Here is a 49,102-nt window from a genome sequence, read left to right as displayed (position 1 = left end):
CGACCAACAGCGGCTGGGCTATGGCGCCGCGGCCCAGCAGCAGCGCCGGCGACCCCGACGGCGTCGCGGGCTTCCGCACACCGTTTCCAGCCGCGGCGTCGGCGGTGGCCTCGGCAACGGCGGCGTCGACGGTGGCCTGGTCGGCGATCACCCGGATCACCACGTTGGACTTGGGTTTTTGGCCCGCGGCCGGGCAGTGCGCTGATCCGCATCGACACGCCAAGGTGTCGTTTCCGTTGGCAATCGCGCCGACCGTATCGGAGCGGCGTTCACCGGCGGTGCGCGGATCGTCGGGGCACAGCGCGCTGACCATGGCGGTGACCCGTTGGGTGAGCACCGCGCCATCGGGGGCCAGCAGCCGTCCCCATACCGCGACGGTCTCGGCGTCGTCATCGCTGGCGCCGATGGTGAAATCGCGGCTGCGGGTCGCAGTTGTGCTGCGCCGCAGCGCGTCAGGGTCATACCGGATGACCTGTGCGTCGACGGTCTCGCGCAGTTTGTCCTCCGACAACCGCTCCCAGTGGGTGGCCCGTTCGGCGAGGGCGGCGTCGACCATCGCGATCGCGTCGGGGTCTTCGACCAGTCGGGTTCCCCAAGTGATCGCGGCCGCGAGTCGGGTGCTCAGTAAACCTTTGCCGACCAGCGCCGCCACGGCGGGGAACCGGTCGCGCAGCGCTTCGGCGATCCGCATCTCCTTGGACGCGCGGCGCGGCCCCACGCTCATCGCGGCGGCCACTTCGGCAGCCGCGGAGTCCCATCCGTCGAACGCCCACATCGCGCGCTCATCGTCGTGATCGACGCGGCGGTGGGTCAGCTCAGCGATTGCGGCCAATCGGCGCGCGCCGGCGATCGCTTCCTGGCGCACACCGTCCTCGATCGCCGCGACAAGCTCAACGTCGCTGGCGGCCGAAAACTCCGAATCGAACATGCTTTCGATTTTACTGAGACTACCGACTGAAAGTCCCAGCTCAAGGACCACCTGTGGATGAAGTAGCAACTGTGGATAACTCGATACCAAACAGCCGCCACGCCCTCGTGGCGGTCAACAGAAACGGCTAAAACAACACGCGCACGATCGTCTCGGCGATTGCCGCAGGCTTTGTGGAGCCGTCGAGTTCGATCGTGTTCTTCACCGTCAAGTTGACGGTGTTGTCGTCAACCTTGGCCGCATCGATGAGTTCGGACCGCGCGCGGATTCGACCGCCCGACGGCACGGCAGCGATGAACCGCACCTTGTTCGACCCGTAGTTGATCGCCATCTTCGCGTTCTCGACGCGGTAATTCTCCTTGGTGAGCGCCGGGATCATCGAGAGCGTCAGAAATCCGTGCGCGATGGTTGTGCCGTAAGGACTTTCGTTCTTGGCGCGGTCGGCGTCGATGTGGATCCACTGGTGATCCCCGGTCGCATCGGCGAAGGCGTTGATGCGTTCTTGGTCGATCTCCTGCCACTCGCTGACCCCCAGTTCCTGCCCCACAGCAGCGACGGCATCGTCGATCGACGTGATCACCTTCATCAGAATGCTTCCTCTCGTATGTCCATGACCGTCAGGTCCATGTCTTCGACGATCTTGCGGTCGGCAGCCAGGCGCGGCAACACATTCTTCGCGAAAAAGTTTGCGGCGGCTACCTTTCCGGCATAGAACTCGCGGTCGCCGTCGGACGGGTTGGCGTCGAGTGCGTTGAGCGCCACCTGGGCGTGCTCGAGCAGCAGCCATCCGATGAACAGATCCCCGATCGCCAGGAGGTACATCACCGACCCAAGTCCGAGTCGATACAGCTCGCGGGCGTTCTCCTGCGCGCTCAACAGGTATCCGGTCAGGGTCGCCGTCATCGCCTGCGCGTCTGCGAGCGCCGTGGCGAGCAGCGCGCGACCGTCGGCCAGTTCTGGCCTCGCGGTGTCGCTGTCGATGAGCTTCTGGATCCGGGTGACTAGGTGCTGCAGCGCAACGCCTTGATCGCGCGCGATCTTGCGGAAGAAGAAATCCTGGGCCTGAATCGCGGTCGTGCCCTCGTAGAGACTGTCGATCTTGGCGTCGCGGATGTACTGCTCGATCGGATAGTCCTGCAGGAACCCCGATCCGCCGAACGTCTGCAACGACTCCGTCAGGCACTGGTAGGCACGCTCGGAGCCAACACCCTTGACGATCGGCAGCAGCAGATCGTTGACCCGTTCGGCAAGCCCGGCGTCGGCCCCCGACACGATCTCGGCCGCCGATGGATCCTGATGCGCGGCGGTGAACAGGTACAGCGCCCGCAGGCCCTCGGCGTAGGCCTTCTGTGTCATCAGCGCGCGGCGCACATCCGGATGATGCAGGATCGTCACCCGCGGTGCGGTCTTGTCGGTCATCTGCGTCATGTCGGCGCCCTGCACCCGAGTCTTCGCGTAATCCAAGGCGTTCAGATAGCCGGTCGACAGAGTCGCAATCGCCTTGGTGCCGACCATCATTCGGGCGTACTCGATGATCTTGAACATCTGCGCGATGCCGTTGTGCGAGTCCCCGACCAGCCACCCGACGGCGGGCACCCCGTGCTGGCCGAAGGTCAGCTCGCACGTCGCGGACACCTTCAAGCCCATCTTGTGCTCGAGCCCGGTGACGTAGACGCCGTTGCGCTCGCCCGGTTCGCCAGTCTCGAGATCGGGCAGGAACTTCGGCACCACGAACAGGCTCAGGCCCTTGGTGCCGGGGCCTGCGCCCTCGGGCCTGGCGAGCACCAGGTGCAGGATGTTCTCGAATACGTCGTCGGTGTCGCCGTTGGTGATGAACCGCTTGACGCCGTCGATATGCCAGGTGCCATCGGCCTCCTGGACCGCCTTTGTGCGGCCCGCACCCACATCCGATCCTGCGTCCGGCTCGGTCAGCACCATCGTCGCGGCCCAATTGCGTTCCATCGCAAGCGATGCCAGCCGCCGCTGATCCTCATTCCCGATTTGGTACAGGATGTCCGCCATGATCGGTCCGGCCAGATAGATGAACGCAGCCGGCTGAGCGCCGAGCGCGAACTCGTTGATCGACCACGCGACCATCGCGGGTGCGGCCACCCCGCCGATGTCTTCGGCCAGGCCCACCCGGAACCACTCGCCCTGCTGCCAGGCCCGCAGTGACTTCTTGAACGACTCGGGGATCGTCACCGCGTGCGTCGCGGGATTGAAAGTGGGCGGGTTCCGGTCGGCGTCGGCAAAGGCCTCGGCCAAGGGTCCCTCGGCGAGCTTGGACGCCTCGGCGAGCATCTGCCGAACGGACTCGCCGTCGAGGTCGCCGAAGTCACCGGTGGCCAACGCCTTCTCGAGCTCGAGCACCTCAAAAAGGTTGAATTCGAGATCCCGGACATTGCTCTTGTAATGGCCCATGGCTAGCCCTTCTGCAGCGACTGCGCCGAGCGTAACCCGATCTAGGAGCCGCTGAACCGGGCTTCGCGCCGCTCGACGAACGACTGCACACCTTCGGCGGCGTCGGCTGTGCCGAACAACCTCGTCATCTCCGGTCGCAACCGGTCAATCGCGGCGCCGTCGCCCTCCATGCGGGCCGTGTGTGCTGACGCCAACACCGCACTGACCCCGAGCGGAGCGGCACGATCAGCGATGGTGTGCGCGATGGCGCGTGCGGTGGCCTGCGCCTCGGCGGCATCGGCGGCGACCTCTTGCACCAGCCCGATGCGCAGCGCCTCGGCGGCGTCGAACTCATCGCCGGTGAGCAGCCACCGCATCGCGTTGCCCCACCCGGTCTGCTGCGGCAGCCGGATGGTGGCGCCGCCGAACGGGTAGATTCCGCGACGCACCTCCATCTGGCAGAAGCGGGTATCGGCGGAGGCCACTCGAATGTCGGCGGCCAGCAGCAATTCGATGCCCAGCGTCATGCACCAGCCGTGCGCGGCGGCGACGATCGGTTTTGTCCAAGTGCCGTCCAGACGCCACGGATCGCGACCCTCGTCGGGGAACGGCAATTCTCCGCTGATGATGTTGGGTCCGACGTCCACCAGGTCGAGGCCTGCCGTGAAGTGGTCGCCGTGTGCGAAAAGGACACCCGCACGTAGGGAGTCGTCGGACTCCAGCAGCGCGTACGCGCGGGACAAATCCGCGAGTATCGCCAGGTTGAACGCGTTGCGCTTGTCGGGCCGGTTGAGTCCGATGGCAAGCACGTGGCCATCGCGTTCCAGTGTGACGGTGGCCAGGGTCAGATCCGGTGCTGTCATCAGCCGAGTGAAGCGCGTCGCAGCCGATTATGCAATATCCCATAGTTTCGCTCTAGCCGCGCCGAACTCCTGACCAGCAACTTGACACCTGTTTACCCGATGTTTACCTGCGGAAACGGGTCGAATTGCCGGACCAGGGAATTGCACCATCGTCTGATCAGTTCTATGATGAGAACCATAATCCGCGGGCCGGCAACGGCGCCGGCTCTTTTGTAGGAGGCACCCGATGTGGGTTATCGAGCTCAACTTCGCCGGCAGGCAGTTCACCCACCGCGTGCCTGATCGTCGTCAGCGGCTGTACCAGTTCGCCACCCGAACCGTGGGTTGGCGTCCGGCGCAGTTGCGCAACCAGCAGGCTGCGTGAAAACGCTCCAGACCGTGCCGTCAACCAAGACGCGCACCAAGCGTGGGTCCACGCGGCGCAACATGCTGATCAGCGCCGCCGAGGTGATGCGTGAGCGCGGCGCCGCAGGCGTGACGATCGACGAGGTGCTGGCCCGCAGCGGCGCGCCACGGGGGTCGGTCTACTACCACTTCCCAGAAGGCAGAAATCAGATCCTGGCCGAGGCGCTGCGCTGGGCCGGGGACACCATCGCCGAAAGCATCGACGCCGCCGCCGAGCGAGGTGCGCTGCCGCTCGTCCGCGGTTTCATCCAGTTCTGGGAGCGGACCCTGCAGGAGAGCGACTTCGGAGCAGGCTGCCCCGTCGTCGCCGCCGCGATCGGTTGCGCAAGCGACGACGCCGAGTTGGCCTCCATCGCGAGCGACATCTTCGGACGCTGGCGCGATGCGTTGACGCGCGCGTTCGTCGCCGACGATTTCGACGCCGCGGATGCCGAGTCACTTGCCGTCACGTGCATCGCATCATTGGAGGGCGCCGTCGTGCTGTGCCGTTCTATCCGCAATGCCGAGCCACTGCGTCAAGTCGCGTCGCAGATGGAATTCCTCATCAAGTCACGCGAATTCGTTCGCCGTAACGGCGTGCCGACCGGCGACCGCTAAGCCTTCCCCCACCTCGCGCAGACGAAGTCGCCGTTGACGGCCGACTCGGTCAGCGTCCACTCCGTATGCGACGGCATGAGCCGCCCACCGGTGCCGAGCGTGCACGGGGCGTAGCTGACGATCATCTCGTCGATCAGACCGGCTTGGGCGAACTGTGCGGCCACATCGCCACCGCCGACGACCCAGACGTCCTGATAACCCGCCGCCTGCACCAGCATTGGGTGCAGCTCGGTCACAGAACCGTCGAAGGCCCGCACACCGCCGCCTGCCCGGACGATATCCGGTCGGTGGGTCAGCACCCAGGTGGGCTGCTTGTACTGCCACTCGTCGGGGTCGTTGGCCAGGATCCACTCGTACGTCGTCGCCCCCATCACCAGCGCCCCGACCGAATTGCTGAAGGCGCGATAGCCGAAGGCGCCGTCGGCGTCGATGTTGCGGGTTATCAACCAGTCCAGGCTTTCCCGGTCGTCGACGATATACCCGTCGATGCTGGACGCCGTGTAATAGATCGTCGCCATGTCAGTTGCCTCTCATCCAGTCGAGTGGGTCACCCGTGCGGGTGTCGACCCCGTGACGTGCCAACATCGTGCGGGCCAGCTGCCTACGGTGTGCGGAATAGGTCAGTACGTGCGCGATGATGCCGTAGAGCTGAAACGACTCCGGCGGATCGCACAGCGCGTCGATGATCGTGTCGCCGAGGCGCCCTTGCGCGGCATAATCGGATACCATTGCGCTCCACCGGTTCCCGAGTTCTTCGTGGTGTGCGGCCAGCCGCGCGGGCGTGGTCGACTCCGGTCGGGTGGACTCGCGGCCCGGAAAGTCGTGTCCCCTGATCGTCGCCATCCAGACCTCCTTCGTCCAGACGACCGCGCCGAGCACCGCGCCCACACTCGGTTCGGCGCCGTCCCAGTCGAGGACTACCTGCCCGGGCGAAATCTCCTCCAGCCATTGCTGTTTCGAGAGCTTGGTCGCCTCGCTGATCAGGTAGGCGGTGTCGGCGATGTCGTGCGCAACCATGAGCTGTGAAACGTCGGGCTCCTTCGTGTCGCCGGCGCTGTCCAGCCACAGGGACTGCGGCGGATGAAAATGCAGACCGTTGGGTGCGGGCAGCCGGAACGAGATGTCGGTTGCCTTCGACGGCGGCACGCCGAATGTCCGGCGGAACGCCCGCGAGAACACCTCGGCCGACGACCAGCCCTCATCGGCGGCGACCGCCGACACCGGTTCGCCGCCGCGCAATCGCCACGCCGCGCGTTCGAGCATGATCCGGCGGCGCAGTGCCGCCGGCGGCTCCCCGGTCAGCCTGCGCACCTCGCGGGTGAAGTGGAACTCCGACGCAAAACTGCTCCGCGCCATGTCGCCAACGCCCGCGTTGTCGGCGTCCACGACGGCGTCGAGCAGTTCGCGCAGGCGGTCGCGGCGGGCGGGATCGGTCACGTTCACCGAGTATGGTCGCCGGCCGCCGGGATGGACATGACAATTCCTGCTGCGACCGCCCTCACTAGACTCCGGTGCTCAGTGAGCGAATTCGAAGCCTTGTGCGCCAACGACGGCGAATTGGGCGAGCTGCGTGTATCGATCCGGGACTTCGTGACCGCGGATCGCGCGGCGTACGGCTGGGAACCCGCGGTCGATTCGTGGCTCGCGAAATGGGACCCAGCCTTCTCCGCGCGGTTGGCCGAAGCCGGGTTCGTCGGCCTCACCATCCCTAGCGAGTACGGCGGGCACGGACTGGGGCACGTCCATCGCTATGTGGTGACGGAGGAGCTACTGGCCCAGGGTGCACCGGTAGCCGCGCACTGGATCGCCGACCGTCAGGTGGCACCAGGTCTTCTCGCCTACGGAAGCGAGGAGCAGCGGCGTCGACTCCTCCCCCGTATCGCCGCGGGCACGTTGTACTCGGCGATCGGCATGAGTGAGCACGGCGCGGGCAGCGACCTCGCGGCGGTGACCGCCCGCGCGGTCGCGACCGAAGGCGGCTGGCTGCTCAACGGCACCAAGGTGTGGACCAGCGGCGCGCATGTCGCGCACCAGATCGTGGTGTTGGCGCGGACGAGCCCACTCGACCCGCAGCACCGCCACGCCGGCTTCAGTCAGTTCATCGTGCCGACCGATTCCGTGGGGATCACGATCAGCCCCATCGCGCTGATGAACGGCGAACACCACTTCAACGAGGTGACGTTCGCCGACACCTTCGTCGCCGACGGCGACCTGCTCGGCGAGGTGGGTGACGGCTGGCACCAGGTCACCGCCGAGCTGGGCTTCGAACGCAGCGGCCCGGAACGCATTCTGTCGACGGCGACGCTGGTGTTCGCCGCCGTCCGCGCGCTCGCCGAGCAGGATGTCGACGAGCGGACGGCCGTCGAGGTGGGCGATCTGATGGCCCGCATGATCTCGCTGCGTCAGCTGTCGATTTCGGTGGCGCGCGACCTGGCCCACGGCAAGGACGCCGCCAACCGGGCCGCTTTGGTCAAGGACCTCGGCACCCGCTTCGAGCAGGAGTCGGTGGAACTGGTGGCCGATCTGGTCGACGGCCTCGACCCTGCATCGCCGCACACCCGCCGGTTGCGCGATCTGCTGGCCATCGCCCGGCTTCACTCACCGCTGTTCACGCTGCGCGGCGGGACGAACGAGGTGCTGCGCGGAGTGGTCGCCAAGGGCATGGGGGCGCGGTGAACGAACTGACGCAGCTCGTCGAGGACATCGGCCGCCGATCGTTCGACGCACGCCTGGGTCATCGCGGCGTGCCCGACGAGTTCGACGCCGCGCTGTGGAGCCATCTCGAGGAGACCGGCCTGGCCAGGTTGACCAGCAGTCAGGCGGCCGGTCCCGCCGAGGCGGCGATCGTGCTGTCCGGCCTGGCCCGGCACGCGGGTGCGGTTCCGATCGCCGAGACGGATCTGCTCGCGGCCTGGCTGGCGGGCGAGGCCGCTGTCGATGTTCCCGACAGCGGGCCGCTGACCGTCGCGGTGGGCGACGCGCAGACCGTCGACGGCCGGATCATCGGCGTCGCGACCGACGTGGCATGGCCGCATTCGGCCTCGGTTCTCCTTGCCGCGCGCACCGCCGACGGGCTTCATGTCACGGTCGTCGACGACCTACGGGTGGTCGACGGGCACAACCTCGCCGGTGAACCTCGCGGCTCGTTCCCGTTCGATTTGCCGGTTGATCGGTTCGCCTCGGTGCGCCTTTCCGCCGCAGACGAACTTGCCCGCCGCGGCGCGTGGGCCCGCTGCGTGCAAACCGTCGGTGCGCTGGATGCCGCCGCGGAGCTCACCGTCGCCCATACCCGCGAGCGCAGGCAGTTCGGCAGGCCGCTGTCGGTATTCCAGGCCGTGCAGCATTCGTTGGCGGCCATGGCGGGGGAGATCGAACGGGCCCGTGCCGCAACGGCATTGGCGATAGCCGCGGCGACCGACTACGGATTCGACACCGTCCAGACCGACTATGCGGTGTCCGTTGCCAAGGTGGCTGTCGGCCGGGCCGTCGAGCCGGTGACCACCATCGCGCACCAACTGCACGGTGCAATCGGCGTCACGCGCGAGCACCGGCTGTGGCTGGCCACCATGAGGGCGCGAAGCTGGGTGGACGACTTCGGCAGCACCTCGCACTGGGCGCGGCGGCTCGGGCGCATGGCGCTGACGACCGACGAACCGTGGGAGTTCGTCGTCAGCTGTCCAGCACCTCGTTGACACGCGCCTCGACGTCGCCGAGGCCGGTGAGATCGATACCGAACCGTTCGGTCAGCGCGTTGACGACGTCGGATGCGGCCTCGAAGCGGATCCGCTCGCTACCGCCCTTGCCGTGGATCGCGAGATGTCGTCCGCGCAGGTTCCAGCGCGCGTCGTCGGTGATGAGCGCCACGGAGAGCCCCGTGACGAAGCCCGACTTCGGATATGTTGACACGTACCAACTTCCGACCTGGCGGTCGATCACTGGAAACGGCCTCGTGCTGAACAGATAGAGCGGCTCCCACTTGCCACGTATCTCGCTCTCCAGCAAGAGCCCGTCGTTATGCTCGCGGATCCGGTACGGCTCGTGGCGGGTCTGCTGCACGGCGTCGAGCTCGAGGCGGATCGGGGAGGTCAGGGTCTGACCGCCGAAGCCGACGTCGACGAGATAGCGACCGTCTTCTCCGGGCACCGAAACCGCGAGCGCCTGGTGCGTCTGCGCGGGGAGATCGTCGCCGTCGCTCATCCAGACCACCCGCCCGCCGAGCACGTCGACTCCGAACCCCAACTGCGACAGAACATGTGCCATCACGCCGTTCTGCTCGAAGCAATAACCGCCCCGTTGGCGTCGCACCAGCTTGTCGACGAGTGCCTCCGGGCTCAGGTCGATCACCGGTGTCCCCATCAGCGGGTCGAGGTTCTCGAACGGAATCGAGCGGTTGTGGGCGGCAACCAACGCGGCGAGGACGTCCAACGTCGGCTCGGTGGAGCCGTCGTAGGAGACGCGACGGAAGTACTCGGCGGTCATGCCTAAGGTTTACCGCGAGAGGGCGTCTGATAAGCCACCCCGTGCCGAAGCGGGGTGTTGGCCTGGGCCGCCGTCGACTCCTGCACCGGTGAACCGGCAGGCGTCTGCGCCGCCCCTGGAGCGTTGGACTGGTCGCCGCCTGACGGCTCTGCGCCGTCGTGCAGTTCCTTCAGCCGCGCGTGCAGGATCTCCAGCACCGGTATCCGGTTGCCGTGCTCGGTCTCGTGGTCGAACAGCTGCCGCAACGGGCCCTCCTCGAGGGAGCGGACCCGGTGGCGCAGTTCCGTCAGCGGCAGTTGGTCGTAGTCAGCTAGCGGCAGCTCGTCGTTGTGGGCCATCCCTATCGGTTGCCCACGGCCGCCGTTCCGAAACGATCAGCTGCCGGTCCACTTCGGCTGGCGCTTCTCCGCGAACGCCACCGCGCCCTCCCTTGCGTCGTTGGACATGAACACCGGCGCCAGGATCTTGTTCTGCTTGGTCCACATCTCCTCGGGGCTCCAACCGCGCGACTCGACGATGATCCGCTTGGTTGCCGCAACAGCCAGCGGGCCGTTACCGCTGATGCGTTCGGCCAGCCCGATCGCGGCGTCCAGCGCCGATCCGGGTTCAGCCAGCAGGTTCACCAGCCCGAGCTCGTGTGCCCGCTGGGCCGAGAGGTTCTCACCGGTGAGGGCGAGTTCCATGGCGACCGCGGACGGGATGCGCTGCGGCAGCCGTAGCAGGCCTCCGCCGCCCGCGACCAGGCCGCGCTTGACCTCAGGTATGCCGAACGCCGACTCCTTCGACGCCACGATCAGATCGGTGGCAAGGGCCAGCTCGCAACCTCCCGCCAGGCAGTACCCCTCGACGGCCGCGATGAGCGGCTTGCTGGGCGGGCGCTCGGTGAACCCCATCCCGCGACCCTCCACGACGACGTTCTCGCCACGGGCGAACGCCTTGAGGTCCATGCCGGCGCTGAACGAGCCGCCCGCGCCGGTCAGAATGCCGACCGACAGGCCGTCCTCGGCATCCAACCGGTCCATGGCGTCGGCCAACCCCCGGCTGACCGCGGCGTTCACCGCGTTGCGGGCCTTGGGCCGGTTGATGGTGATGATCAGGACGCGGTCGCGCTGTTCGACCAGGATGACTTCTTCGCTGTTGGCTTCTTCGCTCACGCGGGTGATGCTAGCCACCATGGTTTCGCACGCTACAGAGACTGGGTAGTATCCAAAACTAGAACACGTTCTAATTCGACGAGGGGGCCCAATGGCCACGACCGATATCGAACCGTCGGAACTCACCAAGTGGGATCCGGGCCTGACCGAGCGCGTGATGGGCATCATGCGGCCCTTCCTCAAGCGCTACTTCCGCTCGGAGGTGCGCGGGCTGGAGAACCTGCCACCCGGCGGGGCCCTGCTGGTGTCCAATCACTCCGGCGGCATGTTGCCGATGGACGTGCCGATCCTGTCGGCGGACTTCTACGAGAAGCACGGCTATGACCGGCCGCTGTACACGCTGAGCCACGACATGCTCTCGGTGGGTCCCACCGGCGACTTCTTCAAGAAGATCGGCTACATCAGCGCCAACCATGAGAACGCCGACGAGGCGCTGCGATCCGGCGGCCTGGTCGTGGTGTTCCCCGGCGGCGACTACGACGTCTACCGCCCGACGCTGTCGGAGAACAAGATCGATTTCGGCGGCCGCACCGGCTACGTGAAGGCCGCGTTGAACGCCGGCGTGCCTATCGTGCCCACGGTCGGTATCGGCGGTCAGGAGACACAGATCTTCCTGACCCGCGGTACCTGGCTGGCCAAGCGACTCGGGCCGATCGCGCGTTTGGCCCGCGCCAAGATCGTGCCGATCTCGTTCGGCTTCCCGTTCGGCCTGAGCCTGGTGGTCCCGCCGAACATTCCGCTGCCCGCCAAGATCACCATGGCCGTGTTGCCGCCGATCGACATCGTCGCCGAGTTCGGCGAGAACCCGGACATCGATGAGGTGGACGCGCATGTCCGGCACGTCATGCAGCGGGCGCTCGACGAACTAGCGGCCGAACGCCGGCTACCCATTCTCGGCTGATGGCGCTACTGGATCGACTCAACGACACCGTCGGCATGGTCGCCACCATGCGGCGGGCCGGCATCATCGCACCGCTCCGGCCCGACAAGTACCTGCGGATCGCCGCGGCGATGAGTCGCGAAAACGTTTCAGCCGTCTCGGGTTTCGCGTCCGCCGCACAGCGATGCCCGGACCGGCCCGGCCTCGTCGACGAGATCGGCACGCTGACCTGGCGTGAGATCGACCAACGCTGCGACGCGTTCGGCGCGGCCCTGCAGGCGCTGTCCGGTGGTGCGCCAAGGGTGATCGGCGTCATGTGCCGCAACCACAGGGGCTTCATCGAGGCCGTCGTCGCGGCCAACCGCATCGGTTCCGATCTCCTGCTGCTGAACACGTCGTTCGCCGGTCCCGCCCTGGCCGAGGTGGTCGAAAGGGAGGGCGCGGATGCCGTCGTCTACGACGAGGAGTTCACCGAGATCGTCGACCGCGCGCTGGCCGACCTGCCCGACGTCACCCGCATCGTCGGTTGGACCGAAGACCCAGCCGCCCTCGGTGACTCCCCGACCGTCGAGAACATGATCACCGCGCATGCGGGTCAGACGCCGCAGCGGGCCAAGCAGAAGCCCCGAACGATTCTGCTGACGTCGGGCACCACCGGTACCCCCAAGGGCGCCACGATGACGGGCGGTGACCCCAGCGCGCTGAAGGCGATCCTGGACCGCACCCCGTGGCACACCGAGGAGGCCGTCGTCGTCGCCGCGCCGATGTTCCACGCGTGGGGCTTCTCGCAGATGATCTTCGCCGCCACCATGGCATGCACGATCGTCACCCGGCGCAAATTCGACCCCGAGGCGACGCTCGAACTGATCGACCGCCACCGCGCGACCGGGCTCGCCGTCGTACCCGTCATGTTCGACCGGATTATGGAGCTGCCCGACGGGGTACGAAACCGCTACAGCGGACGGACCCTGCGGTTCGCCGCCGCGTCGGGGTCGCGGATGCGGCCGGATGTGGTGACGGCCTTCATGGACCAGTTCGGTGACGTCATCTACAACAACTACAACGCCACGGAGGCCGGTTTGATCGCGTCGGCCACGCCAGAAGACCTGCGGGCGGCGCCCGATACGGCGGGCAAGCCTGCCCCGGGCACCGAGATCCGCGTGCTCGACAAGGACTTTCGCGAGGTTCCCACCCGCGAGGTCGGCCAGATCTTCTGCCGCAGCGGGACATTGTTCGGCGGTTACACCTCCGGCAAGACCAAGGACTTCCACGAAGGCTTCATGGCGTCCGGAGACATGGGCTACGTCGACGAGAACGGCAGGCTGTTCGTCGTGGGCCGCGACGACGAGATGATCGTCTCCGGCGGCGAGAACGTCTACCCGATCGAGGTCGAGAAAATGCTGGCGTCACACGCCGATGTCGCAGAGGCGGCGGTCATCGGCGTCGACGACGAGCAGTACGGTCAGCGGCTTGCGGCGTTCGTCGTGCTGAACGACGGCGCGAGCGCCACGCCGGAGACGCTCAAACAGCACGTTCGCGAGAGCCTGGCGAACTACAAGGTTCCCCGGCAGATCACGGTGCTCGACGAACTTCCGCGCAGCATCACCGGCAAGATAGACCGCAAGGAACTCAACGGTTTGGTGGACAATGGGTAAACGCAGGCCGCTGCTGCGCGCAAGCATCGAACTCGCCAACGCGGCGAACGGCGTACGCCCCTTCGGCCGCGACGGCTACCCCACCGTCCCCGCGTTCTTCGCAGGCTGGCCGACCTCCGAGATGGCGCCGCTGTACCTCGCCGGCTCGGTGCTCGGAACGGGGTTGCGCTGGCTGCGCGGCGACTACGCGACCAGGGGCGGTCGAATCTCGCTGCTGCTCAAGGCGATCACGTGGGCTCTGTTGTACCTGATCCATCGCCGCAACGTGGCGTCGGAGCCGTATTTCGAAACACCGTTGCGGGACACTCTCGGCGACGACTACGAGGCCGTCGCCGCGGAGTCACAGCCGACCGGGCGCCGACGCCTCAGCCATGTGCTGCCGAATGAATTCCTTCGTCGCCGGTATGTGGAGAAGACCGACATCGTCCGGTACGGGCCGCACGGCGGCGCCAACCTCGCCGACATCTGGCGGAGACGCGACCTGCCGCGCGACGGCAAGGCGCCGGTGCTGCTGCAGGTGCCCGGCGGCGGCTGGTCGATCGGCATGCGCCGTCCGCAGGGCTATCCGCTGATGAGCCGGATGGCCGAACGCGGCTGGATCTGCGTGTCGATCGACTACCGGGTGAGTCCCCGCAACACGTGGCCGGACCACATCGTCGACGTCAAACGCGCGCTGGCATGGATCAAGGAGCACATTGCCGAGTACGGCGGCGACCCCGACTTCGTCGCGATCACCGGCGGTTCGGCGGGCGGGCATCTGTGCGCGCTGGCTGCCCTGACACCCGACGACCCGCAATACCAGCCGGGTTTCGAGGACGCCGACACGACGGTCGCCGCGGCCGTGCCGATCTACGGGCGGTACGACTGGTTCACCACCAAGGGGCCCGGCCGCTGGGAGTTCGTCCTGATACTGCTGCAGAGGCTGGTCGTGAAGAAACGGCTGACGAAGCACCTGCAGGTCTACCGCGACGCGTCGCCGATCACCCGGGTGCGGCCCGACGCGCCGCCGTTCTTCATCCTGCACGGAACCGACGACTCGCTGATCCCGGTGCCTGAGGCGCGTGAGTTCGTGGCAGCGATGCAGGACGTCTCGAAGGACACCGTCGTCTACTCCGAGATCCCGCACGCCCAGCACGCTTTCGACTTCTTCGGATCGCCACGCGGTTACTACACGGCGCAATCCGTTGAGAAGTTTCTGTCGTGGGTGCACGCCACCCGAAACGAGAAGTAGTTACTGCGCCATCGCCTTATCGATGACCGTCAGCTCCTCGGAAAGCCCGGCGGCGCGGCGGATTTCGACGAATGCCTCGACCATCGCGTCGGTCAACTCGTGCGGGTCCGACAGAGTGGCGCCATCGGAGAGCACCGAGATGTTCAGCTGGTCGACGTAGCTCCACACGGTGATGTTCAGGCCGCTGCCGGTCGTCAGCGGACCAACCGAGTAGATCTCGGTAACAAGTGCGCCGCCGACCCTGCCGTACTCACGCGGGCCTGGCACGTTGGAGATCGGGATGTTGAGCACCTTGTTCTGGCCGTCCTTGTCGGCGAGCCAGTGAAAGAGCTTTTCCGCGGGCGCAGGCGGAAAGTAGGCCGACCACCGGCTGACCAGTTCGGGTCCCATCAGGTGATGGGTCTCCTTGGCGTCGACGGCGGCGTCGTGCACTGCCTTCACCCGCTCCAACGGATCCTCGAGCTCGATCGGCACCACCATCATCACGCCGGTGAAGTAGTTCCCCGAGATTCGTTCCCGGGAGAAGTCGAAACTCACCGGGACGGAGGCCAACAACGGATGGTCGGCTTGCCCGTCGTACTTCAGTGACAGCTTGCGCAGCGCGCCCGCCGAGATCGCCAGCACCATATCGTTGATCGTGACGCCGAGGTGTTTGGCCGTCTCCTTGACGTCGGCGATAGCCAGTGTCGCGGTGGCGAACCTGCGTTGCGCGTCCACCCGGTGGTTCATGAACGACGGTGGCGGGGTGAACGGCCGGGTCAGTTCGGACGACAGCTTCTTGTTGCTCTTGCGCACCCTGCCGATGCCCTGCGCGGTGTAGCGCATCACACCGGGCAGCCTGCCGATATGGCGCATGTGATCGGCGAAAGCCGAGCGGACGAGCTCACCCGTGCTCGGAGCGGGGTCCGTCGCGTAGGAGGAGTCATCGGACTGCGGCCCGTCCAGTAGATCCATGCCCCGCGCCAGCAGGTTGGCTGACGCGACGCCGTCTGCGAGCGCATGGTGGATCTTGCCGAGCACCGCGATCCGCCCGTTGGCCAGACCCTCGATGAAATACATCTCCCACAGCGGCCTGCTCCTGTCGAGCGGCGTGCTGGCGATCCTGCCGATCGCCTCATCGAGTTGGCGGCGGCCACCCGGACTGTCGACCCGAAAGGGGCGAACGTGGTAGTCGAGGTCGACCTCGCAGTTCTCCCGCCACATCGGATGGTGCATCTTCAGCGGAATCTCGACGAGTTGATACCGGAACGGGTCGAGCTTGTGCAGCCGCGCGCGAATAACTTCGCGGAACTCGTCGATACCGAACGTGCGGCCCTTGAGATCGCCGATCTCGATGACGGCCAACTTCAAGGTGTGCATGTGCACGGTTGGCGTCTCGGAATACAGCAGTACCGCGTCCCAGCCGCTGAGCCTCTTCACCCCTGTACCTCCTACCGGAGGCGTCTATATAACCTCTTTGGCCTTCAACAGTGACCGGTTTCGGTGAATATGGTTGAGGAACAAGCCGATTGCGGTCGCCACCGAACCCGTGCGGGCGCCGTCGGTCATGTCGAAACCGTGACCCGCACCCGGCAATTCGATGTAGCTGACCACCGAACGGGACACCGCGCGCAACCGCTCGACGAAACCGCGCGCCTGTGCGACCGGAATGACGGAGTCGCCGGAACCATGGATGACCAGGAACGGCGGAGCGTCGGGATGGACCTGCGCGATCGGCGAGGCCTTGCGGAAGACCTCGGGGTGGCGGTCCATCTTGCGCTTGACCACCACGCGCTCGAGGAAGTCGACGAACCGGTCGCGCTCGGGGGTGGAGCGGTCCTCCCAGTCGTAGCGGCCGTAGATGCCGACGACGGCGTCCACCGAGGTATCGGAGCCCTCGGGCAGATCGGTCTGCATCTCGGGGTCGTTGGCCGTCAGACCCGCCAGCGCCGAAAGGTGGCCGCCCGCCGAACACCCTGCGATCGCGACGAAATCGCGGTCACCGCCGAACCGGTCCACGTTGGCGCGCGCCCACGCGATGGCCGTCTTCACATCGGTGATGTGCTGTGGCCAGCGGTTGTGCGGCGACACCCGGTAGTTCACCGACAGACACACCCAGCCCTGCTGAGCCAGATGCGACATCAGGGCGTACCCCTGCAGTTGCCTGCCGCCGTGGATCCACGCGCCGCCGGGAACGAAGATCATCACCGGCGCCGGTTCGACCGGCAGTTCCTTCGGCCGCCACACATCCAGCAGTTGCGACGGGTGGTCGCCGTAGCGAACCGACGAGCGGTGCAGGCTTCGGCGGTGCTGCCGCATCTTCAACACGGGCGCGTACCGCTCCGGCGCAGGCCAGTCGATGGCGAGGTCGGCGGCGGACACGGTGCCGCGCAGCGCGGCATCGATCACCGCGTTGGTGGAGTCGCGGTCCTGCCTGCGAATTGCGGCTTGCTCGGCGGTGTCCTGCGGGGGTGCGCTATGTGAGAAGAAGTCCGGCACATGCTTGTATCCCCAGATGCCCATCGCGGTCGCAGCACCAAGTGGCTCAAGGTGTTTCCCGATGATGGGAAGCGACGCCGACGCGACGCTCATCGCCAGGAGGTAGTCGGTCGGGCCTGCGCGCAGAAACCAACGGGCGCGTTTACCGAAAGTGGACGCGGGGTGCCGGACATCCGGCCTAACCGTCATTGGCCGAATGTACCCCGGTATCCGCGCGCCAAACGGCAACATCCAGAGGTTGTCTACATATCGCACGTCGGTGATTCTAATGTGATCTGAATCACAGCGCCTCTCCTGCAAGAATGCCCTGATGAGCAAGTCAGCGCTGGCGATCACCGACGAACACCAGGACCTCGCGGATGCGGCGATCGGCCAGTTGACGCGTTTGTCGACCAGGGCGGGCGCCCGCGCCACTCTCGAAGGCGGTCCGTCGAATCCCGAAAGCGTGTGGAAGGCGGCGGCAGAGCTGGGCTGGCTGGGGCTCGCCATCGCCGAGGAGCACGGCGGTTCAGGCTACGGGCTCGCCGAGTTGGCGATCGTCCAGGAGGCCCACGGCCGTGAGTTGACCCCCGGACCGTTTCTGCCGACCGTGGCGGCCTCGCTGGTGATCGACCGGTGTGCGTCCGATCCCCTTCGCGCCGAACTGCTTCCGGGACTGGCGGATGGCACGACGGTCGGAGCGCTCGGATTGGCCGGAAGCGTGGTCGTCGGCTCGGATCTCGACGTCACCGGCGAAGTCCCCGCGGTTCTCGGCGCACCCGATGCCGATGTGCTGGTTCTCGTGGCCGGTGACGACGTGGTGGTCGTCGACTCCGCAACCGACGGCGTCACGGTGACGGCGCTGGAATCTCTCGACACCTCGCGAAGTGTCGGATCGGTGGCGTTGCGCGGGGTGACGGTGAGCGAGAACCGGGTGCTGCGCGGCGCGGCGCGGCGGGCCCGCACGGTGTTTCGCATCCTGGCGTCCGCCGAAGCGGCAGGCGTGGCCTGGGCCACCCTGGAGATGGCGGTGGAGTACGCCAAGGTCCGCGAGCAGTTCGGCAGGACGATCGGCACCTTCCAGGCGGTGAAGCATCACGCCGCCGACATGCTCGTCGACGCCGAGCAGACAACGGCCGCCGTCTGGGATGCCGCCCGCGCAGACGATCTGGACAGCGCATGGTTCCCCGCTGCGGTCGCCGCGTCACACGCCGTCCGATCGCAGGTTCTCAACGCACAGAACAATATTCAGCTGCACGGCGGGATCGGATTCACCTGGGAGCACGACGCACACCTCTACCTCCGCCGGGCCCGCACGCTGGCGGCGTTGATCGGCGACGGCCCGGACCCACTGCTGGACGTCGTCGAGGGCGTCAGGACCGGTCAGGCGCACGGCGCATCGTTCACGCTGCCGGCCGAGGCCGACGAGCACCGGCGTCAGGCGGCACAAGCCGTCGAGCAGGTCAGGGCGCTACCAACCGACAAGCAGCGCGACTTCCTCGTCGACTCCGGCTACCTTGTGCCGCACTGGCCGAAGCCATGGGGCCGCGCGGCGGACGTGCTCGAGCAGTTGGTCATCGAGGAGGAGTTCGCCGACGTCGAGCGCGCGGACATGGGCATCACCGGATGGGTGGCGCTGACCATCGCGCAGGCAGGCACCGACGATCAGCGTGAGCGCTGGGTCGAACCCGTGCTGCGCGGCCAGGTGATGTGGTGTCAGCTGTTCTCAGAACCCGGCGCGGGGTCCGACGCGGCCGCGGTGCGCACGGCGGCCAAGAAGGTCGAAGGCGGTTGGCGGATCACCGGACAGAAGGTTTGGACCAGCCTCGCCCAGTACTGCCAGTGGGGACTGGCCACGGTCCGCACCGACCCGGACGCCCCCAAACACGCCGGGGTGTCCATGATGGCGATCGACATGAAAGCCGAAGGCGTGACGGTCAATCCGCTGCGCGGCATCACCGGTGACGCCCACTTCAACGAGGTCTTCTTCGACGACGTGTTCGTCCCCGACGAAGACGTGGTCGGCGACGTCAACAAGGGCTGGCTGGTGGCACGGGCCACGCTGGGCAACGAGCGCATCTCGATCGGCGGCGGCTCCGGCGGCCAGACCGGCTTCGACGCAGACGATCTCGTCAAGCTCCTCGACAACGTTCCCGCAGACGTGGCGGCCCAGCATGTGCGGAGGGCGGGCGAGGTGATCGCCGAGTTGCACACCCTGCGGCTGCTGAATCTGCGCAGGGCCAGCCGCGCCATCGCCGGTGCAGAACCAGGTCCCGAGGGCAACGTCACCAAGCTGCTGGTGGCCGAATCCGGCCAGCACCTGACCGAACTGGGTATCGCGCTTGCGGGCACGGCGGCCGTCGTCGGCGGCAACCAGAAGTTGATTCGCAGCTACCTGGGCGCCAGGGCGATGACGATCGCCGGCGGCACGTCGGAGATCACCCGCAACACGATCGCCGAGCGCATCCTGGGCCTCCCCCGAGACCCGCTGTTGAAGTAGCGCTCAGCATAGGGCGGACATGTGTAGAGGGGCTAGAACTGCAGGGCGGTGAAACGCCAGTCGAGTACCTCGCGGTCCTCCGCGTCGGCGCCGACGGCGTAGACGAGCGACCTCAGTTTCAGCACACCGCCGCGGTGGTCGGGCAGCGGCACGGCGCCGTCGACGTGCAGCTCGCTGTAGAGCGTGTCGCCCTCGTGCACCGGCCCGGTGTGGTCGCACGACTCCCAGCCCAACACCGTCGCGATGTTGGGCAGCAGTCGCGTGGCCTGCGCGAGCGCCAGCCCGATGGTGTGGCCGCCATAGACCAGGCGACGGCCGCCCGCGCGTGAATCATGGTGCGTTGCCGCAATATTCAACGTCAGCCGGGCCAGTTCCGGCGCGCTGCTCACGACGTCGGCCGTGCTGTGCAGCACCGCGCCCGCGATGCCGGAGTCGAAATGTGTGCCCGGAACCCTGGTCCGGAAGGCATCGGCATCCCAGTCCGCGGTCGGGTCGGGCGCAGCCGCGGAATCCGCCCCGATCGCCGACATGTCGTCGGCATGGCCGGTGTCGGCGGTCGGATCGCGGAGCGGCAGCATCGCGCAGCGGTGGAAGTCCAGGACCAGGCGGCCGACCTGGTCGATGGTGGTCATCCGCAGTGCCGCGAGGCCGGTGGGGGGCCGCCCCGGCTTTGCCGAGTTCTGCTTGAGGGCGACAACCTCGGTACGGGTGAAGAGGCTGTCCCCGATGACGGGGAACCGGTGAAAGGACAGCCCGCGGTAGAACAGGTTGGCCTTCACCCGCTGGGTGACCACCGTGGTCTGCCCGATGGCGACGTCGCAGACGAGCGCCGGATGCGCGAGCGCGGTCGTCGACCCCGTCACCGCCATCGCCAGATCTGCGTCGAGCGAAAGGCGCAGTCGGTCACCGATGATCGACTGATGCACCCCAGCGACGCCGGCGGTCAGCGTCATCGACGGCGCCCAGTCGAAGACCTGGCCGATCACCAGGTCGTCGAAGTACGGGCCGCCGGGCTCGTGACCGTGCATAGTCACAGCTTGCCCTACGAGTACCTGGCGATCAGCTCCTGCTTGTACAGCTTGCCGGTGTCGGTGCGCGGCAGCTGTGCCTCGAACGAGAGCGAGCGCGGACACTTGTAGTGCGCCAAGCGATCCCGTAGCCAGTGCAGCAGTTCGTCGGCGAACTCGTCGGTGGCGTCGGCGGGATCGACCGTCTGCACCACGCCCTTGACGCTCTGGCCCATGTCGTCGTCGGGGATGCCGAAGACCGCCGCGTCCATCACTTTGGGATGGCTGACCAACATGTTCTCCGCTTCCTGCGGGTAGATGTTCACCCCGCCCGAGATGATCATGTGGTGTCGCCGGTCGGTCAGGTAAAGGTAGCCGTCCTCGTCGAGATACCCGATGTCGCCGACGGTCTTCCAGCCGTGCTCATCGCGTGACTTCGCCGTCTTCTCGGGGTCGTTGAGGTACTCGAAGTCGAAGCCGCCCTCGAAGTAGATCTCGCCCGCCTGGCCAGGAGGCAGCTCGTTGCCGTCCTCGTCGAGGATGTGCAGCGGGGACATCATCGATCGGCCCACCGATCCCGGGTGAGCCAGCCATTCGTCGGCGGTGATCAGGGTCGAGCCGATCGCCTCGGACGACGCGTAGTACTCGTCGACGATCGGCCCCCACCAGTCGATCAACTGCTTTTTGATCTCGACCGGACATGGCGCCGCGGCATGCATGACCCGCTTGAGGCTGGACAGATCATACGAATCCCGCACGGACGCGGGCAGTTTCAGCATGCGGGCGAACATCACCGGGACGAACTGGCCGTGCGTGACGCGGTGGCGCTGGATCGCGTCCAGGCACCCTTCGGCGTCGAACTTCTCCATCACCACCGTCGTGATGCCCGCACCCTGGATCGTCATCGACCACACCGAGGGCGCGGTGTGGTAGAGCGGCGCGGGGCTGAGGTAGATCGCGTCGGGGTCGAGCCAGAATCCGACCAGGCCACTCATCATGCCCGGCACCTCAGCGGGCGGCAGATGGGTGAGTTCGCGCTTGATACCTTTCGGTCGGCCCGTGGTACCCGACGAGTACTGGAGCAGGTCGCCTTCGATCTCGTCGTCGATCGGCGTATCAGGTTGGCCTGCAACGCATTGCGGGTAGCGGTGCCAACCGTCGAGATCATCGCCCGCGATGACCAACAGCTGCGGCAGCCCACCCGGCAGCTCGGCATCCAGACCCTCGAGGGTCTTGCGAAGTGCCGCCGATCCGACGATGGCCTTCGCGCTGCTGTTGTCGATGATGTAGGCCGCCTCGGCAGCGGTCAGATGCGTGTTGATCGGGACGTAGTAGAGGCCGCTGCGCCGCGCCGCCCACATCACCGCGTGGTAGTGCTCGTTGTTATCCATCAGGATTGCGACCGCGTCGCCCTCGCGCAGGCCGTGTTCACGGAAGAAGTGCGCGAGCCGGTTGGCGCGGGTCTCCAACTCGCCGAAAGTCACCGTCATACCCGAGGGGTGCATGACGACGGCCGGCTTGAGAGGGTGCGCTTGCGCATGCTCGCGAATCTGCATGCTGAGACTTTACGATGCCAGAACTTGACATGTGTCAACTACCCCGGCGTTAGGCTGTGCCGATGTTCGGCGGGGTGTTCTGCATCGGCTTCGGGCTCGCGATGGTCGCGCTGGTGATCTTCGGCGACCGCAGCGTCAAAAACGCCAAACACAACGGCGTCAGGGTCTCCGCGCAGGTGATCGGCCAGGAGGTTGAGGTCGGCGCGAAGGGCTCACGCTTCTACCACACCAAGGTGCGCTTCCCCGGCCCCAATGGTCAATGGCATGAGCACGTTTCGATCCAAGGCCACTCCAAGCCGATGCAGAGAGAACTCGTCGACGTCTGGTATGACCCCGCCGACCCGACACAGGTGACCGTCGATGAACCGGGCGGGCGCAGTCGACTGGTCGTCGGCGTCGGCATCGGAGCGCTTGTCGTAGCGCTCGGTATCTACTTCATCGTGACGGGCTGAGCGCCCGCCGAGCTAGTCGGCTTCGGCGAGCCGGTGCTTGAGGGCGTCGAACTCGTCCTTGATGCCGGTCGGCAGCTTCTCGCCGACGAACTCGAACCACTCTTCGATCAACGGGATTTCCTCGCGCCACTCGGCCGGGTTGACCGCCAGCGCCTCGTTGACGTCGGCCGCGTCGACATCCAGCCCCGACAGGTCCAGGTCGTCGGCGGTGGGCACAATGCCGATCGGTGTCGTTTTGCCGCCGGCCTTCTGCTCGATGCGGTCGACGATCCACTTCATCACGCGGCTGTTCTCGCCGAAGCCCGGCCACAGGAAGCGGCCGTCGCCGCCGCGCCGGAACCAGTTGACGAAGAAGATCTTCGGCATCTTGGACTCATCGGAGTTCTTGCCGACGTCGATCCAGTGCCCCAGGTAGTCGCCGACGTTGTAACCCAGGAACGGCAGCATCGCCATCGGGTCGCGCCGAACCGTGCCGACCTTGCCTTCGGCGGCAGCGGTCTGCTCGGATCCCAGCGTGGCGCCGATGAACACGCCGTGCTGCCAGTCGCGGGCCTGCGTCACGAGCGGCACCGTGGTCTTGCGGCGGCCACCGAACAGGATCGCCGAGATCGGCACGCCCTGCGGGTCGTCCCACTCGGGGGCCAGCGTGGGGCACTGCGACATCGGTGTGCAGTAGCGCGAATTCGGATGCGCGGCTTTGCTTTCCGTCTCGCGCAGGATCCAGTCGTTGCCCTTCCAGTCGATCAAGTGGTCGGGTTCGCCTTCCAGACCCTCCCACCAGACGTCGTTGTCATCGGTAAGCGCGACATTGGTGAAGACCGTGTTGCCTGCCGCAATGGTCTTCATCGCGTTCGGGTTGGACTTCCAGTTGGTGCCCGGCGCGACGCCGAAGAAGCCGAACTCCGGGTTGACCGCGTAGAGCCGGCCGTCCTTGCCGAACCGCATCCAGGCGATGTCGTCGCCGATGGTCTCAGCGCGCCAACCCGGGATGGTCGGCTGCAACATCGCGAGGTTGGTCTTGCCGCACGCCGAGGGGAACGCGGCGACGACGAAGTACGCCTTGTCCTCCGGCGAGATCAGCTTGAGGATCAGCATGTGCTCGGCGAGCCAGCCCTCGTCGTGCGCCATTGCCGAGGCGATGCGCAGTGAGTAGCACTTCTTGCCGAGGAGCGCGTTGCCGCCGTAGCCCGAGCCGAAGCTCCAGATCTCACGCGTCTCGGGGAAGTGGCTGATGTACTTGGTGTCGTTGCAGGGCCAGGGCACGTCCTTCTGGCCCGGCTCAAGCGGAGCGCCGATGGAATGCAGCGCCTTCACGAAGAAGCCGTCGTCGCCCAACTTGTCCAGTGCCGCCTTGCCCATCCGGGTCATGGTGCGCATCGACACGACGACGTATTCGGAGTCGGTGATCTCGACGCCGAGCTTCGGGTCCTCGGCGCCGAGCGGCCCCATGCAGAACGGCACCACGTACATGGTGCGACCGCGCATACAGCCGCGGTACAGGTCGGTCATGATGCCGCGCATCTCGGCGGGGTCCATCCAGTTGTTGGTGGGGCCGGCGTCGATTTCACGCTCCGAACAGATGAAGGTGCGCGACTCCACGCGCGCCACGTCGGACGGGTCCGACAGCGCCAGGTACGAGTTCGGCTTCTTCTTCTCGTCGAGCTTCTTGAAGGTGCCTGCCGCCTCCAGCTGATCGCAGAGGCGGGCGCTCTCTTCGTCGGAGCCGTCGGCGAACACCACCCGATCGGGCTGAGTGAGCTCCGCGACCTCCTGAACCCAGGCAAGAAGTCCTGCGTGCTTCGTCGGTGCGGTGTCCAGACCGGGAATGGTCGCTGACGTCATCAAAATCTCCTGCGTAGGTTTTCCGCCAGGACAACGCCGAAACGCGTCACTGGTGCTTAGCGCCCTCTTAACCAGGTTAACGCGGGTGACATACCCGTGGAAATTCGGATCAATGTCCGATCACTCACAGGAACGATTCAGAAAGCCCTGATTAGCGCGGTTGTCCACCCGCCAGCTCCGCGCGCACCGTGGCGAGCGCCTTTTGCAGTGGAGGCAGCCGGCGGTCCCGCAGAGCCGCGGCCCTCGCCGTCGCGACGGCATGCTCACGCAATTCCGCGTCGATTTGCGCGACCTGACCGGAGACGATCTCGGCGTCGGCCTCGTCAAGGCGGGCAACCTCGGCGGTCAGCGCGGCTTCTACGGCGAGCACCCGGGTGGCGACCCGCTCCTCGAGCGTCGACTGCAGCGCGGAGGTGACCTCGTTGATCCACCGGTCCAGCACCGCCCGGTCGCTGAGCACGCCGCGCATGCCGACCACCCACACGGTCAGCAGCAGGCCGATGACGCCGCCCGCGACCAGCCCCACGATCGTCAGGCCGGGCGCCAGGCCGGCGAACAACCGGCTGACACCGAGCGCGACGCCGAGGCCGAAACCCGCACCGAGCACCATCATCAGCCGGGTCTCCAGCCGGCGGGACTTCAGAGGCGGCGAGGACACCGTCGGGGGAGAAACCGGCGGCGGCGGCTCCGGTGCGGTCATCTCGAGTTCGGTAGCGACGTCGCAGAGATGCGCGGTGATACCCGCTTCCACCTCGCCGACGACTTCGCCGATCCTGGTGCCGACGTAGGTTTCGAACTCCGGCAGCCGACGTCGCGACATGGCGGACGCATCCTCCCCCAGCTCCGACCGCACGGAGGTGCAGCGGTTGCGGGCGAAGTACGCCAACTGCACTCGGGCCTGCTGGATCTGGCTGCGCAGTGCGATGGTGCGCTCGGACTTGGCCACCCTGCGATCGCGCTGGACCGCATCGCGCCGTTCCCGCAAGGCGGTCACCCGTGCGTGCCGGTCGGCGCCCGCGCCGTCTTTGTCATGTCGCGATATCGCGTTGCACAATCGAGACTCCCACGCGCGCAGCCGGTTTCGACGCTTCACGTCGGCGTCGGCGAGGCGTGAGGCCAGCAGCTCGACGAGCTCGTCGAGTTTCGGTTCGCCCATGTCCGGCGTCGCCGCGACGCCCACCCACGGCACATTTCGGTAGCGCTCGGCGTGGGCGCCGAGGCGGGAACGGTTCTCGGTGAGCACGTCGCGCCAATTGCGGTGAACGTCGATCTTTGACACCGCCCCTATCACCATGTCGGTGTGTTGAGCGGCGAGATCGATTAGAGCGCAATCAGATTCGGCGATCGGGGCGACGGCGGAGACCACGAAAACGACCGCCGAGGGAGCCTCAGCCGGCTTGATGTCGTCGGCCTCGACGAACTCGTGGTCGGGCAGTCGGTCCCGCAACGCGGCGATCACGCCGGTCGCGCCCGCCAGCCACGGCCCTGTGACGAGCACGACGTCGCGGCTCTCCACGCCCGGTGAGCTCAGCCCCGGATCGACACCGGCCACCAGTGCGTCCACCGCACCAATCGGGTCACCCACCCGGTCGACGTCGGTCACCTGGCCTCCACGCGCCGCAGCAGCCTCAGCGAGCCGCGGCAGATGTCGGCACCGCAGTGCCGGTGCAGGCTGTTGACGGGTCCGCGGCTGTAGCGATGCCAGTGCAGCGCGCGGTGCAGATGTGCCTGCGGTTTGTCGTCGGGTTCGACCGGCATACCGGCGGCCTCGACCACGTCGACGGCGGCGGCCATCACGGCGATGACGGTGTCGTCGCAGGCCAGAAACTCGGCCAGGCCGGGCGTGCCGGTCGCCGCCATCGCGTGCAGCCGGGCCAGTGCCGCGCGCAGTCGCTCATACCGCGCCGCCGCGCCCACCGCAGCCAGCCGTGCCAGCACGCGGTCGAGCCTGCTGAGCCTGCGCATCACGGCAGGCAGCGCGGCGGCCTCGGCGCCCTGCTGCAGCGCGAGGACGCCGTGGGCGATGCCGAACAGGTCGAGGGTCTCCAGAAGCCGTGTGCGGACGCTCTGCGGCAGGCTGTGGCCGGCATCGGCGAATCCGTCGGTGGACGTCAGGTCGGCGGGCTCGGCGGTCAGTGTGCGCAGCGCGGCGATGAGGTCGTCGTCGAGCACCGCGACGGCCAGCAGGCCCACCATCGCCACGGTCGGGACCCCGGTCAGCGCCTGAATCACGGCGGCCCTGCGGTCGGCGACGGCAATCGGGCCGCCCGCCCCGAAACCGGCCAGGTCCGCCTTGGTCAGCACCAGTAGCGACGAATCTGAGCCCAGCATCGCGCGGTCCTCGGGTTTGAGTGCCTCGGCGACGACCACGACGTCCACATCGGCCGCCATGCCCTCGTCGACGATCGCCAGCCCGGCGGCGGCCAGCGCCGCCGCCACCGTCGCGCGGCCCACGCCGTCACGCCCACGAACCGCAACCTCGAGAGGTCGGCCGAGCTCGTCGCCGATCGCGGATATCCGCGAATCACCTGCTCGCCGCGCGAACCGGGTCAGCTCGTTGGTGAAAATCTGATGGCCTTCCCTGGTCCCTGTCTCGCTCACGCGCATACCCTCGTCGTCCCCATGCCGGTTTCCGGCCCCCGGCCCCCATCGCAAATGGTGGCATCTCCGCGACCCCCGTGCGAGCGCTTGTTTTCACCGACACCCGTGCGCGACCCTAGGCAACTGTTGGGTATCAATCTGCAACACGATGCGGGTTCGATGGTGATGATGCGGGACCATGGACGGATGCATGCGCAGCGCTGGGATACCAGCACGCCATCGTCTGTGAGTCGGCGATGACTCAACCTGCTTCGCATCTACATCCCCGGGTCACCGCCTACCGGTCCCGGCGTTCCTCGGTTTCCACCGGCCAACAGCAGACATGGGACCGGCTATGGCCCGAGATCGGCGCGCACGCCCGCTCGCAGCAGGGTCCTGCAGAGCTGCTCGACACCCGGGCATGGTTCGGCCGATCGGCACCTGTGGTGCTCGAGATCGGCAGTGGAACCGGAACCTCGACGCTGGCGATGGCCAAGGCCGAGCCGGACATCGATGTGGTCGCCGTCGAGGTGTACCGGCGCGGGCTGGCCCAGCTGCTCAGCGCGGTCGACCGGGAACAGGTCAGCAACATCCGCCTCGTCCGTGGCGACGGAGTCGACGTACTCGAGCACATGTTCGGGCCCGAATCGCTGACCGGCGTGCGGGTGTTCTTCCCCGACCCCTGGCCCAAGGCACGCCACCACAAGCGCAGGCTGCTGCAAGCCGACACGGTAGCCCTGATCGCCGACCGGCTGCGGCCCGGCGGCATCCTGCACGCCGCCACGGACCACGCCGGGTACGCCGAGCAGATCGCCGACGTCGGCGACGCCGAACCCCGGTTGAAGCGCGTCACCGCCGCAGAGGGCCTTCCCGTTTCGGTTGCGCGCCCGGTCACCAAGTACGAGGGAAAGGCGCGCGACGCCGGCAGCCCCGTGGCCGAGCTGGTCTGGGAGAAGCTGCCTTCATGAGCATCACCGAAGAGATCGTCGAGGCACCTGCTCTGGCGCCCGGCACCACACGCGTGCTGCTGGTCTGGGACGCCCCCAATCTCGACATGGGCCTTGGCTCCATCCTCGGGGGCCGTCCGACGGCCGCACACCGGCCCCGATTCGACGCGCTGGGGCGTTGGCTGCTCAACCGCACCGCCGAGTTGTCCGCCGGCCACGAGGGCGTCTCCGTCGAGCCGGAGGCGACCGTATTCACCAATATCGCCCCCGGCAGTGCCGACGTCGTCAGGCCGTGGGTCGAGGCCTTACGTAACGTGGGTTTCGCGGTGTTCGCCAAACCCAAGGTCGACGACGACAGTGACGTCGATGTCGATATGCTCAACCACATCGCCCTTCGCCGCGACGAAGGGCTGGCCGGGCTGCTGGTGGCCTCGGCTGACGGGCAGGCGTTCCGTCTGCCGCTCGAGGACATCGCCCGTGCGGGTACCCCTGTTCAGGTGCTTGGATTTCGCGAACATGCGAGCTGGGCGCTAGCCTCGGATACTTTGGAGTTCGTCGACCTCGAGGACATCGACGGTGTCTTCCGGGAGCCGCTACCGCGAATCGGCCTCGATTCGCTCCCCGAACAGGGAGCTTGGCTGCAGCCGTTCCGGCCGCTGTCCTCGCTGCTGACGTCTCGTGTGTGAACAATTGAAGTGCGCGAGGCGCGACAAGACTTGTGAAGTGATAGGAGCTTAGGTGTTCGCCTGGTGGGGCCGAACGGTCTACCGCTACCGATACATCGTTATCGGTGTGATGGTCGCGCTGTGCCTTGGTGGCGGCGTCTACGGCATCAGCCTGGGCCAGCACGTCACGCAGAGCGGGTTCTACGACGAGGGCAGCCAGTCCGTGCACGCCTCCGTCGTCTCCGACAAGGCATACGGTCGCGACACCTCCGGCCACATCATCGGGATCTACACCGCCCCCGAGGGCAAGACCGTCGACGACCCGGCGTTCCAGAAGAAGATCCTGGACAACCTGGCCCAGGTCGAGAAGGACCACCCCGATCAGATCCTGCGTTCGATCGGCTACTTCAAGAGCCCTGAAGTGCTCAAGAACATGGCCGACGCCGACAAACAGCACGCGTTCATGTCGATCCAGCTCAAGGGCGACAACGACGACACGATCCTGACCAACTACAACAAGAACCTCGGCGAGGACGGCAAGACCGTCAAGGAAGCACTCAACATTCCCGGCGTGGAGGTCCAACAGGCAGGCCTGCAGCCGCTGGCCGGCGAGTTGACCGGAACCATCGGTGAAGATCAGCAACGCGGCGAACTGCTCGGAGTGCCGTTGGTCATGGTCGTGCTGTTCTTCGTGTTCGGCGGCGTGATCGCGGCCAGCCTTCCGATGATCGTCGGCGGCCTGACCATCGCCGGGTCGCTTGGCATCATTCGTCTGCTGGCCGAATTCATCCCCGTGCACTTCTTCGCACAACCGGTGGTGACGCTGGTCGGACTCGGCATCGCGATCGACTTCGGCCTCTACATCGTGAGCCGGTTCCGCGAGGAGATCGCCGAGGGCTACGACACCGAGGCCGCCCTGCGCCGGACGATGATGACCTCGGGCCGCACGGTGACGTTCTCCGCCGTGATCATCGTCGCGTCGGCGGTCCCGCTTCTGCTGTTCCCGCAGACCTTCCTGAAGTCCATCACGTACGCGATCATCGCCACCGTCGTGTTGTCCGCACTCTTGTCGGTCACCGTGCTGGCGGGGGCGTTGGCCATCGTCGGACCCAACATCGACGCGCTCGGTGTGCGGACGCTGCTTCGGATACCGTTCCTGCGCAACTGGACGTTCTCACGTCGGATCATCGACTGGTTCGCCGAGAAGACCCAGAAGACCAAGACCCGCGAAGAGGTCGAGAAGGGTTTCTGGGGCAAGCTGGTCAACCGGGTGATGAAGCGGCCCATCGCATTCGCCGCGCCGATCATCATCGTGATGATCCTGCTGATCATCCCGCTTGGCCAACTGGCCCTGGGCGGCATCAGCGAAAAGTATTTGCCGCCGGACAACGGCGTTCGCCAGGCGCAGGAAGAGTTCGACAAGACCTTCCCCGGTTTCCGCACCGAGCCGCTGACTCTGGTGATGGAGAACGACAACGGTCAACCCGTCACCGACGCGCAGATCGCCGAGGTGCGCAACAAGGCGATGCAGATCCCTGGCTTCATCGACGCCAACAACGACCCGTCGAAGATGTGGCAGGAGCGCTCCTACCTCGACGGAGCGTCCAAAGACCCGTCGGTGCGGGTGATCCAGAACGGCCTGGAGAACCGCAACGACGCCGCGAAGAAGATCGAAGAACTGCGCGCCATACCGGCGCCCCACGACATCAACCTGTCCGTCGGCGGAACGCCCGCACTGGAGCAGGACAGTATTCACAGCCTGTTCGCCAAGCTGCCGCTGATGGTGACGCTGCTCATCGTCACCACCACGATCCTGATGTTCCTGGCCTTCGGTTCGGTGGTGCTGCCGATCAAGGCGGCGGTCATGAGCGCCCTCACGCTCGGGTCCACGATGGGCGTGCTGACGTGGATGTTCGTCGACGGGCACGGCGCCGGGCTGATGAACTACACGCCGCAGCCGCTGATGGCGCCGATGATCGGCATGATCATCGCGATCATCTGGGGTCTGTCGACCGACTACGAGGTCTTCGTGGTATCGCGCATGGTCGAGGCCCGTGAACGCGGCCTGTCCACCGCCGAGGCCATCCGTGTCGGCACCGCCACCACCGGCCGGCTGATCACCGGTGCCGCGCTGATCCTGGCCGTCGTCGCGGGCGCCTTCGCGTTCTCCGACCTGGTCATGATGAAGTACCTCGCGTTCGGCCTTTTGATCGCTTTGTTGTTGGACGCCACCGTGATTCGCATGTTCCTGGTGCCCGCAATCATGAAGCTGCTCGGCGACGACTGCTGGTGGGCGCCCAAGTGGATGAAACGCCTTCAGGAGCGCCTCGGCCTCGGCGAGACCGAGCTGCCCGACGAGCGCAAGCGGCCCGCCGTCCGCGATCAGGAGGACGCACTGGTGGCCGCGGGAGCACCGCTGCCGCCACGGCCACAACCGCCGCACGACCCGTCCCATCCAGCCGTCGAGGGCTCGTCACGGCCCGGCGCCGCGACGACGCGGATCCAGACCGCGCCTGCCCGTACCGCGGGGCCGTCCGTCGCGGGCACCACCCGCATGCGCACACAGCGTCCGACCCCGGCAGGCGAGCCGCAGACCACCCGGATGCCGACCGCCAACCGCAAGCCCCGAAACGCCGCCAACAACGCGAACGCGGCGCCGCAGCGCACCAAGCGCGCAGCACCGCCGCCGCCGGTGCGCGAGGACCGCGAGATCGAGTCCTGGCTGGGCGAGCTGCGCGGCAACGGTCCCGCCGCGACGCCACCGCCCGCGCCGAGGCACCGACCGCAGAAGGACGCAGACCCGACCACCGCGATCCCGGTGCCGAATCCGCGCGCCGGCGGACCGGCCCACCAGGCCGCCGAGCCGACGACCGCGATCCCCGCGCAGCGGGAGCCGGACCCGGAAGCGACCGAGAAGCTGACCGCACAGCAGGCCGAAGAAGAGGGCAGGCGTCGCGGAGGCGTCGGCGGCGTCAGCGCCGCTGACCTGTTGCGAAGGGAAGGTCGCGGGCGCTAGTCGCTCTGTGACGCCGTTCCGATGGTGTCGGCGTCGGCCTCGATGACCTTGCCGCCCTCGGCTTCCTGAGCCTGGATTTCGGCTTCGGGTTCCCTGGCGGCCAGCACCCGGATGGCGCTGTTCAAGAACGCCACCGTCGGCACGGCGAGCAGCGCGCCCACGATGCCCGCCAGCACCGCGCCCGCGGCGATGGCCAGCACAACGGCCAGCGGGTGGATGGACACCGCGCGGCCCATCACCAGCGGCTGCAGCACGTGGCCCTCCAGCTGCTGGATAGCGATGATGAGGCCGAGGGTGATCAGCGCGTAAACAAAGCCCTTGGCGAGCAGTGCGACGACGACGGCGAGGAATCCGGCGACGACCGCACCGACCAGCGGGATGAACGCGCCGAGGAAGACCAGCGACGCCAGCGGCAGCGCCAGCGGCACACCCATGATCGCCAGGCCGGTGCCGATGCCGACGGCATCGACCAGTGCGACCAGGAACGTCGCCCGCACATAGCCGATGAGTGAATGGAACCCGGCCCGGCCCGCATCGCGCACCCGCTCCTGGACATTCTCCGGGAAGATTCTCGTGACGAACTGCCAGATGTTGCGCCCGCCGTGCAGGAAGAAGATCAGGGTGAACAGCACAAGCAGTGCGCCCGTGATGATTTCGGTCACGGTGGCCGCCGTCGACAGCGCGCCACTGGTCAGCTTGGCCTGGTTGTTGCGCAGCGCTTCGATGGCCGAGTTGCCCGCATTCGTGATCTGATCCTTGCTCAAATGCGCGGGTCCCTCGATCAGCCACGCGCGGGTGCTATCGATGGACTTGGTGACCTGGTCGACCAGCCCGGGCAGCCCCGTGACGAACTGGCTGACGACGAACGACAACAGGCCGCCGACAATCGCGATTCCGCTGAGCAGGACCAGCGCCACCGCACCACCTCGGGGTGCGCCTCGGCGATCCAGGAAGTCGACCGCCGGGATCATCAGCGCGGTCACCATCAGCGCCAGTGCGACCGGCACCACGATGACCTGGAGCCGCGCTATCACCCAGATCACCGCGACGCCAAACCCGAGTATCACCAGCAGGCGCCACGACCAGGCCGCACCCTTGTGGATCAGAGGCGGGACCGCGTCGTCGTACCCAGATCCATCAGAGGCCATGCCGGTAGCGTAACGGCCGGTTAGAGGCCGCCACCGCTACCCTTTATGCGTGTCCCACGACGCGGCGGCAAACGGCGCCCGCAGCCAGGACGGAACCAGCCGCGGCAAATACTGGTGGTTGCGCTGGGTGATCATCGGCGTCGCCGTGGTGGTGCTGACGGTCGAGGTCACCTTGGTATGGGACCAGCTGGCGAAGGCCTTTCACAGCCTCTATGCGGCCAAGTGGCTGTGGGTGCTGGCCGCGGTCGCCGCGGCGATGGCATCGATGCACAGCTTCGCTCAGATCCAGCGCACGCTGTTGAAGTCGGCGGGCGTCGAGGTGCACCAGTGGCGGTCGGAGGCCGCCTTCTATGCGGGCAACGCGCTGTCCACCACCATGCCCGGCGGCCCGGTGCTTTCGGCCACCTTCATGTACCGCCAGCAGCGGATGTGGGGCGCCTCGCCGGTGGTGGCGTCCTGGCAGTTGGTGATGTCGGGTGTGCTGCAGGTGGTCGGTCTCGCCCTGCTCGGTCTGGGTGGCGCGTTCCTGCTCGGCGCGTCCAAAAGCCCGTTCTCCCTTATCTTTACGCTCGGCGGATTTTTCGCCCTGCTGTTGCTCGCGCAGGCGGTCGCATCGCGGGCCGATCTGATCGACGGCATCGGGGTGAGGGTGCTCTCGTGGTTCAACTCGCTACGCGGCAAACCGTCCGAAACCGGGGTGGAGACGTGGCGGGAACACCTTGCGCAACTGGAGTCGGTCAGCCTGAGCCGCCGCGACCTGACGATCGCGTTCAGCTGGTCGCTGTTCAACTGGATCGCCGACGTCGCGTGTCTGGCCTTCGCCGCCTACGCCGCGGGCGGTAAGCCGTCGCTGGCGGGTTTGACCGTGGCCTACGCAGCGGCACGCGCGGTGGGGTCGATTCCGCTGATGCCAGGCGGGCTGCTTGTCGTCGAGGCGATACTCGTGCCCGGCCTGGTTTCGAGCGGCATGACACTGGCGGCCGCGATCTCTGCGATGCTCATCTACCGGCTGGTGAGTTGGATATTCATCGCCGTCATCGGCTGGGTGGTGTTCTTCTTTATGTTCCGCACTGAAAAGGACGTCGATCCCGACGCGGCGATCGACCGAGCGGAGCCCTCCGAATCCGCGTCCGAATCCGAGCCGGGGCGCCAATCCGATCCATAGGAGACTTGTGACACGCCGAACTGTTCCTCTCTGCGCGGCGTTCGCCGTTCTAGCAGTGGTCGCACCGGCCTGCTCGACGTCGGAGGCGCCGCCTTCGGGAAGCACCGCGTCGTCCGAGGCGGCGACCACGTCCACCGCGGCACCGGCACCGACCCCGTCGACCGGCCCGGCGGTGGCCACCCCGGTCATTGCCGACGTCGTCGCGGCCCCCGTCCCGGTGCCCGGCACCGACGGGAAGGTCCACCTGGCCTACGAGCTGAAGCTCACCAACGTGCTCGACCAGGAGGTAACGGTGACATCCGTCGGCGTCCGCGAGGGCGACCGGACGTATCTGGACCTGTCCGGTGACGGGCTTTCCCACTGGATGCGGATCATCGGAAACCCCTCTCCCGCAACGAAGGTGGGCCCTGCGCAAACCGCGATCGTGTGGCTCGACGTCGCACTGGACAAGGGCGTGCCCGTTCCGGCCACATTGGTGCACACGGTCGGCATCTCGGTGCCGAAGCCGATGCCGCCGCTGTTTCCCGCCACCATGACCGAAGTCGTCGCGCCGGTCACCGTGCAGACGCGCAAGCCGGTGGTGATCTCGCCACCGCTGTCCGGGCCGGGGTGGCTGGACGGCAACGGTTGCTGCGACATGGGAGCGCACCGCATGGCGCTCAACCCGATCGACGGCGGGCTGTGGGCCGCCGAGCGATTCGCGATCGACTACGTGCAGCTGGGTGCCGACGGCAAGTTGTTCGCCGGCGACCAGACCAAGGTGGCGAGCTATCCGTACTTCGGCGCCGATATCCATGCGGTGGCCGACGGTCCGGTGGTGGCAGCCGTCGACGGGATGCCCGAGCAGGTGCCCGGTAAGTCCCCGACCGGCCTTGCGCTCAACGAATACGCGGGAAACCACATCGTGCAGGACCTCGGTGACGGCAACTACGCGCTGTACGCCCACATCAAGACCGGCGCGGTGAAGGTGAAGCCGGGCGACCAACTGAAGGCCGGACAGGTGATCGGCTCAGTGGGCAACACCGGCAACTCCGATGCGCCGCACCTGCACTTCCATGTGATGAGCACGCCGGACCCCCTGCGTTCCGACGGTCTGCCCTTTGTCTTGCGCTCGTTTGCGCTCGACTCTCGGCTCACCAATGCCGACGCACTCGGCCCGCTGTTGGACGGAGCACCCGCACCGTTGCAGCCCGGCGTCGCCAAGCGAGACGAAAACGACGTCATCCCCATGGATCTCGACGTCATGACCTATGAAACGAAGTAGCTCGCTCGCGGCGCTGGCCGACGTTGTCGGCGTGCTGGTGTTCGCCGCGATCGGACGCCGCAGCCACGCAGAGGGACTGACCGTCGCGGGTGTGGCGGAGACCGCGTGGCCGTTCCTGGTTGGCGCCGCGGTCGGCTGGCTGCTGGTCCGCGGCTGGCGCCGTCCTGCCGCGATCGTACCGACCGGCCTGGTGGTGTGGGTGAGCACGGTGGTGATCGGAATGCTTGCGCGCAGAGCCACTTCCGCGGGCGTCGCGGTCAGCTTCGTCGTGGTGGCATTCGCCGCGACCGCCGTGGTGCTGCTCGGTTGGCGGGCGGCCGTTGCGGCTTTCGCGCGCCGACCCGGTCAGCCCTGATCGTCACCGTTTGACGGCGGCTCGTCGGACGCCGACACCGTCAAGGTGGCACGCAGCCCGCCGAGTGGGCTGTCGGACAGCACGATGGTGCCGCCGTGCAGTGCGGCCTGCTGGGCGACCAGCGCCAGCCCCAACCCCGAACCCCCCTGCGCGGCAGTGCTTCCGCGCGCGAAGCGACCGAGCACGTTGTTGTGCTCGTCGGCGGGCAGCCCGCGTCCGTTGTCGTCGACGGTGATCGTTATCGAATGGTCAATGCGGCGACCCGACAGCATGATCCTGGTCGCGGGTCCGTGCGCGACGGCGTTGCGCACCATGTTGTCGACGGCCAGCCGGAGGCCACCCGGCCAGCCCCAGATGGTGCCGAGGTTGTCGTCGGCCGCCACGACGACCTCTACCGACCCGCCGGGCCGCATGTTCTCCCTGGCCACCCGGTCCAGCAGGTCGGTCACGTCGATGACTTCGCGGTCCTCGACCTGCGCGAGTTCCCCTGAGGCGAGTTGACCCAGCGCGGTGATGATCGCCTCGACGCGTCGCTGGGCGCGGGACAGGTCGTTGACCACCTCGGCCCGCTCCTCGGCGGGCAGGTCGTGGATGCGTAACGTGTCCAGGTCGGCCCGCATCGCGGTCAGCGGGGTGCGCAACTCGTGTGCGGCGTTCGCCGCGAAATCCTGCGCGGCCTGCAGCGAGTTCTGGGTAGCCTGCTGTGCGGCGGTGATCCGGCTGAGCATGCCCGTCATCGCCTCGGACAATTCCTCGGCCTCTCGGACGCCGCGGACTTCGGGCATCTCCTCGGTCCCTTTGCCAAGACGCCTGGTGTGTTCGGTGAGCCTGCGCAGCGGTCGGATCGCGGGCCCGGACAGCAGCCAGCCCACGCCTGCGGCGATCAACACCGTGACCAGACCGACCGCCACGTAGAACGGGATCCGCGCCCTGCTCAACAGGATGCTGTCGGCGCGAATGCCGATCGATATCAGCACGCCGCCCTGCTGCTCCACCGGAATGGTGCGGACCCGGTAATCGACGCCGTTCACCACGACGTCCGAGGTGCCCGGCTGCAGCGGAGGCAGCTGCAGACCGCGCTGGAACACCACCTGACCGGTCGATTCCATCCGGCCGGTCGTCAGCACGCCCTGCCGCGGGTCCGACAGCTGGTCGGGATACATGCTGGCCTCGACGATAGAATCCAATCGCCGATCCAGTTGTGCGGCATCGTTATTGGCGAGAACCACCGACGTCAGGATGGTGAACACCGCCACCACAGCGGCGGCCGCGGTCGCTGCGGCCAGTGCGACCCTGGTGCGCAGTGACGGGGAACGAACCAGCGGCAGGCGGCGCACTCGCTACGCTTCGTCTCGGTACACGATGCTCAAGCTCCGCTACGCTTCGTCTCGCAGCACGTAGCCGATCCCGCGAACCGTGTGAATCACCCTCGGCAGCCCGTCGCGTTCGAGCTTGCGACGCAAGTAGCTGATGAACACGTCGGCCACATTGGTGTCGACGTCGAAGTCATACCCCCACACCAACTCGAGCAACCGCTGGCGGCTGAGCACCACACCGGCGTTCTCGGCCAGCACCGCCAGCAGGTCGAATTCCCGCTTGGTCAGATCGACCCGCTCGCCGTCGACGAACACCAGCCTGCGCGCGGTGTCGATGGTCAGGGGTCCGACCGTCATGGTGTCCGACGACTGATCAGAAAGGCTCGTCCGGCGCAGCAGGGCATGCAGCCGCGCCACCAGCTCACCCAAATCGAAGGGTTTGGTCAGATAGTCGTCGGCGCCCGCCTCCAGACCGGCGATCCGGTCATTGACGGTGTCGCGCGCGGACAACACGCAGATGGGGATGTCGTTTCCGAGCGCGCGCAGCGCGGTCACCACCGCGACGCCGTCGAGTTCGGGCATCTGGACGTCCAGCACCAGGGCGTCGTGTTTCTCGTTGGACAGGAGCCGCAGGGCCTCTTTTCCGGTCGCCGCAACCCGAACGTCAAACCCTGAATGCCGCAGCCCGCGGGCCACGGATGTTCTGACATCTGGATCGTCGTCGACCATGAGCACCATTCGACCGGTGCTCTCCTGCGCGGGCGGCTCTCCCCCGACCCGCACCGACGTTATGGCGTGTCAGCGATGCCGTCGCCGTTGCTGTCGCCGCAGCGATTCTTGATATCCACCAACGGTTGACGGATGCCGGTCAGCTCGCCCTTGATGATCGGGTTCGCGCTCATGTACTTGTCCACCTCGGTGCGCACCTCGTCGCGGGTCTTGCCCTCGAGGCTGGTGAAGAAGTAGTTGACGTCCTGATGGCTGAACAGATAGTCGGACGTCGCCTTGGAGACGCCTGCGGCCGTGAAGGCCAGGTCGGCGGCGGTGCAGTTGGCGGGCTCCTCAGCCATCGCCGACGGAAGAGCGCCGAACAGCATCGCACCGGCGAGCGCACCGGTTCCGACCGCGCCAGCTACCGCACGCCGCGCAGTACGGGCAGAGAGCAACATCTAGAGGCTCCTTCATCGAATGAGTTGTGGCAGTAACCATCGCGGTTACACACACCGAAAGCTAATCAGAATCGCTGCCGACTTTCCTGCCTTGCGGCGAAACCAATACTCAAAAGTTCAAAAACCCCAGCTCAGACTGGCGGCGGCCGGAAAGCAGTGACAACGCCAGCTACCGCGTGCCGACAGTCGCCGGACCCGGCAGCGGGCCGGTGCCGCCGACCACAGCCGAGGCCGGGGAGGACTGCGCGGGCGAATAGCCGCCCGGCAAACCGACAGACTGCGCGCCGGGCAGCGATCCTGGCAAACCCGCGGGCAGTCCGCCGCCCTGCTGCGCGCCCTGCAGCAGACCCAGAATCTGCGGCACGGAACTGGCCGCACACGGATCCGGCGCGGCTCCTTGCGACGGCAAGGTGACATAATGCCATTGCGCCCACCGCAGCAGCCAATCCAGCAACCGAATCTGCAGGTAAAAGCCAGCCAATAAAGGGTCGGCAGCAAGCCCGGCTATTCACAGAGGTCGGTTAGAGCAGCTTAAGGCGTCAATTAGGCCGCATCGGACCAGCGCAGGCTGCGATATCCTCGCGCTAAGTACCCGGGCCGGGGAGAAAGCGGGAAAACCATCCAGCAGTTCATGATGCGCTTGAGCAGTGGCCTGCGCAGATTCCGCTGGGCGGTGTTCGTGGTGTGGCTACTTCTCCTCGCGCCAGCGGTATATCTGGGGATGAGCCAGTCCGGCCACCTCACCGGCGGCGGTTTCGAGGTCGCCGGCTCGCAGTCGCTCTACGTGCAGCAGGAGCTCGAGGAGCAGTTCCCCGACCAGGGCGCGTCGCCGCTGGCCCTTGTCGCAGCGCCGCGAGCCGATGCGTCCTTCGCGGACATGGACGCCGCCGTGGCGCATCTGGAGCGGCTCGCAGGCGAGGTGCCCAGCGTCAAGGTGGTGCCCAACCCCCAGCAGCCGCCACCCCAGCCCGACCGGCCCTACGTCGTGACGTTGCAGCTGGACTTCAACAACACCGGCGCCGTGGACGTGGCCAAGCAGCTGCGCCAGAAGGTCGGGATCAACGGTGACCAGCCGGGCGAGGTGCAGGACGGCAAGGTCAAGCTCTACGTCATCGGCCAGGGCGCGCTCGGCGCCGCAGCGACGGCGGCCACCAAACACGACATCGCCCAAGCCGAGCAGTGGAACCTTCCGATCGTCCTGATCGTCCTGCTCGCGGTGTTCGGTTCGCTGGCCGCTGCCGCCATGCCGCTGGTGCTTGGCATCTGCACGGTCGCGGTCACGATGGGTTTGGTCTATCTGCTGTCGATGTACACCACGATGTCGGTGTTCGTGACGTCGACGGTGTCCATGTTCGGCATCGCGCTGGCGATCGACTATTCACTGTTCATTCTCATGCGGTTCCGTGAGGAGCTGCGGGCAGGCCGCGAGCCGGAACAGGCCGCCGACGCCGCGATGGCCACCTCGGGCCTTGCCGTCGTGTTGTCCGGTCTGACCGTCATCGCATCGGTGACGGGCATCTACCTGATCAACACGCCGGTGCTGCAGTCGATGGCGACGGGCGCAATCCTCGCGGTGGCTGTCGCGGTGCTGACCTCGACGACTCTGACACCCGCGGTGCTGGCCACGTTCGGGCGGGCGGCCGCCAAGCGGTCGTGGCTGCTGCACTGGTCGCGACGGCCCGAGACCACCCAGTCGCGGTTCTGGACCAGATGGACTGGCTGGGTGATGCGCCGGCCGTGGCTGTCGGCCCTTGGCGCGACGGTGCTCCTGCTTGCGCTGGCGGCACCGGCGTTCTCGATGGTGCTCGGCAACAGCATGCAGCGGCAGTTCGAACCGACGCACGAGATCCGCGGCGGAGTCAACGCTGCGGCCGATGCACTCGGGCCCGGCGCGCTCGGCCCGGTCCGCGTTCTGGTGACGTTCCCCGACGGCAACTCCGCGTCCGCGCCTGCGAAGGAACCGCTGCTGCAAGAGGTGCAACAGCGAATGTCGCAGGCGCCCAATGTCGTTACTGTGCAGCCCGCGGTGTTCGGCAATGACTATCGCAGCGCGCTCGTCTCGGCCGTGCTGTCGGTGGACCCCGAGGACCTGGCCTCCCGGCAGTCCGTCGACTGGATGCGGGCCGAGCTACCTCCGGTGGTCGGCGACAAGGCGACGATCGACGTCGGTGGCCCCACCGCGTTGATCAAGGACTTCGACGACCGGGTGAGCAAAACCCAGCCCGCGGTGTTCGGGTTCGTCGCCCTCATCGCGTTCGTGATGCTGCTGGTCTCCATCCGGTCGGTGTTCCTGGCGTTCAAGGGCGTGCTGATGACCGTGCTGTCGGTGGCGGCCGCGTACGGCAGCCTCGTGGTCGTCTTCCAGTGGGGCTGGCTCGAGCAATTGGGCTTCCGGCCGATTTCGTCGCTCGACAGCACGATCCCGCCGCTGGTGCTGGCGATGACGTTCGGTTTGTCGATGGATTACGAGATCTTCCTTCTGACCCGTATCCGCGAGCGGTTCCTGCAGACCGGCAACACTCGTGACGCCGTCGCCTACGGCGTGAGCACCAGCGCGCGCACCATCACCAGCGCCGCGCTGATCATGATCGCGGTGTTCATCGGCTTCGCGTTCGCGGGCATGCCGCTGGTCGCCCAGCTCGGCGTCGCGTGCGCGGTGGCCATCGCCGTCGACGCCACGGTGGTGCGGCTGATCCTGGTGCCCGCGCTGATGGCCATGTTCGACCAGTGGAATTGGTGGCTGCCCGGCTGGCTGGCCCGCATACTGCCGTCGGTCGACTTCGAGAAGCCGCTACCCAAGGCCGACATCGGCGATCTGGTCATCATCCCGGACGACATCTCGACGCTGGCGGCGTCGGGCATCGACATCCGCACGGTGGTCAGGTCGGCGGCCAAGCTCAAGAACATGGCTCCCCACACGATCTCCGTCGCCGATCCGCTGGCCTTCAGCGGCTGCCTGCCGTCCAACGGTTCGGCTTGCATCAACGCTCTCACCGGCCACGCCAACGGCCATACGCACACCAGCGGCGCGGGCAACGGCAAGACGGTCAAGCTGAAGCGTGGTCCGCGGCCCATGCACCCCGTCACGATGTGGCGCGGCCGGCTGTCGGTGGCGCTGGACGCGCTGGAGACCGAGGCGGAGTCCGACCGCCCGCCCGTGGAACGCAACAGCCCGATGGAGACCACCAACGTCCAGCTGCCGACTGGCGACCGGCTGTCGATACCGACGGGGGCCGAGACGCTGCGGCTGAAGAGCTACCTGATCATGTGCAGGAACAGCACGAAGGACTTCTCTGAGTTTGCCGATTTAGTCGACTCGATGGAGACTCAAACCGCTGCTGTGGTGCTGGCCGGAATGGATCGGTACTACTGTGGTGAGCCATCCAGAAAACAATGGGTGGCCACCCAGCTGGTGCGCCGATTGGCCGATCCGCATCCGTCGGATGAGTTCGACATTCCGATGTCGGGCCCCGAAGCGGAAGCGGACTGGGCCAAGGTCAGGGAGCGGTGCCTTTCGGTGGCGGTCGCGATGCTGGAGGAGGCGAGGTGACGGTGACTGTGGACGTTGGCCGCGATGCTGCCACCGCACGCATACCGACCGGCGCTCCGAAGCGGGCGCGCCGCCCGACCAACGACGACGGGCCCGTGGAGTTCTGGCCGACGGCCGCGATCCGCGAGGCACTGGAAACCGACGACTTGACGGTATGGCAGCGCATCGTCGTCGCCATCAAGCGCGATCCGTACGGCAGGACGGCGCGCCAAGTCGAGGAGGTGTTGGAATCGACACGGCCATACGGGGTTTCAAAGGCACTGTCAGAAGTGTTGACCCGGACCAGGGATAACTTGGAAGCGAACGAACGCGCTGAGGTTGCCCGCCAGATCCGAGTGCTGCTCGGCAGGTCCGGGCTCAAGCCGCAAGAGTTCGCGTCACGGATCGGTGTCCCAGGTGAGGAACTCGCCGGCTACATCGAGGGCAAGACCAGCCCGCCCGCATCGCTGATGGTCCGGATGAGCCGGCTTTCGGATCGCTTCGCGAAGATGAAGGCCCCGCGCACGGGCGGCCCTCGCTGATCACCGACATCGATCGCATCCTGCGCGAAACGCGCACTGTCGCGATCGTCGGCGCGTCCGCGAATCGGGCCCGCGCCGTCTACTCCGTCTGGCGCTACCTGGAGTCGGCCAGCGACTACCAGTGCTACCTCGTCAATCCCACCGTCGGCGACATCGACGGCACGCCGACCTATCCGGACCTAGCGGCGCTACCTGTGGTGCCCGACCTCGTCGACGTCTTCCGCCGCCATCAGCATCTGCCCGCGGTCCTCGAAGACGCGATCAGGGTCGGTGCGAAGACCCTGTGGTTGCAGTCGGGCCTCGCCGACGAGCAGGTGGCGCGCGACGGCGAAGCCGCAGGGTTGCAGGTCGTGATGGACCGCTGCCTGAAGGTCGAGCACGCGCGCCTGCTCAGCGCGAGTTGATCGGTGTCACGTCGTCGACGAGCCAGCGGCCGCTGTCCTTCGACAGCGTGACGCGCAGCGCAAGCACCGCGGTATCGGGCGGTTGACCCGGCACGTTCTGCGTGCCACGCATGACCACGGCGACGCTCGCATTCTGCGGGCCGATCGCCTCGACACCCGCTGAAATCGTGGCGGCCGATGCCGAGACATTTTTCTTCGTCAATTGCTCTGCCACAGCTGCGAATTCGGTCTTGTACTTGTCCGCCCGGTCCGGTGACATCAACTCTGTCGCGCGATCGATGGCCGTCGTCGGGCTCGACGGCGTGAACGTCGCGCTGGCTTCTGCGACGCTGCTGGCGATGCCGACCACTTCGGCGCTGTCCTTGTGCAGGGCGCGGTCGGGCACCATCCACTTCGTGTAGCCGACGACCACAGAGGCGACCAACGCGACCGTCGCCAAGCCGGCGATCGCCAGACGCAGTCCCGGCCCGTCGTCGTCCGTGCCGACCGTGACCCCGTCGCGCCGCGCCAGCACGGCGTTGAGGATGACACCCTCGACGATCAGCAGGCACAGCACCGAGGCCAGCGACACCCACCACAGCGGCCATGCCAATGCGACGCCGATGTAGATCAGGGCGGCGATCGCCGCAAGCGGTGCGGCGACGTCGAAGGCCAGCACCCGAAGCCGGTTTCTCACTGGATCTGCTCCAGGCGGGAGATCAGCAGCTTCCCGTCGACATCGGAGACGTCGAGACGGAGATTCCAGCGCAGTGTCTGCGGCTTGCCGCCGATGTTGTCGCTGATCGACGTCGCCACCACGAACACCGTGTCGGTGCGCTTGACCATTTCGGCGAGCGCAGGTTGCGGCGTCGGCGGGGGCGCAGGTTTGCCGTCGGGCAGCGTCTGCGGGCGATGGTAGATCGACTCGATCGCCACCGAGTCGATCTGGCCCTTCGTGCGCGACTGCAGCGTCTGGACCACCTTCTTGTACGGCTCGACCACCGACTCGAACTCATTGCTCAGCTCGCCGACCGTGCCGTCGTGCAGCTTCTGCAGGCTGGAGTCGATGTCGCCGGAGTTCATGTTGATCAACACGGTCGTCCAGTCGGCCGCGGCCAAGAGCACCTCGCTCTGGTGCCGGCGCTCGTCGGCGTCCGACGTGTGACCGGACCAGACGATCAGCGCGAGGACGATCGCTGCCACCGAGAGCAGGCCGAGGGCTGCAGAAGCGATGCCGTACCCCGTGAAGACGGAACCGTCGTCCTCGGCGAGGTCATCGTCCGTGCGCTCGTCGTCGGTGCGCTCGTCGTCGGGCATGGGCGTGAGGGTACCTAAGCGCCCGGCACGCCCTGGTATCGCCGGCGTCGCCACCTTGAGCACAATGCGCAAAAGCCGAACATCGCGCGTTGTGCGTTTAGTGCGCACAAGCGAGCCATATCGGCCGTGGACACATAGCTTGTGATTGCCGGACCACACCGGCAAACAACGAAACCGCAACGGATACAGGAGAATTCACATGTCCGCCAACACCACCCAACACGACTGCTCGGATCAGGGCTGTCTGGCCGCAATGCTCGGCGTCGAGCTGGCGATCACCGACGACGCGGAGACGGATTGAGTGTGTCGTGGCGCACTCGCGCACTTCTGGCAACCTGGTGGGGTGACGGTAGAAGCAACCCGCGGCGGTGCGGGAGCGACAATCAAATCGGGTATCGACCTGAGCCACGTCAACCCGCAGGCCCGCCCGCAAGATGACCTGTTCGGCCACGTGAACGGCCGTTGGCTGGCCGATTACGACATCCCGGCCGACCGGGCCACCGACGGCGCGTTCCGGTCGCTCTACGACCGCGCGGAGGTGCAGATCCGCGAGCTCATCGACGAAGCCGCTACGGCGGCGACATCAGACAGCGCGGCCGCCTCCTCTTCCGGCACCGACCAGCAGCGCATCGGGGATCTGTACGCGAGCTTCATGGACGAGGCCAGCGTCGAGCGGAAAGGCGTTGCCCCTCTGCTCGACGAGCTGGCAGCGATCGACGCCGCCTCGGACGCCGACGCGTTGGCTTCGGTGATCGGCGCGCTGCAACACACCGGTGTCGGCGGCGGCACCGGCGCATACATCGACACGGACTCCAAGGACTCGACCCGCTACCTGCTGCACCTGAGCCAGTCCGGGCTGGGGCTGCCCGACGAGTCCTATTACCGCGACGAGCAGCACGCCGAGATACTGGCCGCCTATCCACGCCACATCGCCGCGATGTTCGCACTCGTCTTCGGCGAGGAACCCCAACCCGGCGAGTGGGAGGCCACCGCCGAGCGCATCGTCGCGCTGGAGTCCAAGCTCGCAGCGGCGCACTGGGACGTCGTCAAGCGGCGCGACGCCGACCTCACCTACAACCTGCGCACGTTCACCGATCTGGTATCCGAGGCCCCCGGCTTCGACTGGGCCGGCTGGATCGGCGCGATGGGCGCGGGCCCCGAGACGGTCGCCGAGCTCGTCCTGCGCCAACCCGACTACCTGACGGCGTTCGCGGCGCTGTGGGCCAGTGCCGACCTCGAGGACTGGAAGCGTTGGGCCCGTTGGCGGTTGATCCATGCGCGCGCTTTCCTGCTCACCGACGAGCTGATCGCCGAGGACTTCGACTTCTACGGCCGCACGCTGAGCGGCACCGAGGCGATCCGGGAACGGTGGAAGCGCGCCGTATCGGTGGTGGAGAGCCTGATGGGCGACGCCCTCGGAAAGCTTTATGTCGAGCGGCATTTCCCGCCTGACGCCAAGGCCAGGATGGACGAACTCGTCGCGAACTTGCGGGAGGCCTACCGGGTCAGCATCAACCGGCTGGACTGGATGACGCCCGACACCCGCCTGCGAGCGCTGGCCAAGCTGGACAAGTTCACGCCGAAGATCGGCTACCCGGCGAAGTGGCGCGACTACTCGAACCTGGTCATCGAGCGCGATGATCTGTACGGCAACTACCGTCGCGGCTACGCGGTGAGCTCCGAGCGTGAGCTGGCCAAGCTCGGCGGCCCCGTGGACCGCGACGAATGGTTCATGACGCCGCAGACGGTGAACGCTTACTACAACCCCGGGATGAACGAGATCGTCTTTCCCGCAGCGATTCTGCAGCCGCCGTTCTTCGACGCCGATGCCGACGACGCCGCCAACTACGGCGGCATCGGTGCGGTGATCGGACACGAGATCGGTCACGGGTTCGACGATCAGGGCGCGAAGTACGACGGTGACGGCAACCTGGTGGACTGGTGGACCGACGACGACCGCACCGAGTTCGGTGCGCGCACCAAGGCGCTGATCGAGCAGTACGACGAGTTCGTGCCCCGCGGGCTGGCCGACGGTCACCATGTCAACGGCGCGTTCACAGTCGGCGAGAACATCGGTGACCTCGGCGGCCTGTCGATTGCCTTGCTGGCCTACCAGCTTTCGCGCGACGGCGAGACGGCGCCGGTGATCGACGGCCTGACCGGTGTGCAACGGGTGTTCTTCGGCTGGGCACAGGTGTGGCGCACGAAATCACGTGACGCGGAGGCGATCCGGCGGCTCGCGGTCGACCCGCACTCACCACCGGAGTTCCGCTGCAACGGCGTGGTCAGGAACATGGACGCGTTCTACGAGGCGTTCGATGTCGACCGGGACGACGCCCTTTTCCTCGAACCGCAGCGGCGCGTCAGGATCTGGAACTGATCTCCAGTTTCCCCTCCGCGGCCTGATAGAACGGCCGGGTGGCCAGCACGTAGATCGCGAACACCGCAGCCGGAGCGAGCAGCGGCAACCACGGCAGCTCGAACGGGAACGACGCCGCCAAGACGCCGACGAAGGTAAAGCCAAGGGCGGCAAGCATTGCCGGTGCGGACGCGCCGAGCACCCGCGTGGAGCCGCCCTCGGTGTATCGCAGCACCAGGTAGCACGCCGCGGAGAGGCCGGCGAGCGCGGTCAGCATCGGCGGCGCGTCGGAGACGACGATCGCCACGGCCGCGGACAGGACGGCCACCGTCGCCGCGGTCCTGAACGGGATGCCGACCAGCACCATGGCCGTTCCGAACATCGCGAGAACGAGCGGGGGCCCGGCGGTTTGAAAACCCGCCGCCACCACCATCATCAGACCGAATGCCGCCGAAAGCAGGTGCGCCCCGCGGACAATGCGCGTCATCGCTGTCCCCGCACCGGCCGTCGGCGCTCGGGCACCAGCCGCATCGACTGATCGAGCGTGTGCTCCGACGGCCAGGACACCACGTCCACCCCGACGGTGCCCATATCGCGGTACATGAACGACCTCTGCATCGCCCACATCCGGGTGAACAACGGGTCTTTGCCTTCTCCGAACGGTGCGCCTTCGAGAACGTCGACGGCGACGACGGTGTGTCCACGCTTGCGCAGATCTATCAATGACAGCGCGAACTCGGTGTCGAGCATCGTGGAGAAGCCGACGACGATCGCACCCGGCGGCAGCGCGGCGCGGGGTGCCAATGTGCCGGTGGTGGTGTCGAATTCGTCGCCGGCTCCGAGCAACGTGTCGAGCACCCGGTAGAACTGCCTGCGCCCGATTTCGGCACCCAGCCAACGTGGCCGACCTCCGCCGAGCGTGACGATCCCCGCCCGGTCACCGCTGCGCAGCGCGCTCTGCACCACCTGGACGGCCCCACGCAGCGCCCGCTCGGTCGCCTCGGTCGCAGGGCCCGGCGGCTGCGCGTACATGTCGATCAGCACGACCACATCGGCCGCCCGGTCGGTCAACCGCTGGGTGACGTGCAGGCTGCCGCGGCGGGCGCTCACCGGCCAGTTGACGGTCCGCAGCTGATCGCCGGGAACGTACGGCCGGATGTCGGCGTATTCGACGCCCGGCCCGGTGTGCCGGGTCAAGTGCGTGCCGAGCCGATCGAGCAGCTCGGTCCTCGGGATGGCGGTGGATTGCGGTGGGGCCACGGGGAACACGAACACGTCGGTGGCGTCGACCGTCGCGGTGCCCGACAGCAGGCCGCCGGGTGCGACGACGTCGACCGTGGCACGGATCGGGTAGCGACCCCACCGGTCGGCCGCGACGCTGACCGTCTGCCTGCCTGCGGGATCGCCGTCTGCGACGCCTACCCGCATGCCGTCCACACCGGTTATCGCGAGGGCCACGGCGACGTCACCGGGTTCTGCGGTGGCCCACACGCTCACCTGCGTCTGCTCCCCCTCGAAGCAGCGCTGCAGGCCGGGCTCGGCGTGCACATAGACCTTCGGCACCGTCTTCTGCCAGCCGATCGAGCACAGCACGCCCAGCAGTGGCGCCACGAAGGAGATCAGCTGCCACCGCGACCCGATCAAAGCCGCAGCAAGCGCGACGCCTGCGCACGTCGCCACCGCGCGCGTCAACGGCGATGCCCGCCAACGCAACTCGGCTTCGGTACGGCGGGTGTCGATCACGCCTGCGCTCGCGGAACCGGCAGCCGCCGAAGCAGTTCCTCCACCACGTCGGAGCCGTGCACGCGGCGCACCCACATCTCCGGCTTCAGGCTGATCCTGTGGGCCATGGTGGGAACGGCGAGCGACTTCACGTCCTCCGGTATCACGTAGTCGCGGCCGAGGAGAAGGGCACGCGCCCGCGCGTGCTGAACCAGGTCGATCTCCGCACGGGGGCTGGCGCCGACGGCAACCTGCGGATGCTGGCGGGTGGCATTGGCCAGGGAGACGACGTAGGCGAGCACGTCGTCGTGCACGGTCACCTCCTCCACCGATTCCCGCATCGCGACCAGATCATGGGAATCCACAACCTGATTCACGGTCGGCTCGGCCGATCCCCGCTCCAGGCGGCGGCGCAACATCGACGTCTCCTCCGTTTCGGACAGATATCGCAGTTCGAGCCTGATCGCAAAGCGGTCGAGCTGCGCCTCGGGTAACGGATAGGTGCCCTCGTATTCGATCGGGTTGTCGGTGGCGAGCACGATGAACGGCGCGGGGAGCTTGTGGGTGACGCCGTCGAGGCTCACCTGCCCTTCGGCCATCGCCTCGAGCAACGCCGCCTGCGTCTTGGGAGGCGTCCGGTTGATCTCGTCTGCGAGAAGCAAGTTGGTGAAGATTGGCCCACGGCGGAACTCGAAGCGACCCGACTGCATGTCGTAGACCGTCGAGCCGAGCAGGTCGGCGGGCAGCAGGTCCGGCGTGAATTGCACGCGCGTGAAGTCCAGGCCCAACGCCGCGGCGAAGGACCGGGCGATCAACGTCTTGCCGAGGCCCGGCAGATCCTCGATCAACACATGGCCGCCCGCGAGGACGGTCGTGAGAATCAGCGTCAGCGCTGCGCGCTTGCCGACCACCACGCGCCCGATCTCGTCAAGCACCGCCTCACAGTTCGCCGTCGTTGTCGCTGCTGGCAGTCCCATATTGGCTGTCATACCTGCTCCAACCTTTGCAGAATTTGGTCGAGGGCGTCGCGCCCTGGGCCCGGTTCGCTGCCACCGGTGCGGGATACGTTCTGCGGGTCCACCCACGCCCACAGCTCCGCACCGAAGAGCATGCTGCCGGTGGCGTGAAACGCCACACGATCCTTGGCCTGCCGTTGACCGGTGGCCATCTCGAACTGCCGGGCCAACATCGGACGCAGGTGCCGGTCCCAGTCCCGTCT

General features: G+C 67.0%; 44 protein-coding genes and 2 pseudogenes. 19 read left to right on the top strand and 27 right to left on the bottom strand.

Annotated features, from left to right (window positions below; translation table 11 throughout):
• The 4 genes from QOJ24_RS17735 to QOJ24_RS17720 form a co-directional block, all read right to left on the bottom strand.
• A partial coding sequence (locus tag QOJ24_RS17735) for a DUF222 domain-containing protein (RefSeq protein WP_526263509.1) occupies positions 1 to 928 on the bottom strand: 928 nt, incomplete at its 3' end.
• 127 nt (positions 929 to 1,055) lie between these two features.
• Positions 1,056 to 1,514: a MaoC family dehydratase gene (locus QOJ24_RS17730; RefSeq protein ID WP_526263507.1), complete on the bottom strand. Its 459-nt coding sequence runs from the start codon at positions 1,512 to 1,514 to the stop codon at positions 1,056 to 1,058.
• Entirely contained in the window at positions 1,514 to 3,349 is a 1,836-nt protein-coding gene (locus QOJ24_RS17725; protein ID WP_526263505.1) for an acyl-CoA dehydrogenase C-terminal domain-containing protein, read from the bottom strand. The genes QOJ24_RS17730 and QOJ24_RS17725 overlap by 1 nt, the downstream gene beginning before the upstream one ends.
• A gap of 41 nt (positions 3,350 to 3,390) precedes the next feature.
• Entirely contained in the window at positions 3,391 to 4,191 is an 801-nt protein-coding gene (locus tag QOJ24_RS17720) for an enoyl-CoA hydratase/isomerase family protein (RefSeq protein ID WP_526263503.1), read from the bottom strand.
• A 226-nt stretch (positions 4,192 to 4,417) separates the two neighbouring features.
• On the opposite strand from QOJ24_RS17720, the gene QOJ24_RS17715 reads away from it, so the two are divergent.
• Positions 4,418 to 4,555, top strand: a complete 138-nt coding sequence (locus tag QOJ24_RS17715; RefSeq protein ID WP_526263501.1) for a hypothetical protein — start codon at positions 4,418 to 4,420, stop codon at positions 4,553 to 4,555.
• Between the two features lie 62 nt (positions 4,556 to 4,617).
• Positions 4,618 to 5,193 carry a TetR/AcrR family transcriptional regulator gene (locus tag QOJ24_RS17710; RefSeq protein ID WP_526263515.1) on the top strand — a complete coding sequence of 192 codons (576 nt, stop codon included), beginning with the start codon at positions 4,618 to 4,620 and terminating at the stop codon, positions 5,191 to 5,193.
• On the opposite strand, the gene QOJ24_RS17705 is transcribed toward QOJ24_RS17710, so the two are convergent.
• The gene (locus QOJ24_RS17705; protein ID WP_526263499.1) at positions 5,190 to 5,711 is read right to left on the bottom strand and encodes a dihydrofolate reductase family protein; all 522 of its coding nucleotides are present in this window, start codon (positions 5,709 to 5,711) and stop codon (positions 5,190 to 5,192) included. The two genes, QOJ24_RS17710 and QOJ24_RS17705, sit on opposite strands and share 4 nt — an antisense overlap.
• Before the next feature lies 1 nt (position 5,712).
• Entirely contained in the window at positions 5,713 to 6,630 is a 918-nt protein-coding gene (locus QOJ24_RS17700) for a helix-turn-helix domain-containing protein (protein WP_526263497.1), read from the bottom strand.
• An 81-nt stretch (positions 6,631 to 6,711) separates the two neighbouring features.
• Here QOJ24_RS17700 and QOJ24_RS17695 point away from each other — a divergent pair, with 81 nt between their 5' ends.
• Both QOJ24_RS17695 and QOJ24_RS17690 read left to right on the top strand, forming a co-directional pair.
• Positions 6,712 to 7,869 carry an acyl-CoA dehydrogenase family protein gene (locus QOJ24_RS17695; RefSeq protein WP_526263495.1) on the top strand — a complete coding sequence of 386 codons (1,158 nt, stop codon included), beginning with the start codon at positions 6,712 to 6,714 and terminating at the stop codon, positions 7,867 to 7,869.
• The gene (locus QOJ24_RS17690; protein ID WP_526263493.1) at positions 7,866 to 8,885 is read left to right on the top strand and encodes an acyl-CoA dehydrogenase family protein; all 1,020 of its coding nucleotides are present in this window, start codon (positions 7,866 to 7,868) and stop codon (positions 8,883 to 8,885) included. Before QOJ24_RS17695 ends, QOJ24_RS17690 begins: the two co-directional genes overlap by 4 nt.
• Here the strand turns inward: QOJ24_RS17690 and QOJ24_RS17685 are convergent.
• Genes QOJ24_RS17685 through QOJ24_RS17675 form a run of 3 tightly spaced genes read right to left on the bottom strand, consistent with a single transcriptional unit; the run spans position 8,863 to position 10,847 of the window.
• The gene (locus QOJ24_RS17685; RefSeq protein ID WP_526263491.1) at positions 8,863 to 9,672 is read right to left on the bottom strand and encodes an arylamine N-acetyltransferase family protein; all 810 of its coding nucleotides are present in this window, start codon (positions 9,670 to 9,672) and stop codon (positions 8,863 to 8,865) included. The two genes, QOJ24_RS17690 and QOJ24_RS17685, sit on opposite strands and share 23 nt — an antisense overlap.
• Positions 9,673 to 9,674: 2 nt before the next feature.
• Positions 9,675 to 10,010 carry a DUF8129 domain-containing protein gene (locus QOJ24_RS17680; protein WP_526263489.1) on the bottom strand — a complete coding sequence of 112 codons (336 nt, stop codon included), beginning with the start codon at positions 10,008 to 10,010 and terminating at the stop codon, positions 9,675 to 9,677.
• Between the two features lie 36 nt (positions 10,011 to 10,046).
• Entirely contained in the window at positions 10,047 to 10,847 is an 801-nt protein-coding gene (locus QOJ24_RS17675; protein ID WP_526263488.1) for an enoyl-CoA hydratase/isomerase family protein, read from the bottom strand.
• A 70-nt stretch (positions 10,848 to 10,917) separates the two neighbouring features.
• Between QOJ24_RS17675 and QOJ24_RS17670 the strand changes: the two genes are divergently transcribed.
• From QOJ24_RS17670 to QOJ24_RS17660, 3 genes are read left to right on the top strand one after another with little or no spacing between them, the layout of a single operon-like run.
• Entirely contained in the window at positions 10,918 to 11,727 is an 810-nt protein-coding gene (locus QOJ24_RS17670) for a lysophospholipid acyltransferase family protein (RefSeq protein WP_526263486.1), read from the top strand.
• Complete coding sequence (gene fadD12 / locus QOJ24_RS17665; protein WP_526263484.1) at positions 11,727 to 13,361, top strand: acyl-CoA ligase FadD12; 1,635 nt, start codon at positions 11,727 to 11,729, stop codon at positions 13,359 to 13,361. Before QOJ24_RS17670 ends, fadD12 begins: the two co-directional genes overlap by 1 nt.
• Positions 13,354 to 14,592, top strand: coding sequence for an alpha/beta hydrolase (locus QOJ24_RS17660; RefSeq protein ID WP_526263482.1), 1,239 nt, complete (start codon positions 13,354 to 13,356; stop codon positions 14,590 to 14,592). Before fadD12 ends, QOJ24_RS17660 begins: the two co-directional genes overlap by 8 nt.
• Here the strand turns inward: QOJ24_RS17660 and QOJ24_RS17655 are convergent, their stop codons facing one another.
• Both QOJ24_RS17655 and QOJ24_RS17650 read right to left on the bottom strand, forming a co-directional pair.
• Complete coding sequence (locus QOJ24_RS17655) at positions 14,593 to 16,011, bottom strand: WS/DGAT/MGAT family O-acyltransferase (protein ID WP_526263480.1); 1,419 nt, start codon at positions 16,009 to 16,011, stop codon at positions 14,593 to 14,595.
• A 24-nt stretch (positions 16,012 to 16,035) separates the two neighbouring features.
• Positions 16,036 to 17,259, bottom strand: coding sequence for an alpha/beta hydrolase (locus tag QOJ24_RS17650; protein ID WP_526263478.1), 1,224 nt, complete (start codon positions 17,257 to 17,259; stop codon positions 16,036 to 16,038).
• A gap of 121 nt (positions 17,260 to 17,380) precedes the next feature.
• Here QOJ24_RS17650 and QOJ24_RS17645 point away from each other — a divergent pair, with 121 nt between their 5' ends.
• On the top strand, positions 17,381 to 19,549 hold the full coding sequence (locus tag QOJ24_RS17645) for an acyl-CoA dehydrogenase family protein (RefSeq protein ID WP_526263476.1): 2,169 nt from the start codon (positions 17,381 to 17,383) through the stop codon (positions 19,547 to 19,549).
• Positions 19,550 to 19,581: 32 nt separating this feature from the next.
• Here QOJ24_RS17645 and QOJ24_RS17640 read toward each other — a convergent pair whose 3' ends face one another.
• Together QOJ24_RS17640 and fadD4 are read right to left on the bottom strand one after the other, a co-directional pair.
• Positions 19,582 to 20,577, bottom strand: a complete 996-nt coding sequence (locus QOJ24_RS17640) for a MaoC family dehydratase (RefSeq protein WP_526263474.1) — start codon at positions 20,575 to 20,577, stop codon at positions 19,582 to 19,584.
• Positions 20,578 to 20,591: 14 nt separating this feature from the next.
• Entirely contained in the window at positions 20,592 to 22,112 is a 1,521-nt protein-coding gene (gene fadD4, locus QOJ24_RS17635; protein ID WP_526263472.1) for a fatty-acid--CoA ligase FadD4, read from the bottom strand.
• 62 nt (positions 22,113 to 22,174) lie between these two features.
• Between fadD4 and QOJ24_RS17630 the strand changes: the two genes are divergently transcribed.
• Positions 22,175 to 22,564, top strand: a complete 390-nt coding sequence (locus QOJ24_RS17630) for a DUF3592 domain-containing protein (RefSeq protein WP_526263470.1) — start codon at positions 22,175 to 22,177, stop codon at positions 22,562 to 22,564.
• 12 nt (positions 22,565 to 22,576) lie between these two features.
• On the opposite strand, the gene QOJ24_RS17625 is transcribed toward QOJ24_RS17630, so the two are convergent.
• The 3 genes from QOJ24_RS17625 to QOJ24_RS17615 all read right to left on the bottom strand — a co-directional run bounded on the left by QOJ24_RS17625 (position 22,577) and on the right by QOJ24_RS17615 (position 27,013).
• Positions 22,577 to 24,406 carry a phosphoenolpyruvate carboxykinase (GTP) gene (locus QOJ24_RS17625; protein ID WP_526263468.1) on the bottom strand — a complete coding sequence of 610 codons (1,830 nt, stop codon included), beginning with the start codon at positions 24,404 to 24,406 and terminating at the stop codon, positions 22,577 to 22,579.
• 151 nt (positions 24,407 to 24,557) lie between these two features.
• Positions 24,558 to 26,009, bottom strand: coding sequence for a hypothetical protein (locus QOJ24_RS17620; RefSeq protein ID WP_526263466.1), 1,452 nt, complete (start codon positions 26,007 to 26,009; stop codon positions 24,558 to 24,560).
• Positions 26,006 to 27,013 carry a hypothetical protein gene (locus QOJ24_RS17615; RefSeq protein ID WP_526263465.1) on the bottom strand — a complete coding sequence of 336 codons (1,008 nt, stop codon included), beginning with the start codon at positions 27,011 to 27,013 and terminating at the stop codon, positions 26,006 to 26,008. The genes QOJ24_RS17620 and QOJ24_RS17615 overlap by 4 nt, the downstream gene beginning before the upstream one ends.
• A gap of 162 nt (positions 27,014 to 27,175) precedes the next feature.
• Here QOJ24_RS17615 and trmB point away from each other — a divergent pair.
• From trmB to mmpL3, 3 genes and pseudogenes are all read left to right on the top strand, one after another.
• A pseudogene (trmB, locus tag QOJ24_RS17610) lies at positions 27,176 to 27,954 on the top strand (tRNA (guanosine(46)-N7)-methyltransferase TrmB).
• Positions 27,951 to 28,619, top strand: coding sequence for an NYN domain-containing protein (locus tag QOJ24_RS17605; protein WP_526263463.1), 669 nt, complete (start codon positions 27,951 to 27,953; stop codon positions 28,617 to 28,619). The pseudogene trmB and the gene QOJ24_RS17605 overlap by 4 nt, the downstream one beginning before the upstream one ends.
• 52 nt (positions 28,620 to 28,671) lie before the next feature.
• Positions 28,672 to 31,614, top strand: a complete 2,943-nt coding sequence (gene mmpL3, locus QOJ24_RS17600; protein WP_526263461.1) for a trehalose monomycolate exporter MmpL3 — start codon at positions 28,672 to 28,674, stop codon at positions 31,612 to 31,614.
• Here mmpL3 and QOJ24_RS17595 read toward each other — a convergent pair.
• Complete coding sequence (locus tag QOJ24_RS17595) at positions 31,611 to 32,762, bottom strand: AI-2E family transporter (protein WP_526263459.1); 1,152 nt, start codon at positions 32,760 to 32,762, stop codon at positions 31,611 to 31,613. The genes mmpL3 and QOJ24_RS17595 overlap by 4 nt on opposite strands.
• A gap of 49 nt (positions 32,763 to 32,811) precedes the next feature.
• On the opposite strand from QOJ24_RS17595, the gene QOJ24_RS17590 reads away from it, so the two are divergent.
• From QOJ24_RS17590 to QOJ24_RS17580, 3 genes are read left to right on the top strand one after another with little or no spacing between them, the layout of a single operon-like run.
• Positions 32,812 to 33,927, top strand: coding sequence for a lysylphosphatidylglycerol synthase transmembrane domain-containing protein (locus QOJ24_RS17590; protein ID WP_526263457.1), 1,116 nt, complete (start codon positions 32,812 to 32,814; stop codon positions 33,925 to 33,927).
• A 7-nt stretch (positions 33,928 to 33,934) separates the two neighbouring features.
• Positions 33,935 to 35,191 (top strand): M23 family metallopeptidase, encoded by a 1,257-nt coding sequence (locus QOJ24_RS17585; RefSeq protein WP_526263455.1) that lies wholly within the window; start codon positions 33,935 to 33,937, stop codon positions 35,189 to 35,191.
• The gene (locus QOJ24_RS17580; protein WP_526263453.1) at positions 35,178 to 35,546 is read left to right on the top strand and encodes a DUF3054 family protein; all 369 of its coding nucleotides are present in this window, start codon (positions 35,178 to 35,180) and stop codon (positions 35,544 to 35,546) included. Before QOJ24_RS17585 ends, QOJ24_RS17580 begins: the two co-directional genes overlap by 14 nt.
• Here the strand turns inward: QOJ24_RS17580 and QOJ24_RS17575 are convergent.
• The 4 genes from QOJ24_RS17575 to QOJ24_RS17560 all read right to left on the bottom strand — a co-directional run bounded on the left by QOJ24_RS17575 (position 35,537) and on the right by QOJ24_RS17560 (position 38,440).
• Positions 35,537 to 36,883: a HAMP domain-containing sensor histidine kinase gene (locus tag QOJ24_RS17575; protein WP_526263451.1), complete on the bottom strand. Its 1,347-nt coding sequence runs from the start codon at positions 36,881 to 36,883 to the stop codon at positions 35,537 to 35,539. The two genes, QOJ24_RS17580 and QOJ24_RS17575, sit on opposite strands and share 10 nt — an antisense overlap.
• 39 nt (positions 36,884 to 36,922) lie before the next feature.
• On the bottom strand, positions 36,923 to 37,600 hold the full coding sequence (locus QOJ24_RS17570; protein ID WP_206428629.1) for a response regulator transcription factor: 678 nt from the start codon (positions 37,598 to 37,600) through the stop codon (positions 36,923 to 36,925).
• A 50-nt stretch (positions 37,601 to 37,650) separates the two neighbouring features.
• Positions 37,651 to 38,031: a hemophore-related protein gene (locus QOJ24_RS17565; RefSeq protein ID WP_526263449.1), complete on the bottom strand. Its 381-nt coding sequence runs from the start codon at positions 38,029 to 38,031 to the stop codon at positions 37,651 to 37,653.
• 169 nt (positions 38,032 to 38,200) lie between these two features.
• Positions 38,201 to 38,440: a hypothetical protein gene (locus QOJ24_RS17560; protein WP_526263447.1), complete on the bottom strand. Its 240-nt coding sequence runs from the start codon at positions 38,438 to 38,440 to the stop codon at positions 38,201 to 38,203.
• A 222-nt stretch (positions 38,441 to 38,662) separates the two neighbouring features.
• Here QOJ24_RS17560 and QOJ24_RS17555 point away from each other — a divergent pair, with 222 nt between their 5' ends.
• From QOJ24_RS17555 to QOJ24_RS17545, 3 genes are read left to right on the top strand one after another with little or no spacing between them, the layout of a single operon-like run.
• Positions 38,663 to 41,581, top strand: coding sequence for an MMPL family transporter (locus QOJ24_RS17555; protein WP_526263445.1), 2,919 nt, complete (start codon positions 38,663 to 38,665; stop codon positions 41,579 to 41,581).
• Positions 41,578 to 42,102: a helix-turn-helix domain-containing protein gene (locus tag QOJ24_RS17550; protein WP_526263443.1), complete on the top strand. Its 525-nt coding sequence runs from the start codon at positions 41,578 to 41,580 to the stop codon at positions 42,100 to 42,102. The genes QOJ24_RS17555 and QOJ24_RS17550 overlap by 4 nt, the downstream gene beginning before the upstream one ends.
• Positions 42,099 to 42,506: a CoA-binding protein gene (locus QOJ24_RS17545; RefSeq protein ID WP_526263513.1), complete on the top strand. Its 408-nt coding sequence runs from the start codon at positions 42,099 to 42,101 to the stop codon at positions 42,504 to 42,506. The genes QOJ24_RS17550 and QOJ24_RS17545 overlap by 4 nt, the downstream gene beginning before the upstream one ends.
• On the opposite strand, the gene QOJ24_RS17540 is transcribed toward QOJ24_RS17545, so the two are convergent.
• Both QOJ24_RS17540 and QOJ24_RS17535 read right to left on the bottom strand, forming a co-directional pair.
• Positions 42,493 to 43,182 carry a hypothetical protein gene (locus QOJ24_RS17540; protein ID WP_526263441.1) on the bottom strand — a complete coding sequence of 230 codons (690 nt, stop codon included), beginning with the start codon at positions 43,180 to 43,182 and terminating at the stop codon, positions 42,493 to 42,495. The genes QOJ24_RS17545 and QOJ24_RS17540 overlap by 14 nt on opposite strands.
• Positions 43,179 to 43,802: an Rv1363c family protein gene (locus tag QOJ24_RS17535; protein WP_526263439.1), complete on the bottom strand. Its 624-nt coding sequence runs from the start codon at positions 43,800 to 43,802 to the stop codon at positions 43,179 to 43,181. Before QOJ24_RS17535 ends, QOJ24_RS17540 begins: the two co-directional genes overlap by 4 nt.
• A gap of 382 nt (positions 43,803 to 44,184) precedes the next feature.
• On the opposite strand from QOJ24_RS17535, the gene QOJ24_RS17530 reads away from it, so the two are divergent.
• Positions 44,185 to 46,182, top strand: coding sequence for a M13 family metallopeptidase (locus QOJ24_RS17530; RefSeq protein ID WP_526263511.1), 1,998 nt, complete (start codon positions 44,185 to 44,187; stop codon positions 46,180 to 46,182).
• Here the strand turns inward: QOJ24_RS17530 and QOJ24_RS17525 are convergent.
• The 4 genes and pseudogenes from QOJ24_RS17525 to QOJ24_RS17510 all read right to left on the bottom strand — a co-directional run.
• Entirely contained in the window at positions 46,166 to 46,648 is a 483-nt protein-coding gene (locus tag QOJ24_RS17525) for a hypothetical protein (RefSeq protein ID WP_526263437.1), read from the bottom strand. The two genes, QOJ24_RS17530 and QOJ24_RS17525, sit on opposite strands and share 17 nt — an antisense overlap.
• Positions 46,645 to 47,904: a DUF58 domain-containing protein gene (locus tag QOJ24_RS17520; protein ID WP_526263435.1), complete on the bottom strand. Its 1,260-nt coding sequence runs from the start codon at positions 47,902 to 47,904 to the stop codon at positions 46,645 to 46,647. The genes QOJ24_RS17525 and QOJ24_RS17520 overlap by 4 nt, the downstream gene beginning before the upstream one ends.
• Positions 47,901 to 48,860 carry an AAA family ATPase gene (locus QOJ24_RS17515; RefSeq protein ID WP_526263433.1) on the bottom strand — a complete coding sequence of 320 codons (960 nt, stop codon included), beginning with the start codon at positions 48,858 to 48,860 and terminating at the stop codon, positions 47,901 to 47,903. The genes QOJ24_RS17520 and QOJ24_RS17515 overlap by 4 nt, the downstream gene beginning before the upstream one ends.
• Before the next feature lie 8 nt (positions 48,861 to 48,868).
• Positions 48,869 to 49,102, bottom strand: a pseudogene (locus QOJ24_RS17510) (hypothetical protein); the annotation flags it as partial.

It is taken from the genome of Mycobacterium sp. (genome assembly GCF_032159775.1).
Taxonomy (GTDB): Bacteria; Actinomycetota; Actinomycetes; order Mycobacteriales; family Mycobacteriaceae; genus Mycobacterium.
Note: the sequence above shows the minus strand (reverse complement) of the source record. Positions and strands in the feature narration are given on the sequence as shown.

Coding starts and splice junctions, on each gene's coding strand:
- QOJ24_RS17710 (WP_526263515.1), top strand. CDS start 4,618: ATGCTGATCAGCGCCGCCGAGGTGATGCGTGAGCGCGGCGCCGCAGGC.
- fadD12 (WP_526263484.1), top strand. CDS start 11,727: ATGGCGCTACTGGATCGACTCAACGACACCGTCGGCATGGTCGCCACC.
- QOJ24_RS17625 (WP_526263468.1), bottom strand. CDS start 24,406: ATGACGTCAGCGACCATTCCCGGTCTGGACACCGCACCGACGAAGCAC.
- QOJ24_RS17670 (WP_526263486.1), top strand. CDS start 10,918: ATGGCCACGACCGATATCGAACCGTCGGAACTCACCAAGTGGGATCCG.
- QOJ24_RS17630 (WP_526263470.1), top strand. CDS start 22,175: ATGTTCGGCGGGGTGTTCTGCATCGGCTTCGGGCTCGCGATGGTCGCG.
- QOJ24_RS17705 (WP_526263499.1), bottom strand. CDS start 5,711: ATGGCGACGATCTATTACACGGCGTCCAGCATCGACGGGTATATCGTC.
- QOJ24_RS17515 (WP_526263433.1), bottom strand. CDS start 48,860: ATGGGACTGCCAGCAGCGACAACGACGGCGAACTGTGAGGCGGTGCTT.
- QOJ24_RS17730 (WP_526263507.1), bottom strand. CDS start 1,514: ATGAAGGTGATCACGTCGATCGACGATGCCGTCGCTGCTGTGGGGCAG.
- QOJ24_RS17565 (WP_526263449.1), bottom strand. CDS start 38,031: ATGTTGCTCTCTGCCCGTACTGCGCGGCGTGCGGTAGCTGGCGCGGTC.
- QOJ24_RS17580 (WP_526263453.1), top strand. CDS start 35,178: ATGAAACGAAGTAGCTCGCTCGCGGCGCTGGCCGACGTTGTCGGCGTG.
- fadD4 (WP_526263472.1), bottom strand. CDS start 22,112: ATGCAGATTCGCGAGCATGCGCAAGCGCACCCTCTCAAGCCGGCCGTC.
- QOJ24_RS17605 (WP_526263463.1), top strand. CDS start 27,951: ATGAGCATCACCGAAGAGATCGTCGAGGCACCTGCTCTGGCGCCCGGC.
- QOJ24_RS17570 (WP_206428629.1), bottom strand. CDS start 37,600: ATGGTGCTCATGGTCGACGACGATCCAGATGTCAGAACATCCGTGGCC.
- QOJ24_RS17660 (WP_526263482.1), top strand. CDS start 13,354: ATGGGTAAACGCAGGCCGCTGCTGCGCGCAAGCATCGAACTCGCCAAC.
- QOJ24_RS17640 (WP_526263474.1), bottom strand. CDS start 20,577: ATGCACGGTCACGAGCCCGGCGGCCCGTACTTCGACGACCTGGTGATC.
- QOJ24_RS17615 (WP_526263465.1), bottom strand. CDS start 27,013: ATGCGCGTGAGCGAGACAGGGACCAGGGAAGGCCATCAGATTTTCACC.
- QOJ24_RS17685 (WP_526263491.1), bottom strand. CDS start 9,672: ATGACCGCCGAGTACTTCCGTCGCGTCTCCTACGACGGCTCCACCGAG.
- QOJ24_RS17680 (WP_526263489.1), bottom strand. CDS start 10,010: ATGGCCCACAACGACGAGCTGCCGCTAGCTGACTACGACCAACTGCCG.
- QOJ24_RS17650 (WP_526263478.1), bottom strand. CDS start 17,259: ATGACGGTTAGGCCGGATGTCCGGCACCCCGCGTCCACTTTCGGTAAA.
- QOJ24_RS17555 (WP_526263445.1), top strand. CDS start 38,663: ATGATGCGCTTGAGCAGTGGCCTGCGCAGATTCCGCTGGGCGGTGTTC.
- QOJ24_RS17720 (WP_526263503.1), bottom strand. CDS start 4,191: ATGACAGCACCGGATCTGACCCTGGCCACCGTCACACTGGAACGCGAT.
- QOJ24_RS17525 (WP_526263437.1), bottom strand. CDS start 46,648: ATGACGCGCATTGTCCGCGGGGCGCACCTGCTTTCGGCGGCATTCGGT.
- QOJ24_RS17715 (WP_526263501.1), top strand. CDS start 4,418: ATGTGGGTTATCGAGCTCAACTTCGCCGGCAGGCAGTTCACCCACCGC.
- QOJ24_RS17535 (WP_526263439.1), bottom strand. CDS start 43,802: ATGCCCGACGACGAGCGCACCGACGACGAGCGCACGGACGATGACCTC.
- QOJ24_RS17645 (WP_526263476.1), top strand. CDS start 17,381: ATGAGCAAGTCAGCGCTGGCGATCACCGACGAACACCAGGACCTCGCG.
- QOJ24_RS17675 (WP_526263488.1), bottom strand. CDS start 10,847: ATGGTGGCTAGCATCACCCGCGTGAGCGAAGAAGCCAACAGCGAAGAA.
- QOJ24_RS17595 (WP_526263459.1), bottom strand. CDS start 32,762: ATGGCCTCTGATGGATCTGGGTACGACGACGCGGTCCCGCCTCTGATC.
- QOJ24_RS17725 (WP_526263505.1), bottom strand. CDS start 3,349: ATGGGCCATTACAAGAGCAATGTCCGGGATCTCGAATTCAACCTTTTT.